The organism is Rhizobium terricola (genome assembly GCF_012927355.1).
Taxonomy (GTDB): Bacteria; Pseudomonadota; Alphaproteobacteria; order Rhizobiales; family Rhizobiaceae; genus Allorhizobium; species Allorhizobium terricola.
The window spans coordinates 932,613-988,325 of the sequence record NZ_JABBGK010000002.1 but is presented as its reverse complement, the minus strand read 5'-3'; the positions used below and the strand labels follow the sequence as shown (position 1 = coordinate 988,325).

Below are 55,713 nucleotides of genomic sequence, written 5' to 3'. Positions count from 1 at the left end.
CCCGTCAGATCGTCGAAGCGGCTGACATCGTCCGCCAGAACAACAGCCCGAAGCGCATCGGTCCGTTCGCGGTCCCGAAGGCGATGTCGTCCACGGCCTCGGCAACCCTTGCCACTTGGTTCAAGCTGCACGGCGTCAACTACTCGATCTCGTCGGCCTGCTCGACCTCTGCCCACTGCATCGGCAATGCCTATGAGATGATCCAGTGGGGCAAGCAGGACATGGTGTTCGCCGGTGGTCACGAAGACCTCGACTGGACGATGTCCGACCTGTTCGACGCCATGGGCGCCATGTCCTCGAAGTACAACGATAACCCGGCAACGGCCTCGCGTGCCTATGACGCGACGCGCGACGGATTCGTCATCGCCGGCGGTGCCGGCGTGCTGGTGCTCGAGGAACTGGAACACGCCAAGGCACGTGGCGCCAAGATCTATGCTGAAATCGTCGGCTATGGTGCCACCTCGGACGGCTATGACATGGTTGCCCCGTCCGGCGAAGGCGCCATTCGGTGCATGCGCCAGGCGCTCTCCACGGTGACCGGCGAAGTCGACTACATCAACACCCACGGCACCTCGACGCCGGTGGGTGACAGCAAGGAGATCGGTGCGATCCGCGAAGTCTTCGGCTCGAAGATTCCGCACATCCAGTCCACCAAGTCGCTGACCGGCCATTCGCTTGGCGCAGCCGGCGTGCAGGAATCGATCTACGGCCTGCTGATGATGCAGGAACGCTTCATCGGCGAAAGCGCGCACATTACCGAACTCGATCCGGAATTCGACGGCGTGCCGATCGTGCGCAAGCGCATCGACAACGCGAAGATCGACACGGTCCTGTCGAACTCCTTCGGCTTCGGTGGCACCAACGCCACCCTCGTCTTCCAGCGTCACAATGGATAACGGCATGATCGCCTCTATGCAGGGAAAGCGCGGCCTCATCATGGGTGTCGCGAACAGTCACTCGATTGCCTGGGGCATCGCCAAGGCACTCGGCGCCGCAGGTGCAGAACTGGCCTTCACCTATCAGGGGGATGCCCTCGGCAAGCGCGTGAAGCCTCTGGCGGCTGAACTTGGTTCTGACTTCCTGTTGCCATGCGACGTGGAAGACATCGCGTCCGTCGATGCCGTGATTGCGGCGCTGAAGGAACGCTGGGGCACGATCGATTTCATCGTGCATGCCATTGGCTTTTCCGACAAGAACGAGTTGAAGGGGCTCTATGCCGACACCACGCGTGACAACTTCACGCGGACCATGGTGATCTCCTGCTTCTCCTTCACCGAGATCGCCAAGCGCGCCGCCGAACTGATGGCCGAGGGCGGCTCCATGCTGACCCTGACCTATGGCGGCTCGGTGCGCCTGATGCCGAACTACAATGTCATGGGCGTCGCCAAGGCAGCACTCGAGGCATCGGTGCGTTATCTGGCAGGCGACTACGGTCCGCGCGGCATTCGTGTGAACGCGATTTCCGCCGGCCCGATCCGGACCCTTGCCGGCGCAGGGATCTCCGATGCACGCGCCATGCTGTCATGGCAGCAGAAGAACGCACCGCTTCGCCGCACTGTCACGATCGAGGATGTCGGCAATTCGGCGCTTTATCTGCTGTCGGATCTGTCGCGCGGCGTGACCGGCGAAATCCACTACGTCGATTCCGGCTACAACATCACCTCGATGCCGACGCTGGACTTCCTGCGCAGCTCGGACGACGAGTAGGCTTGACGGCTAACCTCAATTGAAAAAGCCTGGCGCGACCTCATATCGCGCCAGGCTTGAAACGGAGTGGTCCGCCAGCCGAGTGGGAGTCCCCGGCTTTACTCCGGTTATGATGTCTTATTTTCGCCGATCGTGCCCATCAGCAGTGCCATGCTGACAGCGTGCATTCGATTGCGCGCACCAAGCTTTTCCTCTGCTGCGGACAGGTGACGCTCGACCTCTATCTCCGACAGGAGCATCAGGTTGCAGATATCGAGTGTCCGCTTGCCTTCGGCCACCATGGTCAGGCACTGCATTTCCTGCTCGTTCAACCCGATGGAACGAGCTGTGTCACCCGTGAGGGCCTTGCTGGTCATCATGATGTTATGGATCTTCAGGAGTAATCTTGGCCCGGTCGCTGGTCGTGGACCGCAACGGCTGCATTGAGCGATATATAATCTTGAAGATCGGAAAAGTAATTCTCGCCGGGCGCCAAACAGTTTACATTACGCGCAACAGAACTTGTGCTGCGCGTTCCCGAACCGCGAATGACGTCTATTTCTGCCCTCTACGAGGCAAATGTCAATAGTTGGGCACTCTTCAACGGCGCCTTGGCAATGATCGGATCAGGCGCTCTTCCGGTCCCGCAGGTCGCTTGGCGTGCGGCCGAACCAGCGGGTCACGGACCGCGTGAAGGCGCTCGGCGCTGAATATCCCAATCGATAACAGATCTCGGATATGGGAAGGTCGCTTTCGGTCAGCAGATTGAGGCTCACCTCCCGCCTGAGGTCGTCGCGGATTTGGGCGAGACTTGTGTTCTCCTCGGCCAGGCGTCGCTGGAACGTGCGCTCGGATATGCCGAAATGCGGCGCTATATCCTGTAGTGTGGAACTCGGTTCCGCCATCCGCAGCAGCAGGAACTTGCGCACCTGATCGACGAACTCGCCTTCCTCGTAGTCGGCGTCAGGCCCCATCGAACGGCACTGGATGTCCATCAGCATGAAAAGCTTGGCATCTGCCTTGGGATTCTTCATGTCGAGAAGCTCTGCGGGGATGCGCATCGCGTTCTCGCGGCAACCAAAACGCAGTTTCCTGGTCAGGTAGTCCCTGAAGACCTGGGAGGACCTGGGCTTGGGACGCTCGAGATCGAGTTCCACCAGGTCGATGCTGACGCCGACGATGTTGCGCAGCCGTTGCATGGCGATCGCCAGCGCCATGTCGACATACTGGTCCCGTTTGACGATCGCCGGCGCGAAGGTCCAAGAAAAGGAAGCGCCTTGGTCATCGATGCGGAAGCGCAGATTGCTGGCATAGGTGGCATATTGCGTGTGAGCGGCGAAGAAGCGGGCGAAGTCACGCACCGTCGGCGCCGTCATCAGGCCGTATCCGAAGGGGCCGGTGGAGCCGGCAACGAAGCGGTCGACGCATTTCAGCCCGAATGCCTCGTCGTCCGTCAGCAACGCGCAGGCCTCCAGCAGTCTGCAGAGCTTGTCCAGGCTGATGCGGCCGGTGAGGCTCTGGAAGATTTCCGGATCGATCTTCAGGGCGCTGCAAATCGGCGCGATGTCGACGCCATAGGTGCGCGCATGGTCGGAAACCGCCGAGGCGATTCCGGCTACCGCTGTCAGTTCATCGGCTATAGATCTATTAGGCATTTAAGATCTGGCGTCCAATGATAAGCAAATGACGCCTCAAGGTAAGCGGCTTTTCGCGCAAAGTCGAGGGTCTCTGCACCCGGCCAAAACCGGATGCAGAGACGTGAACCTTCGCCACCGCTTACGCGATGTTCGTCCTACTTCTTGGCCCAGAGAACCTTGAACCGTGCGTTCCGGCAGGTCTCGCCATATTCGCGGAAATCTTCGGCGAGGTTCGCCTCATAGGGTAGGCCGCGGTTGGCCACCAGCATCAGGATACCCCCGCCGCGCAGTGCCTGGCTGGCCGCCTTGATCATGGCCTGACCCAGGCTCGGCTCCGCGGCATGCCCCTGATGGAAAGGTGGGTTCATGATGACGAGATCGTATTTCTCCTTGGCAGGTTCACGCGTGAGGTCCTGCCAGAAGAAACGGGCGGTCAACTTGGGGCAGAGGGCGGCCAGATTGGCCTTCGCGCATTCCAGCGCCTCGTGGTCAGCCTCGAACAGGTCGATGCGTGCTGTTCGCGGCGAGCGCTCGGCGAGCATGGTCGAGAGATAACCCCAGCCGGCGCCGAAGTCCGCTGCGTTGCCGTCGAAATTGTCCGGTAGGCGGCCGGCGAGCAGTTCCGAACCGTCGTCGACCCGATCGTACGAGAACATGCCGGGACGTGTACGATAGCGGCCGGCGGCCAGCGTATCGGGCGATGCCAGATGGTTGACTGCAGCCGCGCTGTCTTCCGGCGTCATGAACCAGAGCGCGACGCCGTGATATTTCGGCATGTGGTCGACCGGGATCCCGAGATTGGCGAGGCGCTTGCGCATCGGCTGGACGCCGTCCTCCTTGCTGCCCGCGATGACGACGAGGCCGCCCGCCTTGACCTGCTTGAGGGCTTCTGCGACGCGATTGTCGTTCTCGCCGCGATGCTTGCCAAGCAGCACCAGCGCGCCGTCATAGCCCTCTCCCTCGACTTCCGGCAGGGGTTCGAGCCTGGCGGCCTGCAGGCGCAGGTACTCGCCCCTGTGTCCTTGCACGGGCACGATGGTTGCGCCGAACTCTTCCGGCGTGGCGAAGCCCGCCTCGGCGCCGAGGAAAAGAAAGCGCTCGCCGGCGACAGGTGCGGCGACGGTGCCGCTGGCGAAGGGATGGAACAGGGTTTTCAGCGTTTCGCGGCTCATGCCAGTGTTCTCCGGGCGAATAAAAAAGGCGCGGGAAAATCTCCCGCGCCTCGGATGGGGACCGACGTCCGCTTATTCAGCGGCTTCGCCGTCTTCCTTCTTCTTGTCGGCGACGATTTCCTTGCCGGTCGCCTGGTCGACGGCCTTCATCGAGAGGCGAACCTTGCCGCGCTCGTCGAAGCCCATCAGCTTGACCCAGACCTTGTCGCCTTCCTTGACGACGTCCGAGGTCTTGGCGACACGCTCGGAAGCGAGCTGCGAGATGTGCACGAGGCCGTCACGCGAACCGAAGAAGTTGACGAAGGCGCCGAAATCGGCGGTCTTCACAACGGTGCCTTCGTAGACGACGCCGACTTCCGGCTCGGCAACGATCGAGTGGATCCACTTGCGGGCCGCTTCGATCTCCTTGCCCGAAGAAGAGGCGATCTTCACGGTGCCGTCGTCTTCGATGTTGATCTTGGCGCCGGTCTTCTCGACGATTTCGCGGATGACCTTGCCGCCCGAGCCGATGACTTCGCGGATCTTGTCGACCGGGATGTTCATCACTTCGATGCGCGGAGCGAACTCGCCGAGCTGGCCACGGCTTTCGGTGATGGCATTGGCCATTTCGCCGAGGATGTGCTTGCGGCCACCCTGTGCCTGGCCGAGAGCGACCTTCATGATCTCCTCGGTGATACCGGCGATCTTGATGTCCATCTGCAGCGAGGTGATGCCGTCGGCAGTACCGGCAACCTTGAAGTCCATGTCGCCGAGGTGGTCTTCGTCGCCGAGGATGTCGGAGAGAACGGCGAAGCGTTCACCTTCGAGGATCAGGCCCATGGCGATACCGGCAACCGGCTTTGCCAGCGGAACGCCGGCGTCCATCAGCGCGAGCGAGGTGCCGCAGACGGTTGCCATCGAGGACGAGCCGTTCGACTCGGTGATCTCGGAGACGACGCGCAGCGTATAGGGGAACTGCTCGGCAGACGGCAGCATCGGACGGATGGCGCGCCATGCGAGCTTGCCGTGGCCGATTTCGCGGCGGCCCGGGGAACCCATGCGACCGGTTTCACCGACCGAGTAGGGCGGGAAGTTGTAATGGAGCAGGAAGCGCTCCTTGTACATGCCGGTCAGGCTGTCGACATACTGCTCGTCCTCGCCGGTGCCCAGCGTGGCAACGACGATCGCCTGGGTTTCGCCACGGGTGAACAGCGCCGAGCCGTGCGTGCGCGGCAGCAGGCCGACTTCCGAGACGATCGGGCGAACGGTCTCGAGGTCGCGGCCGTCGATACGGCTCTTGGTGTCGAGAATGTTCCAGCGGACGATCTTCGCCTGCAGGTGCTTGAAGACGGCGCCGATTTCCTCGGCCGTGTACTTGGCTTCTTCGCCCTCTGCCGGCGTGAAGTGCGCCTTGACCTTGGCCTTCACGGCATCGACGGCCGCGTAGCGGTCAGCCTTCTGGGTGATCTTGTAGGCGGCGCGCAGTTCGCCTTCGGCAATGGAGAGCATTTCGTTTTCGAGGGCCGAATGATCTTCCGGCTCGAACTCGCGCGGTTCCTTGGCGGCGACCTCAGCGAGCTTGATGATCGCGTCGATAACCGGCTGGAAGCCCTTGTGGCCGAACATGACGGCGCCAAGCATGATCTCTTCGTTGAGTTCCTTGGCTTCCGACTCGACCATCAGGACGGCGTCCTGCGTGCCTGCGACGACGAGGTCGAGGCTCGACTCGTCCATCTCGTCGAGATGCGGGTTCAGAACGTATTCGCCGTTGATGTAGCCGACGCGGGCGCCGCCGATCGGGCCCATGAAGGGAACGCCGGAAAGGGTCAGAGCTGCGGAGGTGGCGACCATCGACAGGATGTCCGGGTTGTTTTCCAGGTCATGCTGGATGACGGTGACGACAACCTGCGTGTCGTTCTTGTAGCCTTCCGGGAAGAGCGGGCGGATCGGGCGGTCGATCAGGCGCGAAACCAGGGTTTCGTTTTCCGACGGACGACCTTCGCGCTTGAAATAGCCACCCGGGATCTTGCCGGCGGCATAGGTCTTTTCCTGGTAGTTGACGGTGAGCGGGAAGAAGTCCTGGCCGGGCTTCGGAGCCTTGGCGGAGACGACGGTCGCGAGAACGACGGTTTCGCCGTAAGTGGCGATGACGGCGCCGTCGGCCTGACGGGCGACCTTGCCGGTTTCAAGCTTGAGCGGGCGGCCGGCCCACTCGATTTCCACGCTATGGATATCAAACATGTATCTTGTCCTTCTGCCGTGGTCGCGGGCCCTTGGGCCTGGTCTCTGAGCGAGCCGTGCGCATCCACGGGAATGCTGACGCATCACGGGCAAGACAGCGGGAGGCTTTCGTGGGTCGAGGACATTCCCGGTCGGAGAATGCCGCTCTATCGGCTGGCCGAGGTCTTCGGCGAAAGCATCCGGCAATCCTGCCCCATGACAGGTCATCGGTTGGTTCTGGCAGCGCCGGCCCATCCGGTCTGCCCTTCATGCGGGTCGCGAGGCGTTGCGGCCTTTCGCGACGGAGTGGGACGTCGGTCCCGAAATGAAAACCGGCGGACCGTCGCGAGGATGGTCCGCCGGAAGAGCTTGTTAGCGACGGATGCCGAGGCTCGTGATGAGCTTCGTGTAGCGGCCTTCGTCCTTCTTCTTGAGGTAGTCAAGAAGCGAACGGCGGCTCGAAACCATCGTCAGCAGGCCACGGCGGGAATGGTTATCCTTCTTGTGGTCCTTGAAGTGCTCGGTGAGGTTGTTGATCCGCTCGGTCAGGATCGCAACCTGGACTTCCGGAGAACCGGTGTCGCCTTCGACGGTTGCGTATTCCTTGATGAGGGCAGCCTTGCGCTCTGCAGTGATCGACATCGGGAATTCCTTTCTTATGTCAGGAGAATCATGTCGCCATATGCCGGGATGTCGTCCAGCAAAGGCCGTGAAAGCAGGCGGCAAGCCGCCGTGCTGGCGTGCCTATAGCTCATCCCGCCGCGAAATGAAAGCGTTGTTTGTTCGAGGCTCGGTCAGGCAAAAACCCGGCGCGGGCGGAATTCGCCTTCGCCGATCTCGCCGATCGCGACCAGCTTGCCGGTGCAGGTGGCAAAGGCGTCCGCTTCGGCGACGGGCGCATTGCGGCCGCGCAGGAGGATCGGGTTGCCCATCCGCAGGCGGTGCGCCTGTTCGTCGGTGACGGCGACATGCGGCAGTCCGGAAAGCGCCTCGCCGGTGTCGATCAGGAAGGCGTCGAGCGCTGCCAGCCGTTCCTGCTTGTCCTCGATCGCCTCGAGAGCCTTGAGATCGGCGAGGGGAACCATCGTCTCCTCGGCGAAGGGCGCGACAAAGCTGCGGCGCAGCGAGGAGATGTGGCCGAAACAACCGAGCTCGCGCCCAAAGTCGCGCGCCAGCGAGCGGACATAGGTGCCCTTGCCGCATTCGACTTCGAATTCGGCGCGATTGGCGTCCGGGCAGCCGACCAGCGTGAGGCGGAAGACCTCGACCTCGCGTGAGGGGATCTCGACCGTCTCGCCGTCGCGCGCCAGATCGTAGGCGCGCTCGCCGGCAATCTTGATGGCGGAGAACTGCGGTGGCACCTGGCTGATCACGCCGGTATAGCGCGGCAGAAGGGCACGGATCTGTTCTTCGGTCGGACGCGCATCGGAGGACTGGGTGGCGTCGCCTTCGAGGTCGTCGGTCGACCGCTCTTCGCCCCAGGTGACGGTGAATTCGTATATCTTGCGGCCATCCATCACATAGGGAACCGTCTTGGTCGCATCGCCGAGCGCAATCGGCAGCATGCCGGAGGCGAGCGGGTCGAGCGTACCGGCATGGCCGGCCTTCTGGGCGTCGAACAGCCATTTGATCTTGGAAACGGCTTCCGTCGATCCGAAATCGACCGGCTTGTCGAGGATCAGCCATCCGGAAACCGGGCGGCCCTTGGGTTTGCGTGGTTTGGACATCAAACTCTATTCTTGTTCGTCATCGCTGTGGTCGAGGTCGCGGCTGACTTCCGGGGAGCGCAGCAGCTCGTCGATCTTCTTGTAGTTGTCGAAGCTCGTGTCGTCGCGGAACCGCACCTCGGGCATATACTTCATCTGCCGGAGCTGGGGTCCGAGCCGGCCGCGAATATACTTGGCGTGATGGTTGAGCGCGTCGATGACGGCCTGGTGGTCTGCAACGCCGAGCGGCGTCACATAGGCGGTGGCGATCTTGAGATCGGGCGACATGCGCACTTCCGAGATCGATATCACCGTCTTCTCGATGAGCGGGTCGCGCACTTCGCCGCGCTGCAGGACCTGTGTGATCGCGGCGCGGACCTGTTCGCCGACGCGCAGCATGCGCTGCGACGGTGCGGAAGATGTTGGTCTGTTCATCGTTTCTGCCTCAAAAGAAGCGAGCGCCGGATTGTCCGGCGCCCGTCCATACTGACAATCGAAGGTCGATCGGCCTTAGAGCGTGCGCGTGACATGCTCCACGCGGAAGCACTCGATCGTGTCGCCGGCGCGGATGTCCTCGTAGTTCTCGAAGGCCATACCGCATTCCTGACCCATCGGCACTTCCGAGACTTCGTCCTTGAAGCGCTTGAGCGTCTTGAGCTTGCCTTCGTGGATGACGACGTTGTCGCGTACCAGGCGGACGCCTGCACCACGCTCGACCTTGCCTTCGACGACACGGCAGCCGGCGACCTTGCCGACCTTGGTGATGTTGAAGACCTCGAGGATCTCGGCATTGCCGAGGAAGGTTTCGCGGCGCTCCGGCGACAGCAGGCCCGACATGGCCGCCTTCACGTCATCCACCAGATCGTAGATGATGTTGTAGTAGCGGATCTCGATGCCCGACCGTTCCGAGGCCGTGCGGGCCTGGGCATTTGCGCGGACGTTGAAGCCGATGATCGCGGCATTGGAGGCCTCGGCGAGCGAGATATCCGATTCCGTGATGGCACCGGCGCCCGAATGGACGATGCGGGCCCGCACTTCGTCGGTGCCAAGCTTGTCGAGGGCAGCCACGATCGCTTCGACGGAACCCTGCACGTCAGCCTTGATGACCAGCGGGAATTCCTTGAAGCCGGTGTCCTGCAGCTTGCTCATCATCTGCTCGAGCGAACCGCGCTGGCCCGACTGGCGTGCAGCCGCCTTGTCGCGCGCCAGACGCTGGCGGTATTCGGAGATTTCGCGGGCGCGGGCTTCGTTCTCGACTACGGCAAACTTGTCACCGGCTGCCGGTGTCCCGGACAGGCCCAGGATTTCGACCGGCATGGCCGGACCCGCTTCCTTGACGTGAGTACCCTGATCGTTGACCAGTGCGCGAACGCGGCCCCACTGGTCGCCGGCCACGATGATCTGGCCGGGCTTCAGCGTACCCTTCTGGACGAGAACCGTCGCAACCGCACCACGACCACGGTCGAGCTGGGCTTCGATGACGGTGCCTTCGGCGGTGCGCGTCGGGTCGGCCTTCAGGTCGAGGATTTCGGCCTGCAGCAGCACGGCTTCGAGCAGCTTGTCGAGATTGAGCTTGTTCTTCGCCGAAACCTCGACGTCGAGCACTTCACCGCCCATGGATTCTACGAAGACTTCGTGCTGCAGAAGCTGCTGGCGAACCTTATCCGGGTTTGCCTCGTGCTTGTCGATCTTGTTGATCGCCACGATGATCGGCACGCCGGCCGCCTTGGCGTGGTTGATCGATTCGATCGTCTGCGGCATCACGCTGTCGTCGGCGGCAACCACCAGGATGGCGATGTCGGTTGCCTGCGCACCGCGTGCACGCATTGCCGTAAAGGCGGCGTGGCCGGGGGTGTCGATGAAGGTGATCTTCTGGCCGTTCTGTTCGACCTGGTAGGCGCCGATATGCTGGGTGATGCCACCGGCTTCGCCCGAGACGACTGAGGTCTTGCGGATGGCGTCGAGCAGCGAGGTCTTGCCGTGGTCGACGTGACCCATGATGGTCACGACCGGCGGACGCGAGACCAGCTCGCCTTCGTCGTCCTTGACGTTGAAGATACCTTCTTCGACGTCGGATTCAGAGACGCGCTTCACAGTATGACCGAATTCGGTCGCAATGAGTTCGGCGAGGTCGGCGTCGATGACGTCGCCCGGCTTCATCATCTGGCCTTCCTTCATCAGGTACTTGATGACGTCGACAGCGCGTTCGGACATGCGCTGCGACAGTTCCTGGATGGTAATGGTTTCCGGCAGGATGACTTCGCGCATGACCTTCTCGCGCGTTTCCTGCATCTGGCTGCGGCGGAACTTCTCCTGCCGGCGACGCATGGAGGCGAGCGAACGGCCGCGGGCATTGCCCTCTTCGTCGACATTCGCGGTGGTGACCGTCAGCTTGCCGCGGCGGCGATCCTCTTCGGCCTTCGGACGTGCCGGAACCTTGGCGGGTGCCGGAACGGCGACCTTGCCGCGAACCGGCGCGCCACGCGGAGCTCCGCGTTCTTCCTCTTCATCGTCACTGGCCTTGCGACCGCGTACGAAGCCGGCAGGTGCCGCGGGTTGGGCAGCGGCGGGCGTCGACGGCTTGACTGCTGGCCGGGCCTCTGCGGCGGCTGCTTCAGCGGCCTTCGGCTCGACCGCCTGGGCGGCGACGGGCGCTTCTTCGGTCGGCTGCGGCTCGGCTGCACGGCGAGCGGCTTCTTCCGCAGCGAGACGCGCGCGTTCTTCCGCTTCCGCCTGGCGGCGTGCTTCGTCGATGGCGCGCTGCTTGGCTTCCTCGACGTCGCGGGCCTGGGCTTCGACCAAGGCGCGGCGGCGAGCTTCCATTTCGCCGGCAGACAGGTCGTGGAGCACGTTGCCGCGCGGGCGATCCTGGCGAGCAGGCTGCTGAGGCGCCGGGCGCTGTGCCTGCGGAGCGGCGGGCTGGTGTAAGCGCTGCGGCTGCTGCGGTGCCGGCGCGGCCGGACGGGCCTGGACGGCGGGTGCCGCCGGCGGCTCGGGCGCACGAACCGGCGCTGCTACCGGGGTCACGATCTTTTCGTCCTCGGGACGGGTCGGGCGGCGCTTGCGCGTCTCCACCACGACGGCCTTGGTTCGACCGCGACCCATGTCCTGGCGCACGGTACCCTGGGTCACTCCTGACGGCTTCAGGGTGAGGGTTTTCTTGCCCGTAACGCTGAGTGTCTTGTCGTCTTTGTTGTCGGTCATTCCGTTCCGTTCCTTGGACAAGGACGGATGCGGCGCATCAGACCTCGTCGTTCAATTCATCATTCCGATAAAGCGTCCGGCTGATACCGGTAGCCGCGTCATTGCTTCGGCATGTCAGAGACATCCTTTTTCTGGGACAGGCCGCCATTGCGGTACTGTTCGAGCAGGTTTGCGCGCTTCACTACACCCTCACCGGCCTGCCCTGCAAGCGCTGCGGCATGGATAAACGCATTCTGGCCCATCAGTTCGTCCATTTCCGCTCCGGAGAGGAGCCGGTAGGAGGGAATTTCCGCCTCCGTCTCCATCCCGAGGTGCCAGGCCTTGCGGGCCTGGTCTATTTTCCGCACCCCGTCGGCCGCCGCATCGGTCGCGTGGAAGACGGCAACGGCCTCGCCGCTGCGCACGGCCGCCTCAACCTTGGCCGAACCGGTGACGAACTGGCCCGCCTTGCGCGCCAGGTTCATCATCCCGGCGAGCTGCTGCGAAAGCAGCCGGTCGACGGTTTCTCCGAGATCGGCACTCGCCTTCACGTCCCGTTTCAGTGCGCGGGCGAAGAGCTTCTTCGCCACTGCCCTGTCGATCGCCGCCCGGCTTGGACTGACCCAGCAGCCCCGGCCCGGAAGTGCTCGCTTCAGGTCCGGAACGATGGAGCCGTCCGGGCCTGCGACGAAGCGGATCAGCGTTTCGGGATCGCTGCTCTCGCGGGTGACGATGCACATGCGTCCGTTCACTTCGCTCACGTCGAAGTCGTCTTCATCGTGAGTGGTGTCCGGAGCCTGTTCGGTCATCACGCTTCCTGCTCGCCTTCGGCTTCTCCGGCTTCTCCGGCTTCTTCGGCCTCTTCGACAGCCTCGCCGGCGAGGTCTTCCTCGGTGATCCAGCCAGCAGCAAGGCGAGCCTGGACGATCATGTTCTCGGCTTCAGCGCGCGACACGTCGAACTTCGAGAACAGGCCTTCGAACTTCTTGGTTTCGCCGTCCTTGCGTTCGGACCAGCCGACGAGATCGTCGGCGGCGCAGCCGGCGAAGTCCTCGACCGTCTTGATGCCGTCTTCGCCCAGCGCGACCATCATCTGCGAGGTCAGGCCGTCGATCTGGCGCAGCTCGTCGGACACGCCGAGTTCGCGGCGCTTGGCGTCCATTTCCGCTTCGATCTTCTCCAGGTACTCGCGGGCGCGGGTCTGGATTTCCTGAGCGGTGTCTTCGTCGAAGCCGTCGATCGAGGCGATTTCGTCGAGGTCGACATAGGCGACTTCCTCGACCTGGGCAAAGCCTTCCGAAGCAAGCACCTGACCGACCATCTCGTCGACGTCGAGGGCGTTCATGAAGAGGTTGGTGCGCTCGTTGAATTCCTTCTGGCGGCGCTCGGACTCTTCCTGCTCCGTCATGATGTCGATGTCCCAGCCGGTGAGCTGCGAGGCGAGGCGGACGTTCTGGCCGCGACGGCCGATGGCGAGCGACAGCTGTTCGTCCGGAACGACGACTTCGATGCGCTCTGCATCCTCGTCGAGAACGACCTTGGCGACTTCGGCCGGCTGAAGGGCGTTGACGATGAAGGACGCCGGATCGTTCGACCACGGAATGATGTCGATCTTTTCGCCCTGCAGTTCGCCGACGACGGCCTGGACGCGGCTACCACGCATACCGACGCAGGCGCCGACCGGATCGATGGAGCTATCGTTCGAGATGACGGCGATCTTGGCGCGCGAACCCGGGTCACGGGCGACCGACTTGATCTGGATGATGCCGTCGTAGATTTCCGGCACTTCCATGGTGAAGAGCTTCACCATGAACTGCGGATGAGTACGCGACAGGAAGATCTGCGGGCCGCGCTGTTCGCGGCGCACGTCGTAGACATAGGCGCGAACGCGGTCGCCGTAGCGGAAGGCTTCGCGCGGGATCATCTCGTCGCGACGGATGATGCCTTCGCCGCGGCCGAGGTCGACAATCACATTGCCGTATTCGACGCGCTTGACAGTGCCGTTGACGATCTCGCCGACGCGATCCTTGAATTCGTCGAACTGACGGTCACGCTCGGCCTCGCGCACCTTCTGCACGATAACCTGCTTGGCCGACTGGGCGGCGATGCGGCCGAAGTCCATCGGCGGCAGCGGGTCGGCGATGAAGTCGCCAAGCTTGGCGTCGGGGTTGCGGTCACGGGCAAGTTCGAGAGCGATCTGGGTCGAATAATCCTCGACCTTCTCGACCACTTCGAGCAGGCGCTGCAGGCGGATTTCGCCGGTCTTGGAATTGATGTCGGCGCGGATGTTGGTTTCGGAGCCGTAGCGCGAACGGGCGGCCTTCTGGATGGCGTCGGCCATCGCGGCGAGAACGATTTCGCGGTCGATGACCTTCTCACGGGCGACCGCATCCGCGATCTGCAAGAGCTCGAGCCGGTTAGCACTGACTGCCATTGTCTTAAGTCTCCGTCTTCCTGCCGGGGCCGCGGCCCTCGATGCGGTTAGTCAAACGTTATGCTTCGCTGTCTTCGTCGTTCTGGTTCGCGGCTTCAGCCTTTGCGAGCTTGTCTGCCCGAAGTGCATCGCGGATGAGGTCGTCCGTCAGGATCAGCTTTGCTTCGCTGAGCGTGTTGAACGGGATCTTCACGCGCGGCTCTTCGCCATAGGCAACCTGGTCACGCTCGAGCGTGAAACCGTCCATGTCGACCTCGGTGATCTTGCCGCGGAAACGCTTGCGGTTGTCGACCAGGATCGAGGTTTCGCACTTGACGATGTGGCCCTGCCAGCGCGCGAAATCGGACTTGCGCACCATTGGGCGATCGATGCCCGGCGACGACACTTCGAGGTGATAGGCCTTGTCCACCGGATCCTCGACGTCGAGAACGGGAGAGATCGCCATCGAGACCTCTTCGCAATCCGTGACGGTCATCGTCCCGTCATTGCGCTCGGCCATCACCTGCAGCGTCAGGCCGTTCTGGTTCATCAGCCGAGCACGCACCAGCTTGAAACCCATCCCGACGAGCACAGGCTCGATGATCTCGGCAATGCGCCGGTCAAGGCCGGTCTCTATGATGATACGCGCTTCGCCAGCTTCCGGCGTCGGCATGCTGTCAGTCAATCGTAATACTCCCGGATGGATCCAATCGCCAACAAAAAAGAGCGGGTCCTTGCGGCCCCACCCTTCATCTGTCGATCAAGAATTTGGACGCTGTATACGCTTGTTTCGACGCAATTGCAAGCTTTTCGCCGGGGACTGCTTTTGGCTCTCGGAGGCCGGGTCGTTCTCGTCCGCGGAAAATCGGAGGGTGGCATTGCCGCCCATTCGGTTCCATATAGGACGGCAATGAAAAGGGATGTCGAGATGCCCGCCCGCAAGTCCTTCCTGTCGCCGCTCCGGCACCCGGTTTATCGCAGCATATGGAGTGCCAGCATCGCCTCGAACCTGGGCGGGTTGATCCAGGGCGTCGGTGCCGCCTGGATGATGGCGTCGATCTCGCAGTCGGAAAACATGGTCGCCTTGGTCCAGGCCTCGACGACGCTCCCGCTTATGCTCTTCTCCCTGGTGTCGGGTGCAATCGCTGACAACTACGACCGACGCCGCGTCATGTTGACCGCGCAGGTTTTCATGTTCGCCACGTCCGTACTTCTGACGGCCTGCGCCTACTTCGGTCTCGTCACGCCCTGGCTGCTATTGTTCTTCACGTTTCTGATCGGCAGTGGAACGGCGCTCAACAACCCCTCCTGGCAGGCTTCCGTCGGGGACATGGTGCCGCGGGAGGATCTCCCCGGTGCCGTCTCGCTCAACAGCGTCGGCTTCAACATCACCCGCAGCGTCGGCCCGGCGATCGGCGGCATGATCGTCGCCGCGGCGGGTGCCGCGGCTGCCTTTGCCGCGAATGCGGTCAGCTATTTCGCTCTCGTCTCGGCGCTTTACCGCTGGCAGCCGGATATTCCCGAGCGCACCCTTCCGCGCGAGGCGCTGGGCCAGGCGATCTCGGCCGGGCTGCGCTATGTCGCGATGTCGCCGAACCTGGGAAAGGTCCTGTTTCGCGGCTTTGTCTTCGGTCTGACGGCGAGTGCCGTCCTGGCGCTGCTGCCGGTCGTCGCCCGTGACCTGGTCGGTGGCGGAGCGCTGACCTATGGCGTCATGCTCGGCGCCTTCGGTGCCGGCGCGATCGCTGGCGCGCTTGCCAATTCGCGGCTGCGCGAAAACCTGACGAGCGAGGACATCGTGCGCTGCGCCTTTGCCGGCTTCGCCCTGAGCGCCGCCGTCATCGGCGTGAGCACCCATGCCGTCCTGACATGCCTCGCCCTTCTCCTTGCCGGTGCCTGCTGGGTGCTGGCACTCTCGCTGTTCAACACCGTCGTCCAGCTTTCCACGCCGCGCTGGGTCGTCGGCCGCGCCTTGTCGCTTTACCAGACCGCGACCTTTGGCGGCATGGCCGCAGGCAGCTGGATCTGGGGCGTCATGGCCGAAAGCCAGGGTGTGACCGACGCGTTCTTCGCCTCCAGCCTGCTAATGGTGGTCGGGGTGGCGATCGGCCTGTGGCTGCCGATGCCGGCCTTCGCTTCGCTCGATCTCGATCCGCTCAACCGTTTCAACGAGCCGCCGCTGAGGCTGGACATCCGACCGCGCAGCGGCCCGATCGTCATCCAGATCGACTACGAGATCGCCGACGAGGATCTGCCGGAATTCCTGCGCCTGATGGTCGAGCGCCGCCGTATCCGCATTCGCGACGGGGCGAGGAACTGGGCGCTGATGCGGGATCTCGAGAATCCGGATATCTGGACGGAAACCTATCACACCCCGACCTGGGTCGAATATGTGCGCCACAACCAGCGGCGCACCAAGGCCGATGCCGACACCACCGACCGGCTTTTGGCGCTTCACAAGGGAGCTTCAACGCCCCGCGTCCACCGCATGATCGAGCGGCAGGCCATACCGCCGGCCGACGACGTCTTTCACAAGACGCATGTCGACCCGCATTGAGGGTGCTTTCTAGCGCAGCTTGCCCTTCAGCGAAGCGTCGGGAAAGCAGGTCGGCGCAAGCCCGTTTTTCGCCTGCCAGTCTCCGAGCGCCCGTCGGGTCTTGAAGCCCGGCAGCCCGTCGACATTGCCGACGTCATAACCCTTCGCGACGAGGGCCTTCTGCATCGCCAGAACGTCGGACCGCAGCATCTTGCCGACGTCGCCAAACGGGGCCTTGAAGGCACCGCCGCCATAGGCGATGCGGTCGGCCAGATTGCCGATGAAAAGCGCGTAGAGGTCCGAGTTGTTGTATTCCTTCAGCACGTAGAAATTAGGGCTGACGAGGAATTCGGGTCCATGCGTTCCGGCAGGCACCAGCATCATGGTCGAGGCGGAGAGTTCCTTGGACGGGAAGGCCTTGTCCGAGATGCGGGTAATGCCCTGAGCCGCCCAGTCGGAGAGCGGCTTTGCCCGGTCCGGGCCTTCCTGTGCGCAGGAAACGCCGTCGGGGATCGCCACTTCGAAGCCCCATCCGCGCTCCGCCTGCCAGCCGCTCTTCTTCAGATAGTTGGCTATGGAAGCCAGACTGTCCGGCACCGAGTTCCAGATGTCGCGATGGCCGTCGCCATCGAAATCGACCGCATATTTGAGATAGCTCGTCGGCATGAACTGCGGCTGTCCGAGGGCCCCGGCCCACGAACCCTTCATCTCGGTCGCACCGATGTCGCCGCCCTCGATGATGTGCAGGGCCGAGATCAATTCGCGACGGAAAAGATCCTTGCGCGTCGACATGAAGGCCTTGGTGGCGAGGACCTCGACCGCGGAATAGGGGAGCTTCGCTCCACCGAACCCGGATTCACGGCCCCATATGGCCACGATGATCGAGCCCGGAACGCCATAGGCGGCCTCGACCTTGCGCAGCGTGGAGGCATGGCGGTCGGCCAGACTGCGGCCCGTGCCGGCGAGACCCTGAAGGCGCTTTTCCGAAAAATAGCTGCCGGGCGAGGAAAACTCGGCCTGGCTCTGCTTCTGGTCCTTCGGCGGCGCGCTGCCCGGCGGCACCAGGTCGGGAAGGTCCCAGTTGAGCTTGAGTCCCGCCATGGCCTTGTCGAAGGCTCCGCGCGAAATCCCGGCACCTTGCGCTTCGGGCCAGAGATCCTTGACGAGCCAGGCTTGGAACTGTTGCTCCACCGCGGCCTTGGAGGCAGCGCCGGCAATCGGTGCGGAGAGAAGAAGACTTGTGAGCGCGGCCGCAATCGCAACTGTCGAGCGTGCAATCGAGCGCTTCCCGAGCCGCCCGCTGGTCCAAGATGTGAGGCCGGTCATCGGAGGTCTCCTGTTGGTCGTCGGAAGTTCAGATTGCCGTTCTCGCCCTGAGCGCGGCCGAAAGCGTGCCTTCATCGAGATAGTCGAGCTCGCCGCCGACCGGCACGCCATGCGCAAGCCGTGTGATCTTCACGTCGAGGCCGGCCAGATGGTCGGTTATATAGTGTGCTGTGGTTTGACCCTCGACGGTGGCATTGACCGCGATGATGATCTCGCGGATGCCGCCCTTTGCCACCCTGTCGATCAGACCCTTGATGTTGAGGTCGTCCGGGCCGACCCCGTCGAGCGGCGACAGCGTGCCGCCCAGAACATGATAGGCCGCATTCATCGCGCCAGCGCGCTCGAGCGCCCAGAGATCGGAAACATCCTCGACGACGATGATCACCGACTGGTCGCGGCGGTCGTCGGTGCAGACGGTGCAGGGATCGACGGTGTCGACATTGCCGCAATGCGAACAGACCTTGACCTTGTCGAAGGCGTCGCCCATCGCATGGGCAAGCGGCCCCATCAATTGGTCCTTCTTCTTGATGAGGTGCAGCGCGGCGCGGCGCGCCGAACGCGGGCCTAGCCCCGGGACCTTTGCCAGGAGCTGGATCAGTTTCTCGATTTCGGGGCCGGTGACTCGCTTTGCCATTGGCCGCTTCTATCCCATATCCTTGCGAAACGGAATCGTCCAAAGGAGCACGGCCGGATGAAAATCCTCGCGGTCTGCCTGGGAAGCGCCGAGACGCTTCCCGGCAAGAAATACAAGACCGGTATCAACAAGCTGCCGGTCTCAGGCCCCGTGATGGTCGATTCCGAAGGCTTCGTCGGCGACCGGATCTGCAATCGCAAGCACCATGGCGGCGTCGACCAGGCCGTCTATCTGGAGGGCTCGCTGACTCTCGACTGGTGGTCCGAGCAGTTGGGAAGGCGGCTGACGCCGGGGGAGTTCGGTGAAAACCTGGTGGTTGAGGGCCTCGACAACCGGGACGTAGCGGCCGGCGACAGGTTCCTGATCGGCGACGTTCTGCTCGAGGTGACGTCCGCAAGAATCCCGTGTGCCACTTTTGCCGCGAAGATGCAGGATCCCCGGTTTGTCCGGCGCTACACGGAGGCGGCGCGCCCCGGCGCCTATGCGCGCGTGCTGACCGGAGGTCTGATCGAGAGGGGCATGGCCGTCGCGGTGTCGCCCTATGCAGGCGACCGGATCATGCTGCCGGAGATGATGGAGACCTTTGGCCGGCGTCTCGAGGGTGAGGAAAGAGATCGATACCTTGCGGTACCCGTGCATTACAGGCTGAAGGCATTCCTCACCGCATAAATGCCACGACCGCCCGAAGGCGGTCGCGAAATCGGATGGACGTGTTCGAAGCCGGTCAGAACGGCAGCTTCATGCCGGGTGGGATCGGCAGGCCGGCCGTCATTTCCTTGGTTTTCTCGGCCATGACGCTTTCCGCCTTGTCCTTGGCGTCCTTGTGCGCGGCGACGATCAGGTCTTCGAGGATCTCGACTTCCTCTTCCTTGAAGAGCGAGGGGTCGATCTTGATGCCCTTCAGCTCGCCCTTGCCGGTCATCGTGACCGAGACGAGCCCGCCGCCGGACTTGCCCTCGACTTCGAGTGCGGCGATCTCCGCCTGCATCTTCTCCATCTTGGCCTGCATTTCCTTGACCTTGCCCATCATGCCCATGATGTCGCGCATCGTCGGTATCTCCTTGAAGTCTAAACTCGGATCGGTCTTGCGTCAGAATTCGATGTCGTCGCCGGGCAGGATGTCGCCTTCGGCCGATTCCGCCGCTGCCGGCAGGCTCGGTGTTTCTTCCTCGACGGCGGGTGCACGAATGCGGACGTCGGTAATCTTCGCGCCCGGGAAGCGGGCGAGGATCGCGACAACGTCGGGATCCTGCCGGGCGTCCACGAGGCGCGCCTCCCGCATCGAGGCATCCGCCTCGACCAGCGTCGGCTGGCCCTGTTCGCGGCTGAGGATCACCATCCAGCGGATTTCGGTCCATTCTTCCAGACGCTTCTGCAGGTCGCTGACCAGCGACTTCGGAGCTTCCGGCGGAAGGTTGATTTCGAGTCGGCCGGGCTCGATACCCACCAACCGCACAAAGTTGCGCAGCAATGCCCGAAGTTTCGGGTCACGATTCTTGGTGCAGAGTTCGGCCAGTTCTTCGAGCGAGTTGATCTGGACCTTCGGCTGCGGCTGGGCCTCGGCGGGCCTTGCTTCGGCGCGGCCCAGCGTCATCGGCGCCCCTTCAGGCTGCGGCACGCTGTGCAGTCGGGCGACCGGCTGTGGGCTGGACGGTCTCGGCGCGGCTTCGAACGCCTGCTGCGAGACCGCGGCCGTGCGGTAGGAGGCCATGGCGCCGCCGCCATTGCCGCCCCGTGGCGCGCCGCCTGGCTGTGCGGTGTCGGTTCCGTCGGAAAGTTCGAGCAGCCGGCGCGCGGCATCTTCCGGCGAAGGCAGGTGCGCCGCATGTGAAAGCCGGATGATGACCATCTCTGCCGCTCCGGCCGGCCGCGAGGAGTTCTCGGCTTCCGGAATTCCCTTGAGCAGCATCTGCCAGATGCGCGAGAGCGTCGAGACGGAAACGCTGTCGGCAAGCTCCGCACCCCTGGCGCGCTCGACCTCGCTGAGCGAGGGATCCTGTGCGGCGGATGGGATGTATTTGAGGCGCGTCACCAGATGGGTGAAATCGGCGAGATCCGTCAGGACAACCGTCGGATTGGCGCCCGCCTCATACTGGCTGCCGAACTCGGCAAGGGCAGCGGATACGTCGCCGCGCACGACATGGTCGAAGAGGTCGACGATACGCGCCCGGTCGGCAAGACCAAGCATGCCGCGCACGGCCTCGGCCCGCACGGTGCCGCCGCCGTGGGCAATCGCCTGGTCGAGGAGCGACAGGCCGTCGCGCGCCGAGCCTTCCGCCGCCCGCGCGATCATCGCGAGCGCTTCTTCTTCGGCTTCGATGCCTTCCTTGGCGGCGATCGTCGAGAAAAGCCCGACGAGATCGCCGGCGCTGATGCGGCGCAGGTCGAAGCGCTGGCAGCGCGACAGGACCGTGATCGGAACCTTGCGGATTTCCGTCGTCGCGAAGATGAACTTCACATGCTCCGGCGGCTCTTCGAGCGTCTTCAGCAGGCCATTGAAGGCCTGCGTCGAGAGCATGTGCACTTCGTCGATGATGTAGACCTTGTAGCGCGCCGATACAGGCCGGTAGCGGACCTGCTCGATGATTTCGCGAATGTCGTCGATGCCGGTATGCGAGGCGGCGTCCATCTCGATCACGTCGACATGGCGGCCTTCCATGATGGCCTGGCAGTGGTCGCCGGGCACGCGCAGGTCGATCGTCGGCTTGTCGATATCGGCCGTCTTGTAGTTGAGTGCGCGCGCCAGAATGCGGGCGGTCGTCGTCTTGCCGACACCGCGTACGCCGGTCAGCATGTAGGCCTGAGCGATGCGACCGGTTTCGAAGGCGTTGGTGAGGGTTCTCACCATCGGCTCCTGGCCGACCATCAGGTCCGTGAAATCCTTGGGGCGATATTTGCGGGCGAGAACCCGGTAGCCGGTCGTGCCACCCTCGGGAGTCGATGCTTTCGGCTCGAAATCGCTCATCGCCCCTGCCAGCGTCACTGGAAGACCCGTATCCGGGTACGACCTGGCCAGCGCCATGGCCGGCCAAAAGGAATGGAAGGTGGGAGGCTGGCACGATGACCCGTGCCGCGCTCGTTAGGGCTGCTTCCTTCCGGACCTGACCCGGTTGGCGAGTGGCTCGTCCACCACCAACCTCCCGAGGCACATATCGGCAATTACGCGATCAAATGCAAGCCAAGCCCGCAAAAAACTGTTATGAAGAGAGAAAACGACAGGAGGAACACCTTGAACCAATTCGTGCTCGACGAACGGCTTGCGCGTGACAGTGGTCTCCTTGTCCACTTGGGCCTCTGCGAGCTGCGCCTGATCAATGACAGCCGTTGGCCCTGGCTGGTTCTCGTGCCCAAGCGGCCGGGCATCTCCGAGGTGTTCGACCTGACGCCGCTTGACCAGGCGGTCCTGACCTTCGAGCAGAATACCGTCGCCGCCGCCCTGAAGACGGTGACGGGCGCCACCAAGATCAACATTGCGGCGATCGGCAACGTTGTCCGCCAATTGCATGTCCACGTGATCGCCCGCGTCGAGGGTGACCCAAATTGGCCTGGCCCCGTCTGGGGTCACGGAACTGCCATACCGTATGGCGAAGATGCCCGCCGCCAACTCCAGCAGAAGTTACTCGAAGCCCTTCACTCATGAAAAAATCGATTTTCGACGGCAAAGGCCCCCATCCCGAACCGAGCGAACTCACGGCCTTTTCGCGCAATGCGCTGGAACGCGACAGTGAACACCGCGACGAAACCTCGCTCGAAAAGGCGCTTGCCGTCGAGGGAACCCACATACTCGCCTTCTGCGATTCAAAGCTCGTGCTGAAGCACGACGGTCAGGTGCTTGACCCGCTTTTTGCGCCTTACGAACTGGCCGAACTCGATCCCGACTTCGAAAACGCGGTGCTGCTCGGCTTCCAGCCTTCAGGCGAGCCGCGTATCGCGGTTCCGGTCCGCTGCCCGGCCGACGATCTCGCAGGCCATTACAAGCCGGCCGATCCCCGCGCCTTGTTTCGCGATCGGCTGGTCGGCGAGGACCTGCTTGGCGAGACCGCCCAGGCGCTCAGTCTGCTGCGCTGGAATGCCGATAACCGGTTCTGCGGTCGCTGCGGTTCCGTGGCCGAAAGCCGGATCGGCGGCTACAAGCGGATCTGCACAGGCTGCGGCCACGAAATGTTTCCCCGCACCGATCCCGTGGCGATCATGCTGACGATCGACGAGAAGCGCGACCGCTGCCTGTTGGGCCGCAATCACCGGTTTCCCGAGGGCATGTATTCGAGCCTCGCGGGCTTCGTCGAGCCGGGGGAAACGATCGAGAATGCCGTGCGCCGCGAGACGCGGGAGGAATCCGGGATCGAGATCGGCCGCGTCCGGTATCATGCCTCCCAGCCCTGGCCGATGCCGCACCAGCTGATGATCGGCTGTTTTGCCGAAGCGATCTCGTTCGACATCGCCGCGGACGAGGCGGAGCTGGCCGATTGCCGCTGGTTCACCCGCGACGAAATCGCCGAACTGGCCCGCAACGCCCAGGTCGACGGCAAGAGCATACCGATCGAGGGCACGATCGCCCGCCGCCTGATCGTCGACTGGCTGGAGTGGAAGCGCTGAGGCGTCGGGCCTCAGCTGCCAAGCTTGCCCCGCATCGGGTGGCCTTTGTAGACGCCGAGGATGCGGACCTTCTCCGAGAAGAAGCGCAGCTCTTCGAGCGCCCGGCGAACCGGTGCGTCGTCGGGATGGCCCTCGATATCGGCGTAGAATTGCGTCGCGACGAACTTGCCGCCGATCTGGTAGCTTTCGAGCTTCGTCATGTTGATGCCGTTGGTGGCAAAGCCGCCCATGGCCTTGTAGAGCGCCGCCGGAATGTTGCGGACGTTGAAGACGAAGGTCGTAACGAAAAGCTCGTCGGCATTCTTGCGCTGGGCGATCTGCTCCTCGCGTGACAGTACGACGAAGCGGGTGACGTTGTTTTCCGTGTCCTCGACGTTTTCGGCCACGATATCGAGCCCGTAAAGGTCGGCTGCAAGGCGCGGGGCGAGCGCCCCCATCGTCCGGTCGCCCCGTTCCGCAACCAGCTTTGCAGCGCCTGCGGTATCCCCTGCGACAACCGGCTTCCAGCCGTTGGCGCGCATGATCTTGCGGCACTGGCCGAGCGCATGGATATGGCTATGGACCGTGCGGATCTCGTCGATCGAGACGCCGGGAAGCACCATCAGCTGGAAGCGGATCGGCATGAAATACTCGCCGATGATGTGCAGGCGCGATTCGGGAAGCAGGTAGTGGATGTCGGCGACGCGCCCGGCGATCGTGTTTTCGATCGGGATCATCGCAAGATCGGCTTCGCCGTTCTCCACCGCGACGAAGGCATCCTCGAACGTGGGGCAGGGAAGGGGCGACATGTCCGGAAACATGTCGCGGCAGGCCATGTCGGAGTTCGCGCCGAATTCGCCCTGGAAGGCGATCCTGTTGGTCTTGTTGCTCATCGGGTATGTCCGTTCTCTTAGGAAGCCTTGCGGCCCAGGATCTGCCGCGCCTTTTCGAGGTCGGCCGGCGTGTCGACGCCGAGCGGGATGGATTTGACGATCTCCACGTCGATCCGCATGCCGGCCTCGAGTGCTCTCAACTGCTCGAGCGACTCGCGCTTCTCCAGCGTCGACGGCGAGAGCGCGACGAAGCGCTCCAGCGCCTTGCGGCGATAGGCATAGAGGCCGATGTGGTGATAGAGCGGACCCTTGCCGTAGGGTGCGGTGGCGCGCGTGAAATAAAGCGCGCGCAGGCGGCTTTCCGAAAGCGGCGAGCCGACCACCTTGACGACGTTGGGATTGGTCTTCTCTTCTTCGTCGGTGATCTCGACCGTCAGCGTCGCGATGTCGACGGCCGGTTCTTCGAGCGGTCGGAGTGCTGCACGGATCGTTTCCGGTTCGATGGTCGGCAGGTCGCCCTGGACGTTGATCACGGTTTCGATCCGGCCTTGCGGGTCGGCCTTGGTAAGCGCCTCGTGGATGCGATCCGAACCCGACTGGTGGTCGACCCGTGTCATCACGACCTCGAAACCTACGGCCGAAACGGCGTCGAAGGTCCGGGCATCATCGACGGCCACGATGATTCGCCCGACATCGGCCTCGCGGGCGCGCAGCGCGACCTGGACGATCATCGGCAGGCCGCAGATATCGGCCAGCGGCTTGCCGGGAAGGCGGGTCGAAGCCATTCGGGCGGGGATAAGAACGAGGGTCTTTCTCGAATCGACGTTATTCATGCCCAGTCCCTTCAAATCCCGACGAAAAAGTGTCAAAAAGTCCCAGTCTGGGGATCACAATCGTGTTGCAACTGTCAAGCAAAAGACATAGGTTCCGCGCGATTTCAAGATCGTCCGGTTACTGATCCGCCGGCTGCATGGGAGCGTTTGCAGATGAACTCATATGTGAACATGGGCGTTGGTGCTCTTCTGGGTACCGTTTTCGTCCTGATGTCCGTATCCATCGCGTCGGAAGGCATTTTCCACTCGCCCGAGCCGGAAAAGGAAGGCTATGCCATCGTCGCTGAAGGTGCTTCCGAAGGTGCCGCCGAGGGCGAAGCCGCTGCTGCTGCCGAAACCCCAATCGCCACGCTCCTCGCCAGCGCCGATGCTGCTGCAGGCGAAACCGTCTTCAAGAAGTGCACGAGCTGTCACACCGGGGACAAGGGCGGAGCCAACAAGGTTGGCCCGAACTTGTTCGGCGTCGTCGAACGCCCGATCGCTTCGCATGAAGGCTTCGGCTATTCCGCTGGCATGAAGGACTTCTCCCAGGGTGGTTCGGTCACCTGGACCTTCGAAAATCTCAACCATTTCCTGACTGCGCCGAAGAAGTTCATCGCGGGCACGGCCATGGGCTTTGCCGGTATCAAGAAAGAAGACGAGCGCGCCAACCTGATCGCCTACCTGCGCACGCTGTCCGACAGCCCGGTCGCTCTGCCGTCGGCTGATGCTGCTGCTGCTCCGGCTGCCGAAACCGCTCCGGCCGCTGATGCCGCCGCCGCCCCGGCTGCCGATGCTGCTGCCGCCCCGGCCGCTCCGGCGGAAGCTGCACCTGCTGCCCCGGCTCCGGCCGAAGCTCCGGCAACGAACAACTAAGATCTGCGGTCCTTCCGCAACGTCTCGAATTGAATGCCCGGCTCGGCCGGGCATTTTTCGTTTGGGGTGACTGTTTCCTACTGCAGCATCCAGGCCCAGAAGGTGACGCTGACGACGCCGACGGCGGTCGTCAGCGTGATTGTCGAGGCCGCGAGTCCATGGCCGACCCCAAAGCGGTTGGCGATCAGCCAGGCGTTGATACCCGTCGGCACGGAGGAGGTCAGCACCAGGGCAGCCGTCCATTCGGTGCTGAGGCCGAGCAGCCTGCAGGCGGCCCACACGCAGGCGGGCATCAGGATCAGCTTCAGCGCGCCGATGACGGTCGAGATCTGCAGGTTGCCCTTTACGCCGTATTTGTTGAGCGCCATACCGAGCGAGATCAGCGCGGCCGGTGCCGCCATCGCGGTGATCTGTTCTGTGACGCCCGCCAGGACCTCCGGCAGCGCGAGGCCGGACAGATGAAGCGCCAGTCCAGCGACCAGGCCGATCACCAACGGATTGTGCATCAGGTTGGTGCCGATCTGCCTGAGCACGCTACCGATCCCGCGCGCACTGCCGCCATTCACCTTGTGCTCGGCGCGCTCCATCAGCACCGTGCCGATCACCATCATCAGGGGCAGATGAACCGCAAGCAGGATCGAGACGGCGACGATGCCGTCGCTCCCCACCGTACGCTGCACCAGCGGCAGGCCGATAAAGATGTTGTTGGCAAAAGCCGAAGAAACGCCGGCAAGGACGCCGACGCGCGCATCGCGCTGGAAAAGTCGCGTTGCCACCAGATGGCCCACGGTCCAGGTGACAGCGACACCGGAGAAATAGGCGACCCACAGCTTGAACGGTGAAGCGCCGTGAAAATCGGCCTGGGAGATCGTGTGGAAGAGCAGCACCGGGACTGCGACGCGGAACACGAATTCTCCGAGGCCGTCGCCGATCTCGGCATTGAGCACACCCGTTTTCACGAGGCTCCAGCCGAACAGGATGAGGATGAAAATGGGAAAGACGTCGTGGGCGATGGCATACATCTGCGGGGCAAACCTTGGGGGGAGGGGAAGGCAGAACCAAGGTCTAGCGCGATGCGACGCGTGCTACCAGTGCGGATTGATCTTTGTCAGACAGCCGGACCACGAAAAAAAGCGGGGAGGACCCCGCTTCCCTCGCCCGATCCTGCCGGGACTTGGAACCGCATCGCCAGTACATCCGTGGTCGAGCGCAGTTCGAATGGCGGGACAGATCATGTCCCTCGCGACGGCTTACGCAGATACTCTGATGCCGTCCTGACTTGGCGTTTGTCTAGGCTATGTGCGTGACAGCTGAATGACGGCTCGGCATTTCGTCCGAGGCGTGCTGTTTTCCCTTCCATGCCGGTCAAAAACGGCTATGACCGGAAAAACCCAACCCACCGGAGATCCGCAATTCATGAGCAGGTTCGATGTCCTCACCGTCGGCAACGCCATCGTCGATATCATCTCGCGTTGCGAGGATGCCTTTCTGATCGACAATGACATCACCAAGGGAGCGATGAACCTGATCGATGCCGATCGCGCCGAGAAGCTCTATTCGCTGATGGGGCCGGCCGTCGAAGCATCCGGCGGCAGCGCCGGCAACACGGCCGCAGGCATTGCCAGCCTGGGCGGCAAGGCCGCCTATTTCGGCAAGGTTGCTGAAGACCAGCTCGGCAAGATCTTCATGCATGACATTCGCGCCCAGGGCGTCCACTACGAGACCCGGCCGGAAGGCTCGAACCCGCCGACCGCGCGCAGCATGATCTTCGTCACGCCGGATGGCGAGCGCTCGATGAACACCTATCTCGGCGCCTGCGTCGAGCTCGGCCCGGAAGATGTCGAGCCCGAGGTCGTCGCACAGTCCAAGGTCACCTATTTCGAAGGCTATCTGTGGGACCCGCCGCGCGCCAAGCAGGCAATCCTCGATTGCGCCCGCATTGCCCACGAGAACGGCCGGGAAATGTCGATGACGCTGTCCGACAGTTTCTGCGTCGGGCGTTACCGCGACGAGTTCCTCGATCTCATGCGCTCGGGCACCGTCGACATCGTCTTCTCCAACAAGCAGGAAGCGCTGTCGCTCTACGAGACAGACGATTTCGACAAGGCGCTTGATCTGATGGCGCGGGATTGCAAGCTCGCCGCCGTGACGATGAGCGAGGAAGGGGCGATCATCCTGAAGGGTGACGAGCGCATCCGGGTCGAAGCTTCCGTGATCAAGGAACTGGTCGACACCACCGGTGCCGGCGATCTGTTTGCGGCCGGCTTTCTCTATGGCTACACCCAGGGGCGTTCGCTCTATGACTGCGGCCGCATCGGCTGTCTGGCGGCAGGCATCGTGATCCAGCAGATCGGCCCGCGCCCGCTCGGCTCGCTGTCGAAGGCGGCGAGCGAAGCCGGCCTTATTTGAAGGCTTCGCCCGGGTAGGCGCCCCAGATTTCGCCTTGAGAGACCCAGCCGGTGACGCCGCCGGCTTCGGCCCGGCACCAGTTGCCGTTGCATTCGTCGAGGCGGATCACCACGCCGGGTTCGAGCTTGGCTACCACGCCGGCCGTCGTCTGGGAATCGGCCCGCATGTTGACGAAGACGTTGTTGCCCCGCATCCACGGGGCGGCAATCGCCGACCGCTCGCCCGAAAGCAGCGTCTGGCTGACCCAGCCCTCGGTGCCGTCCGCGTCACGGATGCGGCGCCAGTTTTCGTATTCCTGGATGATCTCGACCGGCAGCCCGGATTTGAGGTACAGCCAGGACACCGCGTAGTCGGTGCTTGGGCCGATGCGCAGGTTGACGCGCTTGGCCTTCAGGCTGACGAAGCGGGGAAGCGGCAGTCCGCTCGATCCCTTCGAAACGGCCTGGGCTTCGACCGGTGCCGTCGCGGTCGCCGTAATCCCCAGCGCGGTACAGCCGGCGAGAAGGGCACGAAGCACGAAATGACGCATGGCTGTTCCGATCCCTCAACGAATTCAAGGGTATTTCCTGCAGTTCCCGGGCGGTTGCACGCACTTCGCGATAAATCGGACACGAAGCCGTGAGGTTTTGTTTGTCTTCGCCAACGGGTTTGGTAGAAAATGCCCTGAACGGGGAAATTATCCCCGTCTTGGTTAATGACCTCTGAACAAGGCCTCGAATCTTCCATGATGAACAGGAAACGACCCAAGGTTTACATAACCCGGAAACTGCCGGACGCCGTGGAAACCCGGATGCGCGAATTGTTCGAGGCGGAGCTCAACATTGACGACACGCCCCGCACCCAGCCGGAGTTGGTCGCTGCCGTGAAGACCGCCGATGTCCTCGTGCCGACGGTCACGGATCGCATCGACGCGGCGCTGATCGAGCAGGCCGGACCGCAGCTCAAGCTGATCGCCAGTTTCTCGAACGGCTTCGACCACATCGACGTCGATGCTGCCGCACGAAAGGGCATCACCGTCACCAACACGCCGAACGTCCTGACGGAAGATACGGCCGACATGACCATGGCGCTGATCCTTGCCGTGCCCCGCCGTCTGGTGGAGGGTGCGCGCGTGCTGATCGAGAAGCCCGGCGAGTGGACCGGCTGGTCGCCCACCTGGATGCTCGGCCGCCGCATCTGGGGCAAGCGCATCGGCATCATCGGCATGGGGCGGATCGGCACCGCAGTCGCACGCCGTGCCAAGGCTTTCGGCCTGTCGATCCACTACCACAACCGCAAGCGCGTCAACCCTGCCACCGAGGACGAGCTGGAAGCGACCTATTGGGACAGCCTCGACCAGATGCTCGCCCGTGTCGACATCGTCTCGGTGAACTGCCCTTCGACCCCGGCGACCTTCCATCTCCTGTCGGCGCGCCGGCTGGCGCTCATGCAGCCGACCAGCTACATCGTCAACACCGCCCGGGGCGACATCATCGACGAGGATGCGCTGATCCAATGCCTGCGCGAGGGCCGGATCGCCGGCGCCGGTCTCGATGTCTTCGAGAACGAACCCGCGGTTAATCCGAAGCTCATCAGGCTCGCGGGCGAAGGCAAAGTTGTTTTGCTGCCGCATACGGGATCCGCGACGATCGAAGGCCGTATCGACATGGGCGACAAGGTGATCATCAACATCCGCACCTATTTCGACGGTCACCGCCCTCCGAACCGGGTTCTGCCGAGCCGGACTTGAGCCGGCAGGTCACTCAAGCTCCCGTCGCATCTCGATCGACGTGGTCCGGTCGAAACCGGCATGTCGGTTCTCTGCCGTCTTGTGAAAGCCCCATCCGGAAAATACCCGGTGGTTCTCGATGAGTTCGATCCGCGTCTCGAGGCGGAGAGCCTTGAGGCCGTGCTCTCGCGCTGTCGCCTCAGCTGTCACCAGCAGACGCCGCCCGATGCCGCGGCCTTGCATCGTCGGTTCGACTGCAAGCTTGCCGATGTAGAGCGCGTCCGGCTCCGGCTTCAGGAAGATGCAGCCCGCGAGGCGGCCACCGTCCTGGGCGACGAAGGCGCACTCCTGTGAAGCTTTTTCCTTCAGCAATGCCGGTGTCAGCCGGTGGGCGGAGGAGGGAGGATCGATCCGCCAGTCCATATAGGCGAAGGCGCGCAGTATGAGTTCCAACAAATCGCCATGGCGGTCGAAGCTCTGGTCGACGCGGCGGATCTCGATGGTCATCGGGCAGATTTTGCAGCGCGCCGGCGATAGCGGATGGTCTCGAAGCGTGCCGACAGCGCATCGTAGAGCAGCAGTCGCCCGACTAGGGGTTCGCCGACGCCGGTGATGAGCTTGATCGCTTCCATCGCCATCAGCGTGCCGATCACACCGGTCAAAGCGCCGACGATCCCGGCTTCGGCGCAGGCCGGCACGAGCCCCTCGGGCGGCGCTTCGGGGAAGAGGTCGCGATAGCAGGGGTTCTGCTGTCCATCCGGGCCGTGTTCATAGGGTTTGAGCACCGTCAGCGAGCCATCGAACCGGCCGACGGCACCGGTCACCAGTGGAATGCCGGCCTGTTCGGCGGCATCGGCCGCCGCGTAGCGCGTGTCGAAGTTGTCGGAGCCATCGATCAGGAGGTTGAAGCTGCCGAGATGCGTCCGGGCAAACGCGGGGCCGAAGCGTTCCTCATAGCGACGGACCCGCACATTCGGGTTGAGGCGCGCAATGGCGCGTGCGGCGCTCTCCGTCTTTTCCTCGCCGATCGTTCCGGTGTCGTGGATCACCTGCCGCTGCAGGTTGGAGAGCGAAACACGGTCGTCGTCGGCGATGCCGAGCGTGCCGACACCCGCTGCGGCGAGATATTGGAGAACCGGTGCGCCGAGGCCTCCCGCGCCGATCACCAGGACGCGGGCGGATTTCAGGCGCTGCTGTCCTTGCCCCCCGATTTCGGGCAGCAGGATATGGCGATGGTAGCGGGAGATCTCTTCAGGGCTGAGCGGGTCCATGGCGACGATGATGGCACGGTTGTCGGACGGGCGAAAGCCTAGGGTCAAAACTCAATCAGGCGGCCCATCCGGACCAACAGAACACCTATCCTGATTGAGTTTTGGCTCTAGGCCGACAGTACGCTGCCGTGCACGCTGACGAACTGCGCGCGCTCGCCGAGCGCGGAGAACATCGATTTGTCGGTCCCGGTCATGAAGGCCTGGCCGCCCAGGGCATCGATCCGGTCGAAAAGTGCGGCGCGGCGGCCTTCGTCCAGATGCGCGGCGATTTCATCGAGCAGGAGAACCGGAGCGTGGCCGGTCATCGTGGCGACCAGCCTGGCATGGGCGAGCACCAGCCCGACCAGCAATGCCTTCTGTTCGCCGGTAGAACACCGCTCCGCTTCGATGTCCTTGTCGGCATGGCGCACCAGCAGGTCGGCACGGTGGGGACCGTCGAGGGTCCGCCCGGCGCCCGCGTCGCGATAACGCCCGGCCGCGAGCATCGCCATGTAGCGATCCTCGATCTCGATGGCGGGAACGTCGCCCTCTTCATCGAGAAAGCCGCAGAGCGCCAGCGTGGCGGACGGAAAGGTCGAAGCCGCGTCGGCGCGCCCGGTCAGGCCCGCGAGCAGCCCCAGCATCTCCTTGCGTGCCAGGGTCATGGCCACGCCCAGTCCGGCCATCTGCCGCTCGAGGCCGGAAAGCCAGGCCGGATCGAAGCGCCCTTCCGCGAGCAGCTTGTTGCGGCTGCGCATGGCACGCTCGAAATCGCTGGCGCGCCGGCCATGGGCCGGATCCAGCGAAAGGACCAGCCGGTCGAGGAACCGTCGCCGGTCTGCCGCCGGGCCGGTGAAGAGCCCGTCCATCGCCGGCGTGAGCCAGAGGACGCGGAGGTGATCGGTAAGTTCGTCGACGGACTTGGCCGCGGTGCCGTTGATGCGGAGGCGCCGGACGACGGCTTCGCCTTCTCCGTCGCTCCCGGTGCCGATCTCGACCTCGCCCTCCATGCCGTCCACCTCGGCGAAGATCGAGAATCCGCCGGGTGCGCCGACCCGGGCGACATCGGCAAGGCTGGCGCGGCGAAGGCCTCGGCCCGGCGACAGGAAGGAGACTGCCTCCATGAGATTGGTCTTTCCGGCCCCGTTCTCGCCGGTAAGCACGACATGCCGGCCGTCCAGCGACAGGGAGGCCGCGGCATAATTGCGGAAATCCGCGAGCTTCAGCCGATGGATCGTTGTCTTGTGCGTCATGATGGTCCGGTCTTGGTCGTCCCATGAGCTAGGCGGAAAGCCGCCCCATGACAAGGCGGTTCGACTGTTTTCCCTAAGCATGGGTGGAACGGGACCGGGGCTGGGAGACGTTCCGACGCATGGACCGGCACATGGGGCAGGTGTATGGAAATGGAAAGGACGTAAAAGCGGAGATCACCGAATGGCTCCCGATCGAGACGAACTGACGCCGGAAGAGGCGCGCCGTGACCATTGGGAAATGCTGCGGTTCCTTGCCGGTAATGCCCTGTTCGGCGCGGGGATCGGAGTGATGGTGGCCTTTGCATTGATATGGCTCGACATCGGCGGCCTGGGCAGCCACCTTGCGCGCGCCCGCAATCCTTTCCTGCCCGCCGCGATGATCGCCGTACCGCTGGCACTTACCTTCGCCGCCGCCGTCACTGCCTCCGCGATCATGCTGATGCCCTACAAGAAGAAGAAACAGCGCTAGCCGGCCTTGAATGCGATTCCTTTTCGATTGACGGTCTTGTTCCGATCCGCCAGAACCGCGCGGTCGAACCCACGGAGCGAAAGGCCATGACCGAAAACGATGACCGCGTCCTGCGCCTGGAAGAAACGGTCGCACACCAGACCCGCGTGATCGAGGAGCTCTCCGACCAGCTGGCCGAACAGTGGAAGGTCGTCGAGCAGACGCGTGCCAAGCTCGACCGGCTGACCGAACGGTTTCTTTCCTTGGAGGAGCAGGCGCTCGAAGCGCCGGCAGTCACCCGGCCGCCGCACTACTGAGCGCTAGGTCCGAACCGCCACGCCGTCCACGATGGCCGAGACGATCTGCCGGATCTCCGCGTCCGTCACGTCAAGCCTGCTGGTGAGCAGCCGGTTCCAGGCAAAGCTCGAGAAGAGCTCGATCAGCAGTTCCGGATCGACGTCGTTGCGGATCTCGCCCCGCGCCTGCGCCCGGGCGAGGATCGAGCCGCTCTGGCGGCAACGGGACACCGCATAGTCGCGCAGGGCGTTGAGCGCTGCCGGATCGCTTTGCGCCTCGGCGATGATCGAGCGGAAGATCGCGCCGCCGCCGTCCCGCCAGAAGCCGATCAGGCCCCTGAGAAACTGCGTTAGATCGTTCCTCACATCGCCGCTGTCGAGATGGGGAACGACGTCCTTCTGCCGGTGGTAGAGATCGAGAAGCAGGGCTGCCTTTGACGGCCACCAGCGATAGATCGTTGGTTTGCCCGCCTTGGCGCGCTTGGCCACCGCTTCGATCGAAAAGGCGTTCAGACCGCCCTCGAGCAGAATGGCTTCGGCGGCCGCAAGGATCGCCTCTTCGCTCGCGGGATTGCGCTGCGATCCGATCGACGTCCGGCGATCCGCTGACTGTTTGGCCATCTGGTTCTTGGTCTCCATTTTTTGAGCATTTAGCACGAATATCTATTGAACGAAACGATCCGTTTCTATATAGAACGAAACGTCCCGTTTCTATGGAGAAAGATATGTCTACCGAAAATACCTCCCGACCGATCCCGTCCAAGCTTCGTCTGGCTCTTCTCATGCTGGCCGCGGTCTACCCCTTCGTAACGGCAATTCTCTATGTGCTGCTGCCTCTGACCGAAGGCTGGCCGATCTGGGCTCGCACCCTCATTCTGGCACCGGTGATGGTATTAAGCATCGTCTACGCGATTGCGCCTGCCATCCAGCGACGCTTCAGCTGGTTCATCCTGCGCCAGCCACGCGCCATGGCCGCATGAAGAAACAGAAAAGCGAGCCGGAACGGTCTCCGGCTCGCTTTGCATTCAACCACGATGTCGAGTGACTTTAGTCGCTCAGCGTGTCGAAGAAATCCTTCATCCGGGCGAAAAAGCCCGTCGACTCCGGATTGTTCTCCTTCGACGACAACTGTTCAAACTCCTGCAACAGTTCGCGCTGGCGCTTGGTCAGCTTCTGCGGGGTTTCGATCTGGATCTGGATGTAGAGGTCGCCCGTCTGCGCCGAACGCAGCACCGGCATGCCCTTGCCCTTCAGGCGAAACTGCTTGCCCGCCTGCGTGCCTTCCGGAACCGTCACGCGCGACTTGGCGCCGTCGAGCGTCACCACGTCGAACGTCCCGCCGAGTGCCGCCGTCGTCATCGAGATCGGCACCGAGCAGTAGAGATCCGCGCCGTCACGCTGGAAAAACTCGTGCGGCTTGACCGACAGGAAGATGTAGAGGTCGCCTGACGGCCCACCCCTCAGGCCAGCCTCGCCTTCGCCCTGCAGGCGGATGCGGGTGCCGTCCTCGATACCGGCCGGGATATTGACCGAAAGAGAGCGCTCTTCCGTCACGCGACCCTGACCGTGGCACTTCCCGCAAGGATCGGAAATCGTCTGCCCGCGACCGTGACAGGTTGGGCAGGTCCGCTCGACGGAGAAGAAGCCCTGGGCCGCCCGGATGCGGCCGCTGCCCTGACAGGTGGTGCAGGTCGTCGGCTTGGTGCCCGGCTTGGCGCCGGTGCCGGTGCAGGCCTCGCAGGTGATCGAGGTCGGCACGCGGATCTGCGCCGTCTTGCCGGTGAAGGACTCCTCGAGCGAGATCTCCATATTGTAGCGAAGATCGGCGCCGCGTTCGCGACCGCCGCTCGAGCGTGCACGGCCACCGCGACCGCCGCCCATCATCTCGCCGAAGATATCCTCGAAGATGTCGGAGAAGCCGCCGCCGGCAAATCCGCCACCACCCGGATGGAAGCCGCCGCCACCGCCCTGTTCGAAGGCGGCATGGCCGAAACGATCATAGGCCGCGCGTTTCTGCGGGTCCTTCAGCGTCTCATAGGCTTCGTTGATCTCTTTGAATTTCTTTTCAGATTCGGCGTCGTCCGGGTTCTTGTCCGGATGGTATTTCATAGCCAGCTTGCGGAAGGCGCTCTTCAGCTCCTTCTCGTCAGCCGTCTTGGCGACCCCGAGGGTCTCGTAAAAATCTGCTTTTGCCATGGTCTTACAAAGCTCTCAAAGCCTTCTCCACACTCGTGTGGCTGCCAGTCTTCTTGCCTGCCTGCTTCTCGCAGGCTGCCATGTCTTTCTGGAAGTCGGAAGCCGCGGCGCGGGCATCCTCGATCAGCATGCGGCGAGGCTCGCCCTTGTTCGCCAGTCCGTCCGCCGCAGAAACGGCGAGAAAGGCGAGCGAATGGGCTGCCATGTCGCAGGAGGTCACGCTGCCGCCTTCTTCGCGGCGCTTGAGCGCTGCTTCGATGACGCGGCCGAGCTCGCTGCCTGTCTTGGAAAGTTGCCGACTGTCGCCGGCGCCGATCGCCTTGACGATGGTGGCCTCAGCGGCACTCACCTTGCGGAAGACGGTTTCCATCTGCCCCTTGTCCTGCGCCATGACGGTGCTTGCGCAGAGGGCCAATGAAAATGCGGCTGGCCCGAAGGCCAGCCTCTTGAAGGTGAAGCGTCGCTGCGGCCGCTGCATCAGGCCGACTTCTTCGCGTCTTCGTCCTTGACCTCTTCGTAGTCGGCATCGACGACATCGTCATCCTTGCCGCCTTCCGAAGCGCCGGCGCCTTCCTCGGCCTGCTGGGCCTCGTAGATCGCCTGACCGAGCTTCATGGACACTTCCATCAGCGACTGCGTCTTGGCCTGAATGTCGTCGGCATCGGGCTCGGAAGCCTCGATGGCGGTCTTCAGGGTTGCGATCGCATCCTCAATGGACTTGCGGTCGGCCTCGGAAACCTTGTCGCCATAGTCCTTGAGCGACTTTTCCGTCGAATGGACGAGGCTCTCGGCATGGTTCTTGGCTTCGACTGCGGCACGACGCTTCTTGTCGTCCTCGGCGTGAGCCTCGGCGTCCTTGACCATCTTCTCGATGTCGGCGTCAGACAGGCCACCGGAAGCCTGGATGCGGATCTGCTGCTCCTTGCCGGTGCCCTTATCCTTGGCCGAAACCTGGACGATGCCGTTGGCGTCGATGTCGAAGGTGACTTCGATCTGCGGCATGCCGCGCGGTGCCGGCGGCAGGCCGACGAGGTCGAACTGGCCGAGCAGCTTGTTGTCCGCCGCCATTTCGCGCTCGCCCTGGCTGACGCGGATGGTCACGGCATTCTGATTGTCTTCCGCGGTCGAGAAGGTCTGGCTCTTCTTGGTCGGGATCGTGGTGTTACGATCGATCAGGCGGGTGAAGACGCCACCGAGCGTTTCGATGCCGAGCGACAGCGGGGTCACGTCGAGAAGCAGAACGTCCTTGACGTCGCCCTGCAGAACGCCGGCCTGGATGGCGGCGCCCATGGCAACCACTTCATCCGGGTTCACGCCCTTGTGCGGTTCCTTGCCGAACAGCTGCTTGACGATTTCCTGGACCTTCGGCATGCGGCTCATGCCGCCGACGAGTACCACTTCCTCGATTTCGCTGGCGGAAACGCCGGCGTCCTTGAGAGCTGCCTTGCACGGAGCGACGGTGCGCTGGACGAGGTCGTCGACCAGGCTCTCGAACTTGGCGCGGGTCAGCTTCATCGTCAGGTGCTTCGGACCGGAAGCATCGGCGGTGATGAACGGCAGGTTGATTTCGGTCTGCTGCGACGAGGAGAGCTCGATCTTGGCCTTTTCCGCAGCTTCCTTGAGGCGCTGCAGGGCGAGCTTGTCGTTCTTCAGGTCGATGCCGTTGTCCTTCTTGAACTCGGCTGCGAGGTACTCGACGAGGCGCATGTCGAAGTCTTCGCCGCCGAGGAAGGTATCGCCGTTGGTCGACTTCACTTCGAAGACGCCGTCACCGATTTCGAGGATGGAGATATCGAAGGTACCGCCGCCAAGGTCGTAGACGGCAATCGTCTTGCCTTCGCGCTTGTCCATGCCGTAGGCGAGGGCGGCTGCGGTCGGCTCGTTGATGATGCGCAGGACTTCGAGGCCGGCGATGCGGCCTGCGTCCTTGGTTGCCTGGCGCTGGGCGTCGTTGAAGTAGGCCGGAACGGTAATGACGGCCTTTTCGACCTTCTCGCCGAGATAGGCTTCCGCGGTTTCCTTCATCTTCTGGAGAACCATGGCCGAGATCTGCGACGGCGAATAGCCCTTGCCCTGGGCTTCTACCCAAGCGTCGCCGTTGTCACCCTTGACGATATGGAACGGGACGAGACCCTTGTCCTTCTCGACGGTCGGATCTTCGTAACGGCGGCCGATCAGGCGCTTAACGGCGAAGAGGGTGTTGGTCGGGTTGGTTACGGCCTGACGCTTGGCCGGCTGGCCAACGAGGCGTTCGCCGTCCTCCGTGAAGGCAACCATCGACGGGGTGGTGCGTGCACCTTCCGAATTTTCGATGACCTTTGCATCCTTGCCGTCCATGACGGAGACGCAGGAATTGGTCGTTCCAAGGTCGATACCGATTACTTTAGCCATGTCATTCTCTCCTTGAAGCAGGCCGTCGGAACCCCGGTAAGGCATTCCCCTGACGGCCCCTCGACGTGGATGGTCTGGGTTTCGCAGTCTGGCTGCGGTTTATGTCGCGTATATAAGAAGCGGTTTTTCCGACTGCAAGGCTGGAAATCGGCTGTAATCCAGTAAAAAGAACAGATTGGCGCCTTGTTTCCCCGCCTTGTCCCACGCACGAAAACCGTCTCGTTGGCAAGGAGCGCTAGCAGGCAAGCCTTGCGCCGGGCTGCATCCGAAAGATGGAGCCGGCGGTGCCGCTTTGCAAGCGCCCGGTCGTGGTTCCCGCTTGATCACTGGCCCATGATGATGTCGAGGAGTGTCGTGCGCCGGGTCGCGGGCTGCACGGGCGATCCGCCGCCGACGTCGGCCGGTGGGACCGGCCCGTCGTAGCCACCCTGTTCAGTGTTGTCCTGCGGCGGTCCCGCGGTCGGTAGGTCTTCCGGAGGAAGCCCCTGTTGCGCTGTTGGGCGGGCCGCCGGATAACGTTCCTCCCCGCCGGAAAACACATCCGAAATGATCGTTCCGATCGTGGTCGGTTCGGGTTGAGGCTCGACATAGCCTTCGCCGGCAAGCGGTACCGGCGTCAACCCGGCATGGGCCGCTGTCATGAAGTCGTGCCATGCTTTCGCGGGCAGGCCGCCGCCGGTCACCTTCTTCATCGACTGGCCGTCGTCGTTGCCGAACCAAACGCCCGTCGTCAGGTTGCTGGTATAGCCGACGAACAGCGCGTCGCGGAACGACTGCGTGGTTCCGGTCTTGCCGGCGGCTTCCCATCGGTCGAGGCGCGCCTTCTTGCCGGTGCCCTCTTCGATCACGCCTTTCATCATGCGGTTCATGTTCGCGATGATCGGCTCGCTGAGCACGCGCGGCGGCTCGGCATAGTCGTTCTCGTAGAGCACCTTGCCGTCGACGTTGGAAATGCGACGCACGATGTGCGGCGTCGCCTTGTAGCCGCCGTTCATGAAGGGCGCATAGGCCGCCGTGAGTTCAAGCAGCGAGACCTCCGACGTGCCGAGCGCAATCGAGGCGTTCGACTGGAGTTCGGATTCGATGCCCAGCCGGTGGGCAAGCTTGATCACGTGGTCGGGGCCGACCTCCATGACCAACTGGGCGGCGATCGTATTCAGCGACTCGGCAAGCGCCTTGCTGAGCGTTACCGGCCCCCGATATTTCTCGTCATAGTTTTCCGGCGTCCAGGCGCCGATCCTTATCGGTGCGTCGTTGCGTGTCGAATCGGGGCGTGCGCCCATCTCGAGCGCGGCTGCATAGACGAAGGGCTTGAAGGCGGAACCCGGCTGGCGCTTGGCCTTGACCGCGCGGTTGAACTGGCTGTCGGCATAGTCCTTGCCGCCCACCAGCGCCCGGATGGCCCCGGTTCCGTCGATTGACACCAGTGCGGCCTGCGATGCCTTGAGCTTGTCGCCTTCGGCCTCCAGCGTCTCGACGATCGCCTCTTCGGCCTTCCTTTCGAGGTTCATATCGATGGTCGTCTCCACCACCAGATCTTCGCCGACCGTGCCGACGAGCATCTTCACCTCGTCGAGCACCATGTCGGCCACGTACTGGCCTGCACCCGTCCAATAGCGCTTGGCCTGGGTGGGTGGTTGCGACATCGCGGTCTTGATCTCGTCTTCGCTGATGAAGCCTTCCTCGCGCATCGCGCCGAGAACGACCTGAGCGCGCGCTTCGGCAGCCTCCGGATCGCGCGCCGGCGAAAGGCGGGACGGGGCTTTCAGCAGGCCGGCGAGAAGGGCTGCCTCGCCGAGATTGACGTCACGCGCCGATTTCGAAAAGTAGCGCCGCGAGGCCGCCTCGACGCCATAGGCGTTCGAACCGAAATAGACCCGGTTGAGATACATCGCGAGGATCTGGTCCTTGGTGAACTTGTGCTCGAGCCAGAAGGAGAGCAGAACCTCCTGCACCTTTCGCTCCAGCGTGCGTTCCGGCGACAGGAAGAGGTTCTTGGCCAGCTGCTGGGTAAGCGTCGAGCCACCCTGCACGGTGCGTCCGCTGATAAGATTGGTCACCACGGCACGCGCGAGCCCCAGCGGGTCTACACCGAAATGCGAATAGAAGCGCCGATCCTCGATGGCGATGACGGCCTGCGGGATGAAGGGCGACATGTCTTCGAGCGCGAGAGCCTCACCGCCCGTTGCACCGCGATTGGCGATTACCGTACCTTCGACCGAGACGATCTTGACGTTCGGCGGGCGTTCCGGGATCGACCAGACGTTGGCGCTCGGCATGCGCGCGCCGTAATAGGCGACCACGCCGGCAATGCCTATGCCGCCCCAGATGCCGAGCACGATGCACCAGTAGATCATCCGGCTGATCAGCCCGGACAGTCCCCCGGAGGAACGGCGCTTCCGGCCGCGCTTTTGCTTGCTCCCGCGTGATGTCTTCGGCTCGGATTTGGCGGCACGGGTTTTCGAACGGCTGGCCGTGCGTTTCCCGCCGATCCGGTCGCCGGCATCCAGACGGATCTCGTCGTCGTCTTCTTCGGGGCCGTCCCCGAAGGTCGGCTCGACGCGTTCGCGGGATTTTCCTCTGCTTGCCATGGCTGGCGATCATGCTCCAGAAACGTGAGCGCCCCCGATCCGGTGATGCCCGGAGCGCGTTCGACGCGAAATGTTGCGGCCGCATGACAAGCAGGAAGGCGCGGCCGAAGAATTGCATTTTAAATACGGCGATTTAAGGGGGGGTTAACAGCCGGTAAACCAATCGGAAATCGTCTGTTCGCCGCTGCAGGTGAGGGATCCCGCCCTACTGGCAGAGATCGGCCCATTCGGCGTTGGTCAGTTCCGCCATGCGTGAGGGCGCGATGTGGACGGCCGAGTTGGTCGCACCCGCCGCCGGAACCACTTGGTCGAAGGACTGGAGCGACACGTCGCAATACACCTTGAGTGCGTTGGGCAGGCCGAACGGGCAGACACCGCCGACCGGATGGCTGGTCGCCTCGACGACCTCCTCGGCACCCAGCATGCGTGGCTTCACACCAAAGCGATCCTTGAATTTTCGGTTATCGAGGCGCTTCGTCCCGGCCGCGACGACGAGCACGACCTCGTCGCCGATCCGCAGGCAGATCGTCTTGGCGATCTGGTCTGGTTCGACACCATGCGCCTCTGCGGCAAGCGCCACGGTCGCGGAACTCGCGTCGGTGACGATCACGTCGATGTCGGGGGCTTTTTCGGCGAAGAAGGAACGGACGGATTCGAGGCTCATGCGGTATTTCTATGCGCAACCGCGGCCGGTCGACAAGACGGGTTTTCGCCGGCCTCTTGATATCGTGTCCCGGCAACCCCACTTGAAGGTCAACCAGTGCAGCGGCCGCCGAAAGATGAGCTGCAGCATTTCGGATCAGCGGCAGCGCGGCATTAACCAGCGGTTAATCACTTCGCGCCATCCTGCTGATCATGGAACGAAGGAAACCTTCAAGGCTCCGACGTTCGAAAACGTGCATTGCTTGTTTCCGCCCCTGACCACGGATGTACTGGCAGGTGCGTCGAAACAAGGGACGAAAGGTCGGGTAACCCCCGGCCTTTTTGCTTTTTCAGGCCTCTTACGACGAGGCCAGCGCATCCATGATGCGGATCCACGACCGGATGCCCTTGTGGAAGGAGTTGAGGTCGTACTTCTCGTTCGGCGAATGGATGCGGTCGTCGGTCAGGCCGAAGCCGACGAGCAGCGAATCCATGCCGAGCATCTTCTGGAAATCGCCGACGATCGGGATCGAGCCACCCATGCCGATGACCACGGCCGGCTTCGGCCACTCGTCCGACAGCGCGTTCTTCGCCTTGGTGAGCACGGGTGAATCATAGGAAAGCTGGATGGCCGGCGAGCCGCCGTGCTCGTGGAAGTCGACCGAGCAGTCCGCAGGGATCCGGGAGCGCACATAAGCGCGGAAGCTCTCGCGGATCTTGGCCGGATCCTGCTCCCCGACCAGGCGGAACGAAACCTTGGCAGAGGCCTTGGCGGCGATCACGGTCTTGAAGCCTTCGCCCGTGTAGCCACCCGTGATGCCGTTCACTTCCGCAGTCGGACGGGCCCAGGTCAGCTCGAGAACGGAGCGGCCCTTTTCGCCGGACGGGACCGACAGCCCCACCTCACCGAGAAAGCTCTCGGCGGTGCGGCCGAGCATATCCCACGAGGCCTTGATATTGGCCGGAGTTTCCTCGACGCCCTCGTAGAAGCCGGGAAGCGTGATGCGTCCCGTTTCGTCATGCAGGCCGGCGAGAATGTCGACGAGGATATGGATCGGATTGGCGGCAGCGCCGCCGAAAAGGCCGGAATGAAGGTCGCGGTCGGCGGCGGTGACGGTGACCTCGTCGCCGACCAGGCCGCGCAGCGCGGCGGCGATCGCCGGCGTCTCGCGATCCCACATGCTGGTGTCGCAGACCAGCGCATAGTCGGCTTTCAGTTCGGCTGCATTGGCCGACAGGAAAGGCTTCAGCGACGGCGAGCCGGACTCTTCTTCCCCTTCGAACAGGATGGTGACCTTGATCGGCAGGCTGCCATGGATCGCCTTGTAGGCGCGGCAGGCCTCCAGGAACGTGAGCAACTGGCCCTTGTCGTCGGACGTGCCGCGGCCGGTGATCACCTTGCGGCCTGGCTCGATTTCCTTGATCGCCGGCGCAAAGGGATCATCCTCCCAGAGATTGAGCGGATCGACGGGCTGGACGTCGTAATGGCCGTAGAACAGCACATGCGGTGCGTCAGTCTTGGCGCCGGCATGATGGGCGACCACCATCGGGTGGCCGGGCGTATCGCGCACCGAGGCGTCGAAGCCGAGCGCCGTAAGCTCTGTCACCAGCCATTCGGCCGCCTTGCGGCACTCCGCCTTGAAGGCCGGGTCGGTGGAGATCGAACGGATCTTCACCAGGTCGAACAGGCGGTCGAGGCTTTGCGGCAGAGCCTTGTCGGCGCTGTCGAGTACGGCGGAAATATCGGTCATGGTATCCATCCGGGACATTGCAAATCGGCCGGACGATAGACCAAAGGTCCGCCCGTTTCGAGGGCGGTTGAAACAAAATCTCGCGGTTGGGATGCTGTACTGAGGCTCTACAGCTTGCGGGCGTTCTCAATCGCCCAGCGCATGTATTCGAGCATGAGCTCCTTCTCGAAGCGGCGGAACCCGGCAAAGAGCGCCTGGTCGGCCTCGCTGGCCGCCGAAAGCGCCTCGTCCTTCAGGTTTCGTGCCTTGATGGTCAGGAAGACCAGCTGCGCGCGGCGATCGGAGGGGTGCGGACGTCGCTCGATCAGCCCGTCGCGCTCCATACGAGCCAGCGTATTGGCCATCGTCGCCTGCTCGACGTCAACACGTTCCAGGAGCTGTTTCTGGGTCAGTCCTTCCTCGTTCCAGAGTTCGAGGAGGATCGGGAACTGGCCGGCCGAAAATCCCAGCTTTGCCGCACGCGTCTGCAGGGCGCGGGCAAATTCCTTGGCCAGTTGGCCGGCGAGGTAGGTGGCGGAATCGGAACGATTGAAAGCCATGACAATCGATAGGCCGGTTCGTCGCCGCTCTCAAGATTAAATCGCAGGCGATATAGTTCTCATATGACGATTTTTGGAAATACGAATGTGGGTGAGGATTTCAGAAGCCGCCATGGCTTGGAGGCGGACGCCATGGCGGCTTCGAAATAAGGGGACAAAGGCCCGGAGAGGGGGATAAGGCCTTTGTCCAGTCTGAAGCGGCGGGGGACGGGCCTCTTTCAGACAGCGGCGTGATCAGGCGCCGGTGACTATGAAATGTGCGGCAGAATATGGTTTTTCAAGGGAAGGCCGGATTACAAATTTGTAACGTTTGCGTGTTCGGCGCTGCCTTCGAGATTTCGAACTTTGTATGGACGCCCCGAACGCCTCGCGCTATCCATGCAGCCATGAAAAAAGGCGATCATCTCTTCCTCATCGACGGCTCCGGATTCATCTTTCGGGCCTTTCACGCGCTGCCGCCGCTGACCCGCAAATCCGACGGCTTGCCGGTCGGCGCGGTTTCGGGCTTTTGCAACATGCTGTGGAAGCTGCTGACCGACGCACGTGACACCAGCGTCGGGGTGACGCCGAGCCATCTCGCGGTCATCTTCGACTATTCCTCGAAGACCTTCCGCAAGGAGCTTTACCCGGAATACAAGGCGAACCGCTCGGCGCCGCCGGAAGAGCTCGTTCCCCAGTTCGGCCTGATCCGCGAGGCGACCCGCGCCTTCAACCTGCCCTGCATCGAGACCGAAGGCTTCGAAGCTGACGACATCATCGCCACCTATGCCCGCGCGGCCGAAGCGATCGGCGCCGACGTGACGATCGTCTCCTCCGACAAGGACCTGATGCAGCTCGTCACGCCGAACGTCCACATGTATGACAGCATGAAGGACAAGCAGATCGGCATCCCTGAAGTCGTCGAGAAATGGGGCGTGCCGCCGGAAAAGATGATCGACCTCCAGTCGCTGACCGGAGATTCGACCGACAACATTCCGGGCATTCCTGGCATCGGCCCTAAGACGGCGGCGCAACTGCTCGAGGAATATGGCGATCTGGACACGCTGCTCGCCCGCGCCGGGGAGATCAAGCAGGTCAAGCGCCGCGAAAACATCGTCGCGAATGTCGAGCTTGCCCGCCTGTCGCGCCAGCTCGTCACCTTGCGGACGGATGTTCCGCTCGACCTGCCGCTTGATTCCCTGTCGCTGGAAAAGCAGGATGGCCCGCGCCTGATCGGCTTCCTGAAGGCCATGGAATTTACCACGCTCACCCGTCGTGTCGCCGAGGCCTGTGATTGCGACGCCTCGGCAATCGAGCCCTCGGCTATCGGGATCGAACGGGGCCAGGCGGCCCACGGACCGGATCTCGACGCGGCAACGCCGACCTCCGAAGCAGCACCGGGCGCTGTTTCCGGCGCATCGGCTGTATCGCCGGCTGCCACTGCTGCCAACGGCGATCTGACGCCCTCCGATCTTGCAGCCGCCCGCGCAGCCGCGTTCCACGGGCGCAAGATCGACATCACGAGTTACCAGACGATCCGCGATCTCGACACTCTGAAGGGGTGGATCGCCGCCGCGCGCGAAACCGGCCTCGTCGCTTTCGATACGGAAACGACGAACATCGATCCCATGCTCGCCGATCTCGTCGGCTTCTCGCTCGCGATCGCCGACAATGCCCTGCAGCCGGGTTCGCCCGAGATCCGCGCGGCCTATGTGCCTTTGACCCACAAGACCGGAGTGGGAGATCTGTTGGGCGGCGGTATGGCGGACGGGCAGATCCCGATGGCCGAGGCACTGGCCGTCCTCAAGGACATGCTGGAGGATCCCTCGATCCTCAAGGTCGCCCAGAACCTGAAGTATGACTACCTGCTGATGAAGCGCTACGGCGTGGCCATCAAGGGCTTCGACGACACCATGCTGATGTCCTATGTGCTGGATGCCGGCAAGGGAAACCACGGCATGGACGGGCTCTCCGAGCGTTGGCTTGGCCACACGCCGATCGCCTACAAGGATGTGGCCGGCAGCGGAAAGTCTTCCCTGACGTTCGATCTGGTCGACATCGACAAGGCGACCGCCTATGCGGCGGAGGACGCGGACGTGACCTTGCGGCTGTGGATGGTACTGAAGCCCCGCCTGGCCGCCGAGAAGCTGACCCGCATCTACGAACGTCTGGAACGCCCGCTGGTCCCCGTGCTCGCCGATATGGAAGAGCGCGGTATCTCGATCGATCGCCAGATCCTCTCGCGCCTCTCCGGCGAACTCGGGCAGAAGGCCGCCGCCTTCGAGGACGAGATCTACGAACTGGCCGGTGAGCGCTTCAACGTCGGCTCGCCCAAACAGCTGGGTGACATCCTGTTCGGCAAGATGGGTCTGCCGGGCGGATCGAAGACCAAGACCGGCCAGTGGTCGACCTCGGCCCAGGTTCTCGAGGACCTGGCCGCGGAAGGTGCACCGCTCCCGCGCAAGATCGTCGACTGGCGCCAGCTGACCAAGCTGAAATCCACCTATACGGACGCCTTGCCGGGTTATGTCCATCCGCAGACGAAACGGGTCCACACGAGTTACTCGCTGGCCGCCACCACGACCGGCCGGCTCTCGTCGTCGGAACCGAACCTGCAGAACATTCCGGTTCGCACCGCCGAAGGCCGCAAAATCCGCACCGCCTTCATCGCGACCCCGGGCCACAAGCTGCTCTCCGCCGACTACAGTCAGATCGAATTGCGCGTGCTCGCCCATGTCGCCGAGATCCCGCAGCTGCGCCAGGCGTTTGCGGATGGTGTCGACATTCACGCCATGACGGCCTCCGAGATGTTCGGTGTCCCGGTCGAGGGCATGCCGTCGGAAGTCCGCCGACGTGCCAAGGCCATCAATTTCGGCATCATCTACGGCATTTCGGCCTTCGGTCTGGCCAACCAGCTCGGCATCGAGCGTTCCGAGGCGGGTGACTACATCAAGAAGTATTTCGAGCGGTTCCCCGGCATCAAGGACTACATGGAAAGCACCAAGGCCTTTGCCCGCGAGAACGGCTACGTCGAGACGATCTTCGGCCGACGCGCCCATTATCCGGAGATCAAGTCGTCCAACCCGTCGATGCGGGCATTCAACGAGCGTGCCGCGATCAATGCTCCGATCCAGGGATCGGCGGCGGACATCATCCGCCGGGCCATGATCAAAATCGAACCGGTGCTGGCCGAGGCGGGGCTCGGTGAAAGGGTGCGGATGCTTCTGCAGGTCCACGACGAACTGATCTTCGAAGTCGAAGAAGAGGCCATCGAGGCGGCCATGCCGATCATCGTCGAGACGATGGAGCACGCTGCCATGCCGGCCATTGCGATGCGCGTGCCGCTGAAGGTCGATGCGCGGGCTGCCCACAACTGGGATGAAGCGCACTGACCGGTGCGCCTCCCGGGCGATGACAGGTCGGAACCCGCCCGAAACGATCCACAAACAAGCCGTGGCGAAAACGATCCGGCACAAGCGAGGAAGACACCATGGCATTCGCCAAAATCAACGGCATAACCGTCCACTACGAACTGCTCGGCGAGGCGAATGCGAAGAACCTCGTCGTCTTCTCGAATTCACTCGGCACCGATTTCCGCATCTGGCTTCCAGTCTTCGACGAACTGGGTGACGACGTTTCGGTCCTCCTCTACGATTCCCGCGGCCATGGCCTGACCGGCGGGGCCGACACGGCCTTCGGCATTGACGACCTCGTCGACGACCAGATTGCGCTGGTCGAGCATCTCGGCATCAAGCGCGCCGTGTTCTGCGGCCTTTCCGTCGGCGGTCTCGTCGCTCAGGGCGTCTGGAAGAAGCGGCCGGATCTCGTCAAGAAGCTCGCCCTCTGTGATACGGCCGCGAAGATCGGCACGGCCGACACCTGGAACGCCCGCATCGATGCGATTGCCAAGGGCGGCCTGGAAAGCATAGCCGACAATGTGATGCAGCGCTGGTTCACGCCGGACTTCCACGCCGAGCGCGCCGACGAGCTGGCCGGCTACCGGACCATGATGACCCGCCAGTCGGCAGCCGGATACGCCACCACCTGCGCGGCCATCCGCGATGCCGATTTCTCCGATGTCCTGGAGACGATTTCCGTCCCGGTTCTCTGCGTGGTCGGCGACCAGGACGGCTCGACGCCGCCGGATGTCGTGAAGGCAACCGCTGACCGGATCCCCGGCGCCCACCTCGAGATCATCGACGGCTGCGGCCATATCCCCTGCGTCGAGCAGCCGGAGGATCTGGCCGGCCTGCTGCAGCGGTTCCTCAAGAAGGCCTGACCAGCGGCAGCGCTCCCCGTTCTGAAAAGGGGCGGGGACGACGTCCGGCGCGATGGCTCATCGATTGCGGCGGCCTGCCAGGATATCCTCCAGCGTTGCGATCAGTTTTTCGCCCGCGTCGGCGAGCAGTCCGCTGTTGTCGATGTCGACCACATCATAGTCACCGTCGACCGCCAGCGACCCGCGCTTCAGGCGCTCGAGGATTTCCGCCCGGCTTTCGCGGCCGCGCGCTGTCAACCTTTCGGCGAGCACCTCGGGGGAGGCGGTGACGTTGACGACCACCAGCGGCGAGAAAGCCCTGGCGAAATGCGGAAGCGCCGAACGGGAACCGTTGGCGATCACCAGGTGACCGAGCGCCAGCTTCTCGTGCACGGCTGCCGGAATGCCGTAGCTCAAGCCGTGGGCATCCCAGTCGACGGCGAATGCGCCACCTTCCTTGAGCGTGGAAAAGTCGGCTGTCGAGACCCCGAGATGGGCTTCCCCACCGGCGTCGGTCGGTCGGGTGATCACGCGGCGGACGAAATCCACCTCGGGCCGCCCGGCGAAATGCGCCTTCGCGATATGGATGAGGCTGTCCTTGCCGGCGCCGCTCGGACCGACGACGGCCACCATCGTGCCAGTCGTCTTCTTGGTGATTGTTCCGGCCGGCTTTCCTTCCATCAGGCGACCCTCTGTCCTTCGCGCCAGACGGAGCGCACCACCGGCACACCGTCCGAGCGCCGGACGCGCACGAGGTCTGCGCGCAGTCCGGAGGCGATCCGGCCGCGATCGTCGAGGCCGACAGTGCGCGCCGGCGTCGAAGTCACCATGGCGAGCGCCCGCGGCAGCGAGATCGCGTCGAATTCGTCAGCAAGGACGAAGGCGGCATGCAGCAGGCTGAGCGGCACGTAATCGGAGGAGAGAACGTCGAGAACGCCACGCTCGGCAAGATCGCGCGCGGCGATATTGCCGGAATGTGACTTGCCGCGAACGACGTTCGGCGCCCCCATCAGGACGCTCATGCCGGCCTTGTGCGAGGCTTCGGCAGCCTCGAGGCTGGTCGGGAATTCGGCGAGCTTGACCCCGTGTCCCTTGGCTTCTTCGACATGCGCCAGCGTCGCGTCGTCATGGCTGGCAACGGTGATCCCGCGCGCCGCGCATATCCCCGCCAGCGTGTCGCGGTGCAGCGCGGAATAACGCGCGGAGAGCGCCAGCCGGCTCTCGACGAAACGGGCAAAGGCCTCGTCCGTCAGTCCGCGCTTGGTCTTGTAGTAGAGCGTGTACTGATCCATCGTCTGGAACTGGCGCTGCCCCGGAGAATGGTCCATCAGCGAGGCAAGCCGCACATGCGGATCGTTCTCGAAATCGGCGAAATGGTCGAGCACGTTGTCGGAAGCCACCTCGCAGCGCAGGTGGATGAAGTGCTGGGCGCGCAGCCGGTCCTCGCGTTCCGCCGCCTGGATGGCATCGGCCATGTCGCGCATCTCGCCCTTGTCGAAGCCGCCGTCTTCGTCGGACCCCATGCGCAGGCAGTCGAACACGGTGGTGATGCCGGAGGTCACGACCTGGGCGTCATGGGCCTGGATCGCCGAGGTCTTGTGCCAGCGGACGCCGGGGCGCGGTGAGTAGTGCGATTCCAGATGGTCGGTATGGAGCTCGATGAGGCCGGGGATCAGGTAGTCGCCGCCGAAATCCTCGCCGGCGCGCGCGCTGCCTTCCGAAACATCGGCGATGAGGCCGTCGCGGATCTGAACGGAGCCTTCGATGATCTGGTCATCCAGGACTATGCGGGCGTTGGAAAAAATGGTTTCGGCGGACATGGGCGAGCTTTCAGAGGTTTTCTGTGCCGGCGAGCGGCTTCCAGGTCAGGACTGTAAAGGGCGCGCCCCGATCGGGTTCGACAAAGAGCGCAAGGCCGGAAATGCGAAGTGGCCTTTGGGTGAAAGAGGAAAAACGGTCGGTCGCGAGGGCGTGCATCGCCGGAGCAAGATGCGTCTCCACGGGACCGCTAAGCGTCATGTGGAAACGGAACTCGTCCATCACGTAAGGATAGCCCCAGCGCATCAGGTGGTTGCGCTGTGCCTCCGACAGGCGCTCTGGCTTGCGCCTTGCGACGTCGGCGTCCGACAGCGGCGCACGAAACGGCTCGAAGGCCTCGACGGCGGCGGCGGCAAAATCCTGCAGCGGCTTGTGGATGTCGGCCGGAACGATGGCGAAGAATGGCCCGAGCTGATCCACCACGACGGAGGGAATGTCGAAGGCAGGCTGCGCGCTGCAGAACCTGTCGAACGCCTCGACGAGATCCGCCTCGCTGCGCCCGTCGGCAAGGGAAAAGGGTGCCTTGATCGTCGCGTGGAAACCGTAGCGCCGCGGATCGGCGGTCAGCTCGCAGAACACCTCCGTGGGAAAGGTCCCAGTCTCGCCGATCTGCAGGTCCCGGCCGCCGAAGGCGTCGCGGCCGAGCCAGGCGGCGGCGGTCTGCGTCAGGGGATCGTCGGCGGGTGGCGTGAAGTAGAGCGCATAGCGCAAGGGGCAAATCCTCGTATCGGTGGGCGCCGCCAGAATGACCTGTCAGGCATGCGCCGTACAAGCCGGTTTCGCTAGCCGATGCGCATGACAGATTGATGATGATTTCGGCGTTTCCGCCGAAATCAGTGTCGCGTACCCATCAGTCGCGAGCGAAGGGCGTTGGAGATGCCGTCGAAGATGAAGACGACGAGGAGGATGAGCAACACCATGTAGGCGACGTTTTCCCAGTCGGAATTCGTCCGCATGGCTTCCCACAGCTTGAGACCGATGCCGCCGGCGCCGACCGCGCCGATGATCGTGGCCGAGCGGGTGTTCGATTCCCAGAAGTAGAGCGCCTGCGATGCAAACAGCGGCATGACCTGCGGCAGTACGCCGAAGCGCTGGACGGCGAGCGGGCTCGCGCCCACCGACTTGACCCCTTCGCGCTGCTTGTCATCGATGTTTTCGAGCGCTTCCGAATAGAGCTTGCCGAGCGTGCCCGTGTCGGTGAAGAAGATTGCCGAAATCCCCGCGAGCGGCCCGGGGCCGAAGGCGCGGGTGAAGAACAGCGCCCAGATGAACATGTCGACGGAGCGCTGGAAGTCGAAGAACCGCTTCGTCAGCTGGTTGATGACGCCGTTGTGCATAATGTTGCGCGCGGCGATGAAGGACAGCGGGAAGGCGACCAGCATGGCGAAGAAGGTGCCGACGAAGGCCATCACGATGGTCTGGAGTAGTTTTGTCCAAACGTCGAGGTGCTGCCAGGACGGATTGTAGAGAATGTCGTTCCACGCAAGCGACAGGTTGCTCTGCGTCGGATCGAGCCGTTCGCCGGAAACGACGAGTTGCCCCACGTCGCCGAAGCTCTTGCCGAAGAAGGCGGAGTTGGTGTCGAAGAAGAAGTTGGCCCAGCCCAGGAAACGCTTGTGGATCTTGACCACGTCGCCGCGAACCTCCGCCCAACCGGAAAAGCCAAAGGCAAGAACGATCTTCTCGCCTGGCGCACGTTGTGTCGCCCATATCGGCAGCGCGGTATCAGTTTCGACGCGGCCATCCTTCGAAAGGGTCAGCTGAAGTACTTCGTCTCCCCGTGTGACGCGCACACCGTCTCGCGAGACGTCGAGGCGGTCGGAGGCGTTGAACTGGACGCTGGCCCGGGTCACGACCTCCTCGGTGCGTGTTTCCGTCCGCGCCGTAGCAAGCGCCTGTTGCGCGGTGTTCGGCGCCATGAATGAGAACGACGAGCTGGCCTTGGGCACCGAACCCTGTCCTTCGGCCGGAATCTCGAGCGTGCGGGTCACAGTCTCGCGCTCGGCGACCAGCCAGTCCGGATTGGGATTGGGGCCGATGGGATCGAAGCGCGGATAGACGATGCTCATGTTGCCGTCGTCGCCGATCTCGATGTCGGGTCGGACTTCATAGGAGATCCAGTCTGCCAGATAGGTGCCGGCAATGCCCCAGTTGGCGGTCCCGAGCACCTGGCCGATCGCGAAGAACCACCAGCAGAAGAGGAAATAGAGGACGACCGCGCCGCCGATCAGCAGGAGGCGAAAGCGCATCCAGAACGAGGGCTGCAACAGGTTTCCGTGGCGGGCGGCGATCGCGTCGAGTTCGGCGGGGCTCAGCGTTTTCATGGGGTGTTCCTCAGATCACGGCCTGGAAGGCCTGGTCGCCGACGAGCTTGCGGCGAAGCCATGCGGAAAGCTGGTCCACGGCGATGATCGTCAAGAAGAGCAAAAGGACGATTGCGAGGGTCTTTGCTTCATGGCCCCGGCTGATCGACAGGCGAAGCTGCTCGCCGATGCCGCCGCCGCCGACCGCGCCGATGATCGTCGAGGCGCGAACGTTGATTTCGAGCCGCAGCAGGAAGTAGCTCATGAAGTTCGGCAGTACCTGCGGCACCATGCCGAACCACGCCCGCTCGATCCAGCTGGCGCCGACGGCCTTCAGGCCCTCGTCCGGTTTCATGTCGGCGTTTTCGATCACCTCGAAGAACAGCTTGCCAAGGGCCCCGATGGTGTGGATCGACACCGCGATGATCGCCGGAATGGGGCCGAGCGACAGGATTGCGAGGAAGAAACCGGCCAGAACGATCTCCGGAAAGGCGCGCAGGATCTCCATGAAGCGACGCACGGCCATCCTGACGACGCGGTTGTGCGTCATGTTTCGCGCGGCGAAAAAGGCGAGGACGGAACCGAAGATGAAGCCGATCAGCGTCGACAGGACGGCGATGTTGAGCGTTTCCGCCATCTTGTAGAAGTATTCGGGAATGTAGAGTGTCTCGGTGACGTAGTAGCGGCCTTCGTTATAGTCGTATTGCAGGCTGCCGTCATAATAGGGGGAGGGCAGGTCGAACATCGCCCGCCAGATCTCCATACCGTCACGAGGGACCAGATCGCCGACGAAATCGAACACATGCGGCAGCCGTTCGATGAATTTTCCGGAATTGCTCTCGTTGGCGAACCACAGCGATCCGAACAGGACAGTCGCCAGGCCGATGAAACCGAGGGCCGTGTAGAGGCGCCGGCTGCGGGCGAGTTCCTGCCAGTGGCGCTCGACGACGGAGCCCCGTTCGCTGAGGCCGGGCTGCAAGAGGGAAGCACTCATGGTATACCGCTTTCGACCGCTCGGGGGATGGCATGACATGAAATCGCCGCCGGAACGTCTCTATCCCGGCGGCGATCGATGGGGTGGCTATCAGCCGCCGATGGTGGCCTTGCGGGCGTCGATGATCGGCTTGTAGAAGTCGACGTTGACTTCGGTGAAGCCGGTGAAGTCGCCGCCCTGGACGGCCGAGAAGCAGGCCGGGTCAGACTTCGGCAGGTCCATCATGAACGTCTTGAACTTGGACTTCATGTCGTCGTTCATCGACGAGCGGACGACGACCGGACCGTTCGGGATCAGCGGCGACTTCCAGAGTTCGACGAGGTCGTCCATGTTCAGAACGCCCTTGTCGACCATCTTCTTCAGGTTGCCCGAGGTGTAGCCGTCCTTGAATTCGCCAACGCCCGAACCGAAGGTCGTGCCGGCGTCGAAGGTGCCCTTCAGCACTTCGAGGACGAGGTTTTCGTGGCCGCCGCCGAAGCCGGTTTCCGCAACATATTCCTTGACCGGGCCGCCGATCGCTTCCGGAAGCGTGACGGTCGGGATCAGGTAGCCGGAGGTCGAGTCCGGGTCTGCGAAGCCGAGCTTCTTGCCCTTGATGTCGGTGACCTTGGTCATGCCCGAATCCTTGCGGGCGACCATGATGGAGTAGTAGCCCATCGAGCCGTCGGTCTGGACGGTCGTCAGGATCGGCTCGACGGCCTTGGCGTCGGCGAGGTAGATCTTGGCGAAGCCGGAAGCGCCGAGTTCGGCGTAGTCGAGGGTGCCGCCGAGCAGGCCCTGGATGACGCCGTCATAGTCGGCAGCCGGGAACAGCGATACCTTTTCGACGCCGAGAACGGCAGGCAGCTTGTCGACCATGCACTGGTAGTTGCGCAGGCGGTCGGCTTCGTTTTCACCGCCAAGGATACCGATGCGGAACTCCTTGAGGTCTTCGGCAGCAGCGGCGCCGGCGAGCGATACGAGTGCCACGGCGGCAAGAAGGGTCTTCTTCAACATGAGTCCATCTCCTGTTTTCCGGATGTTCCGGTGAGAATCTTGTCTGTTATCGGGTTTGCCCTTCACGCGGGCGTTCGATCGTCGTGATCTCAGGCCTCGGCGACGGCCAGGGCCTTGAAATCAGCGGATTGGGCAGCGGCTGCATTCGCAGCGGCCGGAATGCGGATGCTGGTCGACGTCATGCTCTCGTCGATGCCGGCGCCATGGCTATCGGCGCCGTAGATTTCCTGGACCGTCTCGGCGGTGAGTTCGTCCGGTGTGCCGTCGAAGACGACCCGGCCGCGCGCCATGCCGATGATGCGCGAGCAATAGTTGCGGGCGGTGTCGAGCGTGTGCAGATTGGTCATCACGGTGATGCCCTCGCGCTCGTTGATGTCCTTGAGCGCGTCCATGACGATCTTGGCGTTGAGCGGATCAAGCGATGCGATCGGTTCGTCGGCCAGCACGACCTTGGGACCCTGCATCAGCGCGCGGGCAATTGCGACGCGCTGCTGCTGGCCGCCGGACAGCGTGCCGGCCGGCTGCAATGCGGTCTGCTCGATGCCGAGCCGCTCGAGTGCGGCGATCGCCATCAGCCGCTCTTCGCGGGTGAAGATGTTGAGGATGCTGAGCGCGGTCGGGCGGTGGTTGAGCCGGCCGAGAAGCACGTTGGTCAGCACGTCGAGGCGGGGCACGAGATTGAACTGCTGGAAGATCATTGCGCAGTCGCGCTGCCAGTTGCGAAGGCCGGCGCCGCGCAGGGCGGACACCTCGACGTCGCCGAAGTGGATCGAGCCGTCGGACGGATCGACGAGACGGTTGATCATCCGCAGAAGGGTCGACTTGCCGGCGCCCGAGCGGCCGATGACCCCGACCATCTCGCCCCGCTCGATGTCGACATTGACACCGTCGACGGCGACGTGCTGGCCAAACTTGCGGGTCACATTCTTCAGCTGAAATCTCATCTCGGCTCTTTCGGCGTCATGTCAATCGATCGAGAATGGCTTTAGCGGGGGTCCATGAAGTGCCAATGTCAGATTTGTGTAGAATTTGTTAAATTGACCAAGCCGTTGAAATTTATTGGAAATCAGGAATACTTCGCGACGAATTCCGAAGCGTCGAGGGCGCGGAAATCGCCGAGAGCGGCGAACAGGCGCTCATGGTCCCAGTCCCACCAGGCAAGTTTTTCCATTCCCTCGGCCGTCTCGGCGGAAAAGCGCTCGCGGATCAGCCGTGCAGGTACGCCACCGACGATGGTATAGGGGGCGACATCACGGGAAACGACGGCCCCGGCACCGATCACCGCGCCGTTGCCGACGGTGACGCCGGGTAGAACGGTCGCGCCATGGCCGATCCACACGTCGTGGCCGATGACCACGCGGTTTTCGCGGCGCCAGGCAAAGAAGTCTGTTTCCATATCGGCGCCGTCGAAATAGTCGGCGGCACGGTAGGTGAAGTGATGCAGCGTGGCGCGCCACGTCGGATGATTGGTGGCATTGATGCGCACGGCCGCCGCGATGTTGGCGAACTTGCCGATCGTTGCGCACCAGATCGAGCCGTCCTGCATGATGTAGGAATAGTCGCCCATCTCCACCTCGTCGAGGCGGGTGCGTTCGGAGACTTCCGTGTAGCGACCGAGGGTCGCGTTCTTCACGCTGGCGGTCTCGTGGATGTAGGGTTCCAGTCCAAGCTTCTTGCTCATGCGGCGGCCTTTCGCGGCGAGAACTGCGAGACGTCGAGAATGCGGTCGGCGACCGCTTCACGCACTTCTTCGTCATGGAAGATGCCGAGAAGCGCGATACCGGCAGCCTTCTTGGCGCGGATCATCTCGACGACCACGGCGCGGTTTGCCGCGTCGAGCGATGCCGTCGGTTCGTCGAGCAGAAGAACGCGGTGGTCGGTGATGAAGCCGCGCGCGATGTTGACGCGTTGCTGTTCGCCGCCGGAAAAGGTCGCCGGAGGGAGCTGCCAGAGATCGCGCGGCAGGTTGAGCTTGGCCAGCAATTCGGCGGCGCGGGCGCGCGCCTCTTCGGCGACAACGCCACGGGCAACGAGCGGTTCGGCCACGACGTCGATGGTTGCGACGCGCGGCACGGTGCGCAGGAACTGGCTCACATAGCCGAGCGTCGTCCGCCGCACATCGAGCACCGACCGTGGATCGGCACTGGCGATGTCGATGATCCGTCCCTCATGGTCGATCAGGATCTGCCCGCTGTCGACGGCATAGTTACCGTAGAGCATCTTGAGAATGGAACTCTTGCCGATGCCGGAGGGACCGCCGAGAACGACGCATTCGCCGCTGGCGACGGAGAAGGACACGTTGG

At 63.3% G+C, this 55,713-nt stretch carries 53 protein-coding genes and 1 other RNA gene (2 of these 54 running past the window's edge); 14 read left to right on the top strand and 40 right to left on the bottom strand.

Translation table 11 applies throughout. The features are described from left to right. Together fabB and fabI are read left to right on the top strand one after the other, a co-directional pair. Positions 1-896: the 3' portion of a beta-ketoacyl-ACP synthase I gene (gene fabB / locus HHL25_RS14625; protein ID WP_169592382.1), read on the top strand. It extends 328 nt beyond the left edge of the window; the window shows 896 of its 1,224 coding nt (coding positions 329-1,224); its start codon lies beyond the left edge, outside the window; the stop codon is at positions 894-896. A 4-nt stretch (positions 897-900) separates the two neighbouring features. Further along, positions 901-1,707, top strand: a complete 807-nt coding sequence (fabI, locus tag HHL25_RS14620) for an enoyl-ACP reductase FabI (RefSeq protein ID WP_169592378.1) — start codon at positions 901-903, stop codon at positions 1,705-1,707. 107 nt (positions 1,708-1,814) lie between these two features. On the opposite strand, the gene HHL25_RS14615 is transcribed toward fabI, so the two are convergent. From HHL25_RS14615 to rimP, 11 genes are all read right to left on the bottom strand, one after another. Continuing rightward, a complete protein-coding gene (locus HHL25_RS14615) occupies positions 1,815-2,066 on the bottom strand; it encodes a helix-turn-helix domain-containing protein (RefSeq protein ID WP_169592374.1) in 252 nt (83 codons plus the stop codon). Between the two features lie 246 nt (positions 2,067-2,312). Beyond that, positions 2,313-3,341, bottom strand: coding sequence for an AraC family transcriptional regulator (locus HHL25_RS14610; RefSeq protein WP_169592370.1), 1,029 nt, complete (start codon positions 3,339-3,341; stop codon positions 2,313-2,315). 137 nt (positions 3,342-3,478) lie between these two features. Next, a complete protein-coding gene (locus tag HHL25_RS14605) occupies positions 3,479-4,495 on the bottom strand; it encodes a class I SAM-dependent methyltransferase (RefSeq protein ID WP_169592367.1) in 1,017 nt (338 codons plus the stop codon). A 72-nt stretch (positions 4,496-4,567) separates the two neighbouring features. Further along, positions 4,568-6,715: a polyribonucleotide nucleotidyltransferase gene (gene pnp / locus HHL25_RS14600; RefSeq protein ID WP_169592364.1), complete on the bottom strand. Its 2,148-nt coding sequence runs from the start codon at positions 6,713-6,715 to the stop codon at positions 4,568-4,570. 351 nt (positions 6,716-7,066) lie between these two features. Continuing rightward, positions 7,067-7,336 (bottom strand): 30S ribosomal protein S15, encoded by a 270-nt coding sequence (gene rpsO / locus HHL25_RS14595; protein WP_015338271.1) that lies wholly within the window; start codon positions 7,334-7,336, stop codon positions 7,067-7,069. A gap of 152 nt (positions 7,337-7,488) precedes the next feature. Next, the gene (gene truB, locus HHL25_RS14590) at positions 7,489-8,421 is read right to left on the bottom strand and encodes a tRNA pseudouridine(55) synthase TruB (protein WP_169592360.1); all 933 of its coding nucleotides are present in this window, start codon (positions 8,419-8,421) and stop codon (positions 7,489-7,491) included. Positions 8,422-8,427: 6 nt separating this feature from the next. Continuing rightward, on the bottom strand, positions 8,428-8,835 hold the full coding sequence (gene rbfA, locus HHL25_RS14585; RefSeq protein WP_169592356.1) for a 30S ribosome-binding factor RbfA: 408 nt from the start codon (positions 8,833-8,835) through the stop codon (positions 8,428-8,430). Positions 8,836-8,910: 75 nt separating this feature from the next. Continuing rightward, entirely contained in the window at positions 8,911-11,604 is a 2,694-nt protein-coding gene (gene infB, locus HHL25_RS14580) for a translation initiation factor IF-2 (RefSeq protein WP_169592353.1), read from the bottom strand. Positions 11,605-11,702: 98 nt separating this feature from the next. Then, on the bottom strand, positions 11,703-12,392 hold the full coding sequence (locus HHL25_RS14575) for an RNA-binding protein (RefSeq protein ID WP_169592348.1): 690 nt from the start codon (positions 12,390-12,392) through the stop codon (positions 11,703-11,705). Continuing rightward, entirely contained in the window at positions 12,392-14,017 is a 1,626-nt protein-coding gene (nusA, locus tag HHL25_RS14570) for a transcription termination factor NusA (protein WP_169592345.1), read from the bottom strand. The genes HHL25_RS14575 and nusA overlap by 1 nt, the downstream gene beginning before the upstream one ends. Before the next feature lie 58 nt (positions 14,018-14,075). Further along, the gene (gene rimP, locus HHL25_RS14565) at positions 14,076-14,669 is read right to left on the bottom strand and encodes a ribosome maturation factor RimP (RefSeq protein ID WP_169592949.1); all 594 of its coding nucleotides are present in this window, start codon (positions 14,667-14,669) and stop codon (positions 14,076-14,078) included. A gap of 255 nt (positions 14,670-14,924) precedes the next feature. Here rimP and HHL25_RS14560 point away from each other — a divergent pair, with 255 nt between their 5' ends. Next, entirely contained in the window at positions 14,925-16,553 is a 1,629-nt protein-coding gene (locus HHL25_RS14560) for an MFS transporter (protein WP_169592341.1), read from the top strand. Between the two features lie 9 nt (positions 16,554-16,562). Here HHL25_RS14560 and HHL25_RS14555 read toward each other — a convergent pair whose 3' ends face one another. Then, the gene (locus tag HHL25_RS14555; RefSeq protein WP_246701801.1) at positions 16,563-17,858 is read right to left on the bottom strand and encodes a lytic murein transglycosylase; all 1,296 of its coding nucleotides are present in this window, start codon (positions 17,856-17,858) and stop codon (positions 16,563-16,565) included. A 28-nt stretch (positions 17,859-17,886) separates the two neighbouring features. Further along, the gene (gene recR, locus HHL25_RS14550; RefSeq protein ID WP_169592333.1) at positions 17,887-18,492 is read right to left on the bottom strand and encodes a recombination mediator RecR; all 606 of its coding nucleotides are present in this window, start codon (positions 18,490-18,492) and stop codon (positions 17,887-17,889) included. Between the two features lie 57 nt (positions 18,493-18,549). On the opposite strand from recR, the gene HHL25_RS14545 reads away from it, so the two are divergent. Then, positions 18,550-19,161, top strand: coding sequence for an MOSC domain-containing protein (locus tag HHL25_RS14545; protein WP_169592330.1), 612 nt, complete (start codon positions 18,550-18,552; stop codon positions 19,159-19,161). 55 nt (positions 19,162-19,216) lie between these two features. Here the strand turns inward: HHL25_RS14545 and HHL25_RS14540 are convergent, their stop codons facing one another. From HHL25_RS14540 to ffs, 3 genes are all read right to left on the bottom strand, one after another. Beyond that, the gene (locus HHL25_RS14540) at positions 19,217-19,540 is read right to left on the bottom strand and encodes a YbaB/EbfC family nucleoid-associated protein (RefSeq protein ID WP_169592326.1); all 324 of its coding nucleotides are present in this window, start codon (positions 19,538-19,540) and stop codon (positions 19,217-19,219) included. A 42-nt stretch (positions 19,541-19,582) separates the two neighbouring features. Further along, positions 19,583-21,457: a DNA polymerase III subunit gamma/tau gene (locus HHL25_RS14535; protein ID WP_169592322.1), complete on the bottom strand. Its 1,875-nt coding sequence runs from the start codon at positions 21,455-21,457 to the stop codon at positions 19,583-19,585. Between the two features lie 79 nt (positions 21,458-21,536). After that, positions 21,537-21,633: signal recognition particle sRNA small type (gene ffs / locus HHL25_RS14530), an RNA gene on the bottom strand. Between the two features lie 88 nt (positions 21,634-21,721). On the opposite strand from ffs, the gene HHL25_RS14525 reads away from it, so the two are divergent. Beyond that, a complete protein-coding gene (locus tag HHL25_RS14525) occupies positions 21,722-22,132 on the top strand; it encodes an HIT family protein (protein ID WP_390624510.1) in 411 nt (136 codons plus the stop codon). Further along, positions 22,129-23,088, top strand: a complete 960-nt coding sequence (gene nudC, locus HHL25_RS14520; RefSeq protein ID WP_169592314.1) for an NAD(+) diphosphatase — start codon at positions 22,129-22,131, stop codon at positions 23,086-23,088. The genes HHL25_RS14525 and nudC overlap by 4 nt, the downstream gene beginning before the upstream one ends. An 11-nt stretch (positions 23,089-23,099) precedes the next feature. Here the strand turns inward: nudC and HHL25_RS14515 are convergent, their stop codons facing one another. Together HHL25_RS14515 and HHL25_RS14510 are read right to left on the bottom strand one after the other, a co-directional pair. Further along, entirely contained in the window at positions 23,100-23,960 is an 861-nt protein-coding gene (locus tag HHL25_RS14515) for a prephenate dehydratase (RefSeq protein WP_169592310.1), read from the bottom strand. A gap of 17 nt (positions 23,961-23,977) precedes the next feature. Next, a complete protein-coding gene (locus tag HHL25_RS14510; RefSeq protein ID WP_205927834.1) occupies positions 23,978-24,733 on the bottom strand; it encodes a 3-deoxy-manno-octulosonate cytidylyltransferase in 756 nt (251 codons plus the stop codon). 153 nt (positions 24,734-24,886) lie between these two features. Between HHL25_RS14510 and HHL25_RS14505 the strand changes: the two genes are divergently transcribed. Continuing rightward, positions 24,887-25,588, top strand: a complete 702-nt coding sequence (locus tag HHL25_RS14505; RefSeq protein WP_169592307.1) for a c-type cytochrome — start codon at positions 24,887-24,889, stop codon at positions 25,586-25,588. 77 nt (positions 25,589-25,665) lie between these two features. Here HHL25_RS14505 and HHL25_RS14500 read toward each other — a convergent pair whose 3' ends face one another. Continuing rightward, positions 25,666-26,610 carry an AEC family transporter gene (locus tag HHL25_RS14500; protein ID WP_169592303.1) on the bottom strand — a complete coding sequence of 315 codons (945 nt, stop codon included), beginning with the start codon at positions 26,608-26,610 and terminating at the stop codon, positions 25,666-25,668. Between the two features lie 394 nt (positions 26,611-27,004). Between HHL25_RS14500 and HHL25_RS14495 the strand changes: the two genes are divergently transcribed. Beyond that, a complete protein-coding gene (locus HHL25_RS14495) occupies positions 27,005-27,997 on the top strand; it encodes an adenosine kinase (RefSeq protein ID WP_169592298.1) in 993 nt (330 codons plus the stop codon). Here the strand turns inward: HHL25_RS14495 and HHL25_RS14490 are convergent. After that, on the bottom strand, positions 27,990-28,526 hold the full coding sequence (locus HHL25_RS14490; RefSeq protein WP_169592294.1) for an SH3 domain-containing protein: 537 nt from the start codon (positions 28,524-28,526) through the stop codon (positions 27,990-27,992). The two genes, HHL25_RS14495 and HHL25_RS14490, sit on opposite strands and share 8 nt — an antisense overlap. Before the next feature lie 195 nt (positions 28,527-28,721). Here HHL25_RS14490 and HHL25_RS14485 point away from each other — a divergent pair, with 195 nt between their 5' ends. Continuing rightward, the gene (locus HHL25_RS14485) at positions 28,722-29,726 is read left to right on the top strand and encodes a 2-hydroxyacid dehydrogenase (RefSeq protein ID WP_169592289.1); all 1,005 of its coding nucleotides are present in this window, start codon (positions 28,722-28,724) and stop codon (positions 29,724-29,726) included. A 9-nt stretch (positions 29,727-29,735) separates the two neighbouring features. Here HHL25_RS14485 and HHL25_RS14480 read toward each other — a convergent pair whose 3' ends face one another. The 3 genes from HHL25_RS14480 to recF all read right to left on the bottom strand — a co-directional run bounded on the left by HHL25_RS14480 (position 29,736) and on the right by recF (position 32,208). Beyond that, complete coding sequence (locus HHL25_RS14480; RefSeq protein WP_315853079.1) at positions 29,736-30,206, bottom strand: GNAT family N-acetyltransferase; 471 nt, start codon at positions 30,204-30,206, stop codon at positions 29,736-29,738. A 2-nt stretch (positions 30,207-30,208) separates the two neighbouring features. Further along, positions 30,209-30,976, bottom strand: coding sequence for a molybdopterin-synthase adenylyltransferase MoeB (locus tag HHL25_RS14475; protein ID WP_169592939.1), 768 nt, complete (start codon positions 30,974-30,976; stop codon positions 30,209-30,211). 107 nt (positions 30,977-31,083) lie between these two features. Continuing rightward, positions 31,084-32,208, bottom strand: a complete 1,125-nt coding sequence (recF, locus tag HHL25_RS14470) for a DNA replication/repair protein RecF (RefSeq protein ID WP_169592281.1) — start codon at positions 32,206-32,208, stop codon at positions 31,084-31,086. 181 nt (positions 32,209-32,389) lie between these two features. On the opposite strand from recF, the gene HHL25_RS14465 reads away from it, so the two are divergent. After that, positions 32,390-32,677 carry a hypothetical protein gene (locus tag HHL25_RS14465; protein ID WP_205927833.1) on the top strand — a complete coding sequence of 96 codons (288 nt, stop codon included), beginning with the start codon at positions 32,390-32,392 and terminating at the stop codon, positions 32,675-32,677. Positions 32,678-32,763: 86 nt separating this feature from the next. Then, positions 32,764-32,973, top strand: coding sequence for a SlyX family protein (locus HHL25_RS14460; RefSeq protein WP_169592276.1), 210 nt, complete (start codon positions 32,764-32,766; stop codon positions 32,971-32,973). Positions 32,974-32,976: 3 nt separating this feature from the next. On the opposite strand, the gene HHL25_RS14455 is transcribed toward HHL25_RS14460, so the two are convergent. Continuing rightward, a complete protein-coding gene (locus HHL25_RS14455; RefSeq protein WP_169592271.1) occupies positions 32,977-33,573 on the bottom strand; it encodes a TetR/AcrR family transcriptional regulator in 597 nt (198 codons plus the stop codon). 104 nt (positions 33,574-33,677) lie between these two features. Here HHL25_RS14455 and HHL25_RS14450 point away from each other — a divergent pair, with 104 nt between their 5' ends. After that, a complete protein-coding gene (locus tag HHL25_RS14450) occupies positions 33,678-33,932 on the top strand; it encodes a hypothetical protein (protein WP_246701800.1) in 255 nt (84 codons plus the stop codon). A gap of 67 nt (positions 33,933-33,999) precedes the next feature. Here the strand turns inward: HHL25_RS14450 and dnaJ are convergent, their stop codons facing one another. The 7 genes from dnaJ to HHL25_RS14415 form a co-directional block, all read right to left on the bottom strand. Next, a complete protein-coding gene (gene dnaJ / locus HHL25_RS14445; protein ID WP_169592266.1) occupies positions 34,000-35,148 on the bottom strand; it encodes a molecular chaperone DnaJ in 1,149 nt (382 codons plus the stop codon). 4 nt (positions 35,149-35,152) lie between these two features. Next, positions 35,153-35,626 carry a hypothetical protein gene (locus HHL25_RS14440; protein ID WP_169592263.1) on the bottom strand — a complete coding sequence of 158 codons (474 nt, stop codon included), beginning with the start codon at positions 35,624-35,626 and terminating at the stop codon, positions 35,153-35,155. Further along, positions 35,626-37,539 (bottom strand): molecular chaperone DnaK, encoded by a 1,914-nt coding sequence (gene dnaK / locus HHL25_RS14435; protein ID WP_169592260.1) that lies wholly within the window; start codon positions 37,537-37,539, stop codon positions 35,626-35,628. The genes HHL25_RS14440 and dnaK overlap by 1 nt, the downstream gene beginning before the upstream one ends. 323 nt (positions 37,540-37,862) lie before the next feature. Further along, positions 37,863-40,130: a transglycosylase domain-containing protein gene (locus HHL25_RS14430; protein ID WP_169592257.1), complete on the bottom strand. Its 2,268-nt coding sequence runs from the start codon at positions 40,128-40,130 to the stop codon at positions 37,863-37,865. Between the two features lie 205 nt (positions 40,131-40,335). After that, on the bottom strand, positions 40,336-40,794 hold the full coding sequence (locus HHL25_RS14425) for a YbaK/EbsC family protein (protein WP_169592254.1): 459 nt from the start codon (positions 40,792-40,794) through the stop codon (positions 40,336-40,338). A gap of 337 nt (positions 40,795-41,131) precedes the next feature. Beyond that, complete coding sequence (locus tag HHL25_RS14420) at positions 41,132-42,523, bottom strand: M20/M25/M40 family metallo-hydrolase (RefSeq protein WP_169592252.1); 1,392 nt, start codon at positions 42,521-42,523, stop codon at positions 41,132-41,134. A gap of 107 nt (positions 42,524-42,630) precedes the next feature. Then, the gene (locus tag HHL25_RS14415) at positions 42,631-43,062 is read right to left on the bottom strand and encodes a MarR family winged helix-turn-helix transcriptional regulator (RefSeq protein WP_169592249.1); all 432 of its coding nucleotides are present in this window, start codon (positions 43,060-43,062) and stop codon (positions 42,631-42,633) included. A gap of 386 nt (positions 43,063-43,448) precedes the next feature. On the opposite strand from HHL25_RS14415, the gene polA reads away from it, so the two are divergent. Both polA and pcaD read left to right on the top strand, forming a co-directional pair. Next, a complete protein-coding gene (gene polA / locus HHL25_RS14410) occupies positions 43,449-46,433 on the top strand; it encodes a DNA polymerase I (protein WP_169592246.1) in 2,985 nt (994 codons plus the stop codon). Between the two features lie 98 nt (positions 46,434-46,531). Next, positions 46,532-47,320 carry a 3-oxoadipate enol-lactonase gene (gene pcaD, locus HHL25_RS14405; protein WP_169592243.1) on the top strand — a complete coding sequence of 263 codons (789 nt, stop codon included), beginning with the start codon at positions 46,532-46,534 and terminating at the stop codon, positions 47,318-47,320. Between the two features lie 57 nt (positions 47,321-47,377). Here the strand turns inward: pcaD and phnN are convergent, their stop codons facing one another. From phnN to phnL, 9 genes are all read right to left on the bottom strand, one after another. Then, positions 47,378-47,980, bottom strand: coding sequence for a phosphonate metabolism protein/1,5-bisphosphokinase (PRPP-forming) PhnN (gene phnN, locus HHL25_RS14400; RefSeq protein WP_246701799.1), 603 nt, complete (start codon positions 47,978-47,980; stop codon positions 47,378-47,380). Then, positions 47,980-49,119, bottom strand: coding sequence for an alpha-D-ribose 1-methylphosphonate 5-triphosphate diphosphatase (locus HHL25_RS14395; RefSeq protein WP_169592240.1), 1,140 nt, complete (start codon positions 49,117-49,119; stop codon positions 47,980-47,982). Before HHL25_RS14395 ends, phnN begins: the two co-directional genes overlap by 1 nt. Before the next feature lie 10 nt (positions 49,120-49,129). Next, entirely contained in the window at positions 49,130-49,828 is a 699-nt protein-coding gene (locus HHL25_RS14390; protein WP_169592237.1) for a DUF1045 domain-containing protein, read from the bottom strand. 122 nt (positions 49,829-49,950) lie between these two features. Next, positions 49,951-51,441: a phosphonate ABC transporter, permease protein PhnE gene (phnE, locus tag HHL25_RS14385; RefSeq protein WP_169592234.1), complete on the bottom strand. Its 1,491-nt coding sequence runs from the start codon at positions 51,439-51,441 to the stop codon at positions 49,951-49,953. Between the two features lie 10 nt (positions 51,442-51,451). Continuing rightward, entirely contained in the window at positions 51,452-52,414 is a 963-nt protein-coding gene (gene phnE / locus HHL25_RS14380; protein WP_169592231.1) for a phosphonate ABC transporter, permease protein PhnE, read from the bottom strand. Between the two features lie 90 nt (positions 52,415-52,504). Then, positions 52,505-53,410, bottom strand: a complete 906-nt coding sequence (phnD, locus tag HHL25_RS14375) for a phosphonate ABC transporter substrate-binding protein (RefSeq protein ID WP_169592228.1) — start codon at positions 53,408-53,410, stop codon at positions 52,505-52,507. 89 nt (positions 53,411-53,499) lie between these two features. After that, entirely contained in the window at positions 53,500-54,354 is an 855-nt protein-coding gene (gene phnC, locus HHL25_RS14370; RefSeq protein ID WP_169592225.1) for a phosphonate ABC transporter ATP-binding protein, read from the bottom strand. Positions 54,355-54,476: 122 nt separating this feature from the next. Beyond that, positions 54,477-55,091, bottom strand: a complete 615-nt coding sequence (locus HHL25_RS14365; protein ID WP_169592222.1) for a DapH/DapD/GlmU-related protein — start codon at positions 55,089-55,091, stop codon at positions 54,477-54,479. After that, a protein-coding gene (gene phnL / locus HHL25_RS14360) for a phosphonate C-P lyase system protein PhnL (RefSeq protein WP_169592219.1) crosses the window boundary here: on the bottom strand, positions 55,088-55,713 show its 3' portion. Its footprint extends 82 nt past the window's final position; 626 of the gene's 708 nt are visible here — the last part of the coding sequence; its start codon lies off the right edge, out of view — the gene reads right to left on this strand; it ends in the stop codon at positions 55,088-55,090. The genes HHL25_RS14365 and phnL overlap by 4 nt, the downstream gene beginning before the upstream one ends.

Excerpts from the sequence above, each read along its gene's own strand:
- fabI (WP_169592378.1), top strand. The coding sequence starts at position 901 with ATGATCGCCTCTATGCAGGGAAAGCGCGGCCTCATCATGGGTGTCGCG.
- HHL25_RS14615 (WP_169592374.1), bottom strand. The coding sequence starts at position 2,066 with ATGATGACCAGCAAGGCCCTCACGGGTGACACAGCTCGTTCCATCGGG.
- HHL25_RS14610 (WP_169592370.1), bottom strand. The coding sequence starts at position 3,341 with ATGCCTAATAGATCTATAGCCGATGAACTGACAGCGGTAGCCGGAATC.
- HHL25_RS14605 (WP_169592367.1), bottom strand. The coding sequence starts at position 4,495 with ATGAGCCGCGAAACGCTGAAAACCCTGTTCCATCCCTTCGCCAGCGGC.
- pnp (WP_169592364.1), bottom strand. The coding sequence starts at position 6,715 with ATGTTTGATATCCATAGCGTGGAAATCGAGTGGGCCGGCCGCCCGCTC.
- rpsO (WP_015338271.1), bottom strand. The coding sequence starts at position 7,336 with ATGTCGATCACTGCAGAGCGCAAGGCTGCCCTCATCAAGGAATACGCA.
- truB (WP_169592360.1), bottom strand. The coding sequence starts at position 8,421 with ATGTCCAAACCACGCAAACCCAAGGGCCGCCCGGTTTCCGGATGGCTG.
- rbfA (WP_169592356.1), bottom strand. The coding sequence starts at position 8,835 with ATGAACAGACCAACATCTTCCGCACCGTCGCAGCGCATGCTGCGCGTC.
- infB (WP_169592353.1), bottom strand. The coding sequence starts at position 11,604 with ATGACCGACAACAAAGACGACAAGACACTCAGCGTTACGGGCAAGAAA.
- HHL25_RS14575 (WP_169592348.1), bottom strand. The coding sequence starts at position 12,392 with ATGACCGAACAGGCTCCGGACACCACTCACGATGAAGACGACTTCGAC.
- nusA (WP_169592345.1), bottom strand. The coding sequence starts at position 14,017 with ATGGCAGTCAGTGCTAACCGGCTCGAGCTCTTGCAGATCGCGGATGCG.
- rimP (WP_169592949.1), bottom strand. The coding sequence starts at position 14,669 with ATGCCGACGCCGGAAGCTGGCGAAGCGCGTATCATCATAGAGACCGGC.
- HHL25_RS14560 (WP_169592341.1), top strand. The coding sequence starts at position 14,925 with ATGCCCGCCCGCAAGTCCTTCCTGTCGCCGCTCCGGCACCCGGTTTAT.
- HHL25_RS14555 (WP_246701801.1), bottom strand. The coding sequence starts at position 17,858 with ATGACCGGCCTCACATCTTGGACCAGCGGGCGGCTCGGGAAGCGCTCG.
- recR (WP_169592333.1), bottom strand. The coding sequence starts at position 18,492 with ATGGCAAAGCGAGTCACCGGCCCCGAAATCGAGAAACTGATCCAGCTC.
- HHL25_RS14545 (WP_169592330.1), top strand. The coding sequence starts at position 18,550 with ATGAAAATCCTCGCGGTCTGCCTGGGAAGCGCCGAGACGCTTCCCGGC.
- HHL25_RS14540 (WP_169592326.1), bottom strand. The coding sequence starts at position 19,540 with ATGCGCGACATCATGGGCATGATGGGCAAGGTCAAGGAAATGCAGGCC.
- HHL25_RS14535 (WP_169592322.1), bottom strand. The coding sequence starts at position 21,457 with ATGAGCGATTTCGAGCCGAAAGCATCGACTCCCGAGGGTGGCACGACC.
- nudC (WP_169592314.1), top strand. The coding sequence starts at position 22,129 with ATGAAAAAATCGATTTTCGACGGCAAAGGCCCCCATCCCGAACCGAGC.
- HHL25_RS14515 (WP_169592310.1), bottom strand. The coding sequence starts at position 23,960 with ATGAGCAACAAGACCAACAGGATCGCCTTCCAGGGCGAATTCGGCGCG.
- HHL25_RS14510 (WP_205927834.1), bottom strand. The coding sequence starts at position 24,733 with ATGAATAACGTCGATTCGAGAAAGACCCTCGTTCTTATCCCCGCCCGA.
- HHL25_RS14505 (WP_169592307.1), top strand. The coding sequence starts at position 24,887 with ATGAACTCATATGTGAACATGGGCGTTGGTGCTCTTCTGGGTACCGTT.
- HHL25_RS14500 (WP_169592303.1), bottom strand. The coding sequence starts at position 26,610 with ATGTATGCCATCGCCCACGACGTCTTTCCCATTTTCATCCTCATCCTG.
- HHL25_RS14495 (WP_169592298.1), top strand. The coding sequence starts at position 27,005 with ATGAGCAGGTTCGATGTCCTCACCGTCGGCAACGCCATCGTCGATATC.
- HHL25_RS14490 (WP_169592294.1), bottom strand. The coding sequence starts at position 28,526 with ATGCGTCATTTCGTGCTTCGTGCCCTTCTCGCCGGCTGTACCGCGCTG.
- HHL25_RS14485 (WP_169592289.1), top strand. The coding sequence starts at position 28,722 with ATGATGAACAGGAAACGACCCAAGGTTTACATAACCCGGAAACTGCCG.
- HHL25_RS14475 (WP_169592939.1), bottom strand. The coding sequence starts at position 30,976 with ATGGACCCGCTCAGCCCTGAAGAGATCTCCCGCTACCATCGCCATATC.
- recF (WP_169592281.1), bottom strand. The coding sequence starts at position 32,208 with ATGACGCACAAGACAACGATCCATCGGCTGAAGCTCGCGGATTTCCGC.
- HHL25_RS14465 (WP_205927833.1), top strand. The coding sequence starts at position 32,390 with ATGGCTCCCGATCGAGACGAACTGACGCCGGAAGAGGCGCGCCGTGAC.
- HHL25_RS14460 (WP_169592276.1), top strand. The coding sequence starts at position 32,764 with ATGACCGAAAACGATGACCGCGTCCTGCGCCTGGAAGAAACGGTCGCA.
- HHL25_RS14455 (WP_169592271.1), bottom strand. The coding sequence starts at position 33,573 with ATGGCCAAACAGTCAGCGGATCGCCGGACGTCGATCGGATCGCAGCGC.
- HHL25_RS14450 (WP_246701800.1), top strand. The coding sequence starts at position 33,678 with ATGTCTACCGAAAATACCTCCCGACCGATCCCGTCCAAGCTTCGTCTG.
- dnaJ (WP_169592266.1), bottom strand. The coding sequence starts at position 35,148 with ATGGCAAAAGCAGATTTTTACGAGACCCTCGGGGTCGCCAAGACGGCT.
- HHL25_RS14440 (WP_169592263.1), bottom strand. The coding sequence starts at position 35,626 with ATGCAGCGGCCGCAGCGACGCTTCACCTTCAAGAGGCTGGCCTTCGGG.
- dnaK (WP_169592260.1), bottom strand. The coding sequence starts at position 37,539 with ATGGCTAAAGTAATCGGTATCGACCTTGGAACGACCAATTCCTGCGTC.
- HHL25_RS14430 (WP_169592257.1), bottom strand. The coding sequence starts at position 40,130 with ATGGCAAGCAGAGGAAAATCCCGCGAACGCGTCGAGCCGACCTTCGGG.
- HHL25_RS14425 (WP_169592254.1), bottom strand. The coding sequence starts at position 40,794 with ATGAGCCTCGAATCCGTCCGTTCCTTCTTCGCCGAAAAAGCCCCCGAC.
- HHL25_RS14420 (WP_169592252.1), bottom strand. The coding sequence starts at position 42,523 with ATGACCGATATTTCCGCCGTACTCGACAGCGCCGACAAGGCTCTGCCG.
- HHL25_RS14415 (WP_169592249.1), bottom strand. The coding sequence starts at position 43,062 with ATGGCTTTCAATCGTTCCGATTCCGCCACCTACCTCGCCGGCCAACTG.
- polA (WP_169592246.1), top strand. The coding sequence starts at position 43,449 with ATGAAAAAAGGCGATCATCTCTTCCTCATCGACGGCTCCGGATTCATC.
- pcaD (WP_169592243.1), top strand. The coding sequence starts at position 46,532 with ATGGCATTCGCCAAAATCAACGGCATAACCGTCCACTACGAACTGCTC.
- phnN (WP_246701799.1), bottom strand. The coding sequence starts at position 47,980 with ATGGAAGGAAAGCCGGCCGGAACAATCACCAAGAAGACGACTGGCACG.
- HHL25_RS14395 (WP_169592240.1), bottom strand. The coding sequence starts at position 49,119 with ATGTCCGCCGAAACCATTTTTTCCAACGCCCGCATAGTCCTGGATGAC.
- phnE (WP_169592234.1), bottom strand. The coding sequence starts at position 51,441 with ATGAAAACGCTGAGCCCCGCCGAACTCGACGCGATCGCCGCCCGCCAC.
- phnE (WP_169592231.1), bottom strand. The coding sequence starts at position 52,414 with ATGAGTGCTTCCCTCTTGCAGCCCGGCCTCAGCGAACGGGGCTCCGTC.
- phnD (WP_169592228.1), bottom strand. The coding sequence starts at position 53,410 with ATGTTGAAGAAGACCCTTCTTGCCGCCGTGGCACTCGTATCGCTCGCC.
- phnC (WP_169592225.1), bottom strand. The coding sequence starts at position 54,354 with ATGAGATTTCAGCTGAAGAATGTGACCCGCAAGTTTGGCCAGCACGTC.
- HHL25_RS14365 (WP_169592222.1), bottom strand. The coding sequence starts at position 55,091 with ATGAGCAAGAAGCTTGGACTGGAACCCTACATCCACGAGACCGCCAGC.